This is a genomic window from Tatumella sp. JGM130 (genome assembly GCF_018257525.1).
Lineage (GTDB): Bacteria > Pseudomonadota > Gammaproteobacteria > Enterobacterales > Enterobacteriaceae > Tatumella > Tatumella punctata.
The window spans coordinates 1-57671 of sequence record NZ_JAERJS010000023.1 but is presented as its reverse complement, the minus strand read 5'-3'; the positions used below and the strand labels follow the sequence as shown (position 1 = coordinate 57671).

General features: G+C 51.5%; 50 protein-coding genes and 1 pseudogene (1 of these 51 running past the window's edge). 29 read left to right on the top strand and 22 right to left on the bottom strand.

Features of this window, described 5'->3' with window-relative positions:
- The 9 genes from JK211_RS11750 to JK211_RS11710 form a co-directional block, all read left to right on the top strand.
- Nucleotides 1-79, top strand: partial view of a hypothetical protein gene (locus JK211_RS11750; RefSeq protein WP_212708865.1) — the 3' end only. 155 nt of this gene lie to the left of the window's left edge; only the last 79 of its 234 coding nucleotides appear in the window; its start codon lies beyond the left edge, outside the window; its stop codon occupies nucleotides 77-79.
- 59 nt (nucleotides 80-138) lie between these two features.
- Nucleotides 139-3075: a phage tail tape measure protein gene (locus tag JK211_RS11745; RefSeq protein ID WP_212708864.1), complete on the top strand. Its 2937-nt coding sequence runs from the start codon at nucleotides 139-141 to the stop codon at nucleotides 3073-3075.
- Complete coding sequence (locus JK211_RS11740; RefSeq protein WP_371734627.1) at nucleotides 3072-3416, top strand: phage tail protein; 345 nt, start codon at nucleotides 3072-3074, stop codon at nucleotides 3414-3416. The genes JK211_RS11745 and JK211_RS11740 overlap by 4 nt, the downstream gene beginning before the upstream one ends.
- 52 nt (nucleotides 3417-3468) lie before the next feature.
- Nucleotides 3469-4206, top strand: coding sequence for a phage minor tail protein L (locus tag JK211_RS11735; protein ID WP_212708863.1), 738 nt, complete (start codon nucleotides 3469-3471; stop codon nucleotides 4204-4206).
- A 2-nt stretch (nucleotides 4207-4208) separates the two neighbouring features.
- Nucleotides 4209-4937: a C40 family peptidase gene (locus JK211_RS11730; protein ID WP_212708872.1), complete on the top strand. Its 729-nt coding sequence runs from the start codon at nucleotides 4209-4211 to the stop codon at nucleotides 4935-4937.
- Nucleotides 4915-5517 (top strand): tail assembly protein, encoded by a 603-nt coding sequence (locus JK211_RS11725; RefSeq protein ID WP_212708862.1) that lies wholly within the window; start codon nucleotides 4915-4917, stop codon nucleotides 5515-5517. Before JK211_RS11730 ends, JK211_RS11725 begins: the two co-directional genes overlap by 23 nt.
- A gap of 51 nt (nucleotides 5518-5568) precedes the next feature.
- Nucleotides 5569-11967, top strand: coding sequence for a hypothetical protein (locus JK211_RS16905; RefSeq protein WP_249213789.1), 6399 nt, complete (start codon nucleotides 5569-5571; stop codon nucleotides 11965-11967).
- Nucleotides 11942-13099, top strand: coding sequence for a DUF1983 domain-containing protein (locus JK211_RS11715; protein WP_212708861.1), 1158 nt, complete (start codon nucleotides 11942-11944; stop codon nucleotides 13097-13099). Before JK211_RS16905 ends, JK211_RS11715 begins: the two co-directional genes overlap by 26 nt.
- A 342-nt stretch (nucleotides 13100-13441) precedes the next feature.
- Nucleotides 13442-14164 (top strand): hypothetical protein, encoded by a 723-nt coding sequence (locus tag JK211_RS11710; RefSeq protein ID WP_212708860.1) that lies wholly within the window; start codon nucleotides 13442-13444, stop codon nucleotides 14162-14164.
- Between the two features lie 864 nt (nucleotides 14165-15028).
- Here JK211_RS11710 and JK211_RS11705 read toward each other — a convergent pair.
- Nucleotides 15029-16672 carry a dihydroxyacetone kinase subunit DhaK gene (locus JK211_RS11705; RefSeq protein ID WP_212708859.1) on the bottom strand — a complete coding sequence of 548 codons (1644 nt, stop codon included), beginning with the start codon at nucleotides 16670-16672 and terminating at the stop codon, nucleotides 15029-15031.
- A 242-nt stretch (nucleotides 16673-16914) separates the two neighbouring features.
- Between JK211_RS11705 and JK211_RS11700 the strand changes: the two genes are divergently transcribed.
- Nucleotides 16915-17613 carry an RluA family pseudouridine synthase gene (locus tag JK211_RS11700; protein WP_212708858.1) on the top strand — a complete coding sequence of 233 codons (699 nt, stop codon included), beginning with the start codon at nucleotides 16915-16917 and terminating at the stop codon, nucleotides 17611-17613.
- 65 nt (nucleotides 17614-17678) lie between these two features.
- Here JK211_RS11700 and JK211_RS11695 read toward each other — a convergent pair whose 3' ends face one another.
- Nucleotides 17679-18218, bottom strand: a complete 540-nt coding sequence (locus JK211_RS11695; RefSeq protein WP_212708857.1) for a DUF2058 domain-containing protein — start codon at nucleotides 18216-18218, stop codon at nucleotides 17679-17681.
- 318 nt (nucleotides 18219-18536) lie between these two features.
- Here JK211_RS11695 and JK211_RS11690 point away from each other — a divergent pair, with 318 nt between their 5' ends.
- Nucleotides 18537-18731 (top strand): hypothetical protein, encoded by a 195-nt coding sequence (locus tag JK211_RS11690; RefSeq protein WP_212708856.1) that lies wholly within the window; start codon nucleotides 18537-18539, stop codon nucleotides 18729-18731.
- Nucleotides 18732-19036: 305 nt separating this feature from the next.
- Here the strand turns inward: JK211_RS11690 and JK211_RS11685 are convergent.
- The 4 genes and pseudogenes from JK211_RS11685 to JK211_RS11670 all read right to left on the bottom strand — a co-directional run bounded on the left by JK211_RS11685 (nucleotide 19037) and on the right by JK211_RS11670 (nucleotide 21124).
- A pseudogene (locus JK211_RS11685) lies at nucleotides 19037-19561 on the bottom strand (DUF523 domain-containing protein).
- A gap of 153 nt (nucleotides 19562-19714) precedes the next feature.
- Nucleotides 19715-19963: a CsbD family protein gene (locus JK211_RS11680; RefSeq protein WP_212708854.1), complete on the bottom strand. Its 249-nt coding sequence runs from the start codon at nucleotides 19961-19963 to the stop codon at nucleotides 19715-19717.
- Between the two features lie 334 nt (nucleotides 19964-20297).
- A complete protein-coding gene (locus tag JK211_RS11675) occupies nucleotides 20298-20642 on the bottom strand; it encodes a hypothetical protein (protein ID WP_212708853.1) in 345 nt (114 codons plus the stop codon).
- A gap of 98 nt (nucleotides 20643-20740) precedes the next feature.
- The gene (locus JK211_RS11670; protein ID WP_212708852.1) at nucleotides 20741-21124 is read right to left on the bottom strand and encodes a DUF4186 domain-containing protein; all 384 of its coding nucleotides are present in this window, start codon (nucleotides 21122-21124) and stop codon (nucleotides 20741-20743) included.
- Between the two features lie 150 nt (nucleotides 21125-21274).
- On the opposite strand from JK211_RS11670, the gene JK211_RS11665 reads away from it, so the two are divergent.
- On the top strand, nucleotides 21275-21685 hold the full coding sequence (locus JK211_RS11665; RefSeq protein WP_249213129.1) for a hypothetical protein: 411 nt from the start codon (nucleotides 21275-21277) through the stop codon (nucleotides 21683-21685).
- A 14-nt stretch (nucleotides 21686-21699) separates the two neighbouring features.
- Here JK211_RS11665 and ldcA read toward each other — a convergent pair whose 3' ends face one another.
- Nucleotides 21700-22635 carry a muramoyltetrapeptide carboxypeptidase gene (ldcA, locus tag JK211_RS11660; RefSeq protein WP_212708851.1) on the bottom strand — a complete coding sequence of 312 codons (936 nt, stop codon included), beginning with the start codon at nucleotides 22633-22635 and terminating at the stop codon, nucleotides 21700-21702.
- A gap of 164 nt (nucleotides 22636-22799) precedes the next feature.
- Between ldcA and JK211_RS11655 the strand changes: the two genes are divergently transcribed.
- The 3 genes from JK211_RS11655 (at nucleotide 22800) to JK211_RS11645 (ending at nucleotide 24829) form a co-directional block, all read left to right on the top strand.
- Nucleotides 22800-23435: a transglycosylase SLT domain-containing protein gene (locus JK211_RS11655; protein WP_212708850.1), complete on the top strand. Its 636-nt coding sequence runs from the start codon at nucleotides 22800-22802 to the stop codon at nucleotides 23433-23435.
- Between the two features lie 282 nt (nucleotides 23436-23717).
- A complete protein-coding gene (locus JK211_RS11650) occupies nucleotides 23718-23966 on the top strand; it encodes a GlsB/YeaQ/YmgE family stress response membrane protein (RefSeq protein WP_212708849.1) in 249 nt (82 codons plus the stop codon).
- A gap of 302 nt (nucleotides 23967-24268) precedes the next feature.
- Nucleotides 24269-24829 carry a molecular chaperone gene (locus tag JK211_RS11645; RefSeq protein ID WP_212708848.1) on the top strand — a complete coding sequence of 187 codons (561 nt, stop codon included), beginning with the start codon at nucleotides 24269-24271 and terminating at the stop codon, nucleotides 24827-24829.
- Nucleotides 24830-24895: 66 nt separating this feature from the next.
- Here the strand turns inward: JK211_RS11645 and JK211_RS11640 are convergent, their stop codons facing one another.
- Together JK211_RS11640 and JK211_RS11635 are read right to left on the bottom strand one after the other, a co-directional pair.
- A complete protein-coding gene (locus tag JK211_RS11640) occupies nucleotides 24896-25462 on the bottom strand; it encodes a class I SAM-dependent methyltransferase (RefSeq protein ID WP_212708847.1) in 567 nt (188 codons plus the stop codon).
- Between the two features lie 194 nt (nucleotides 25463-25656).
- Nucleotides 25657-26889: an amino acid permease gene (locus JK211_RS11635; protein WP_212708846.1), complete on the bottom strand. Its 1233-nt coding sequence runs from the start codon at nucleotides 26887-26889 to the stop codon at nucleotides 25657-25659.
- A 328-nt stretch (nucleotides 26890-27217) separates the two neighbouring features.
- Between JK211_RS11635 and JK211_RS11630 the strand changes: the two genes are divergently transcribed.
- The 4 genes from JK211_RS11630 to eco all read left to right on the top strand — a co-directional run bounded on the left by JK211_RS11630 (nucleotide 27218) and on the right by eco (nucleotide 31511).
- A complete protein-coding gene (locus JK211_RS11630; protein ID WP_212708845.1) occupies nucleotides 27218-28165 on the top strand; it encodes an aminoimidazole riboside kinase in 948 nt (315 codons plus the stop codon).
- Nucleotides 28166-28386: 221 nt separating this feature from the next.
- Entirely contained in the window at nucleotides 28387-28635 is a 249-nt protein-coding gene (locus JK211_RS11625) for a FeoA domain-containing protein (protein WP_212708844.1), read from the top strand.
- Nucleotides 28632-30959: a Fe(2+) transporter permease subunit FeoB gene (gene feoB / locus JK211_RS11620; protein ID WP_212708843.1), complete on the top strand. Its 2328-nt coding sequence runs from the start codon at nucleotides 28632-28634 to the stop codon at nucleotides 30957-30959. Before JK211_RS11625 ends, feoB begins: the two co-directional genes overlap by 4 nt.
- 60 nt (nucleotides 30960-31019) lie before the next feature.
- Complete coding sequence (gene eco / locus JK211_RS11615) at nucleotides 31020-31511, top strand: serine protease inhibitor ecotin (RefSeq protein ID WP_212708842.1); 492 nt, start codon at nucleotides 31020-31022, stop codon at nucleotides 31509-31511.
- Between the two features lie 50 nt (nucleotides 31512-31561).
- Here the strand turns inward: eco and JK211_RS11610 are convergent, their stop codons facing one another.
- Nucleotides 31562-32941, bottom strand: coding sequence for a fructose-specific PTS transporter subunit EIIC (locus tag JK211_RS11610; protein WP_212708841.1), 1380 nt, complete (start codon nucleotides 32939-32941; stop codon nucleotides 31562-31564).
- Nucleotides 32942-33018: 77 nt separating this feature from the next.
- Nucleotides 33019-33837: a shikimate 5-dehydrogenase gene (locus JK211_RS11605; RefSeq protein WP_212708840.1), complete on the bottom strand. Its 819-nt coding sequence runs from the start codon at nucleotides 33835-33837 to the stop codon at nucleotides 33019-33021.
- A gap of 148 nt (nucleotides 33838-33985) precedes the next feature.
- On the opposite strand from JK211_RS11605, the gene JK211_RS11600 reads away from it, so the two are divergent.
- The gene (locus tag JK211_RS11600; protein ID WP_212708839.1) at nucleotides 33986-35773 is read left to right on the top strand and encodes an SgrR family transcriptional regulator; all 1788 of its coding nucleotides are present in this window, start codon (nucleotides 33986-33988) and stop codon (nucleotides 35771-35773) included.
- Between the two features lie 3 nt (nucleotides 35774-35776).
- Here the strand turns inward: JK211_RS11600 and JK211_RS11595 are convergent, their stop codons facing one another.
- The 3 genes from JK211_RS11595 to budA all read right to left on the bottom strand — a co-directional run bounded on the left by JK211_RS11595 (nucleotide 35777) and on the right by budA (nucleotide 38621).
- Nucleotides 35777-35947, bottom strand: a complete 171-nt coding sequence (locus JK211_RS11595; protein WP_212708838.1) for a hypothetical protein — start codon at nucleotides 35945-35947, stop codon at nucleotides 35777-35779.
- A gap of 179 nt (nucleotides 35948-36126) precedes the next feature.
- Entirely contained in the window at nucleotides 36127-37803 is a 1677-nt protein-coding gene (gene alsS / locus JK211_RS11590) for an acetolactate synthase AlsS (protein WP_212708837.1), read from the bottom strand.
- Between the two features lie 35 nt (nucleotides 37804-37838).
- On the bottom strand, nucleotides 37839-38621 hold the full coding sequence (gene budA / locus JK211_RS11585; protein WP_212708836.1) for an acetolactate decarboxylase: 783 nt from the start codon (nucleotides 38619-38621) through the stop codon (nucleotides 37839-37841).
- Between the two features lie 104 nt (nucleotides 38622-38725).
- Between budA and JK211_RS11580 the strand changes: the two genes are divergently transcribed.
- A complete protein-coding gene (locus JK211_RS11580) occupies nucleotides 38726-39601 on the top strand; it encodes a LysR family transcriptional regulator (protein WP_212708835.1) in 876 nt (291 codons plus the stop codon).
- A gap of 37 nt (nucleotides 39602-39638) precedes the next feature.
- On the opposite strand, the gene gss is transcribed toward JK211_RS11580, so the two are convergent.
- The 3 genes from gss to JK211_RS11565 form a co-directional block, all read right to left on the bottom strand.
- A complete protein-coding gene (gss, locus tag JK211_RS11575; RefSeq protein WP_212708834.1) occupies nucleotides 39639-41516 on the bottom strand; it encodes a bifunctional glutathionylspermidine amidase/synthase in 1878 nt (625 codons plus the stop codon).
- 238 nt (nucleotides 41517-41754) lie between these two features.
- Nucleotides 41755-43419: an acetolactate synthase large subunit gene (locus tag JK211_RS11570; protein ID WP_212708833.1), complete on the bottom strand. Its 1665-nt coding sequence runs from the start codon at nucleotides 43417-43419 to the stop codon at nucleotides 41755-41757.
- Between the two features lie 51 nt (nucleotides 43420-43470).
- On the bottom strand, nucleotides 43471-44400 hold the full coding sequence (locus tag JK211_RS11565; protein WP_212708832.1) for an AEC family transporter: 930 nt from the start codon (nucleotides 44398-44400) through the stop codon (nucleotides 43471-43473).
- Nucleotides 44401-44890: 490 nt separating this feature from the next.
- Here JK211_RS11565 and cbpA point away from each other — a divergent pair, with 490 nt between their 5' ends.
- From cbpA to JK211_RS11550, 3 genes are read left to right on the top strand one after another with little or no spacing between them, the layout of a single operon-like run.
- On the top strand, nucleotides 44891-45823 hold the full coding sequence (gene cbpA, locus JK211_RS11560) for a curved DNA-binding protein (RefSeq protein WP_212708831.1): 933 nt from the start codon (nucleotides 44891-44893) through the stop codon (nucleotides 45821-45823).
- Complete coding sequence (gene cbpM / locus JK211_RS11555) at nucleotides 45823-46131, top strand: chaperone modulator CbpM (RefSeq protein WP_212708830.1); 309 nt, start codon at nucleotides 45823-45825, stop codon at nucleotides 46129-46131. The genes cbpA and cbpM overlap by 1 nt, the downstream gene beginning before the upstream one ends.
- Nucleotides 46132-46172: 41 nt before the next feature.
- Nucleotides 46173-47096 carry a hypothetical protein gene (locus JK211_RS11550; protein WP_212708829.1) on the top strand — a complete coding sequence of 308 codons (924 nt, stop codon included), beginning with the start codon at nucleotides 46173-46175 and terminating at the stop codon, nucleotides 47094-47096.
- Here JK211_RS11550 and JK211_RS11545 read toward each other — a convergent pair.
- Nucleotides 47083-47811 carry a GntR family transcriptional regulator gene (locus JK211_RS11545; RefSeq protein WP_343876580.1) on the bottom strand — a complete coding sequence of 243 codons (729 nt, stop codon included), beginning with the start codon at nucleotides 47809-47811 and terminating at the stop codon, nucleotides 47083-47085. The two genes, JK211_RS11550 and JK211_RS11545, sit on opposite strands and share 14 nt — an antisense overlap.
- A 341-nt stretch (nucleotides 47812-48152) precedes the next feature.
- On the opposite strand from JK211_RS11545, the gene JK211_RS11540 reads away from it, so the two are divergent.
- Nucleotides 48153-49397, top strand: a complete 1245-nt coding sequence (locus JK211_RS11540; protein WP_249213788.1) for an MFS transporter — start codon at nucleotides 48153-48155, stop codon at nucleotides 49395-49397.
- Between the two features lie 66 nt (nucleotides 49398-49463).
- Nucleotides 49464-50270, top strand: coding sequence for a putative hydro-lyase (locus tag JK211_RS11535; protein WP_212708828.1), 807 nt, complete (start codon nucleotides 49464-49466; stop codon nucleotides 50268-50270).
- A 7-nt stretch (nucleotides 50271-50277) separates the two neighbouring features.
- Here the strand turns inward: JK211_RS11535 and JK211_RS11530 are convergent, their stop codons facing one another.
- The gene (locus JK211_RS11530) at nucleotides 50278-51180 is read right to left on the bottom strand and encodes a helix-turn-helix transcriptional regulator (protein ID WP_343876581.1); all 903 of its coding nucleotides are present in this window, start codon (nucleotides 51178-51180) and stop codon (nucleotides 50278-50280) included.
- 107 nt (nucleotides 51181-51287) lie between these two features.
- On the opposite strand from JK211_RS11530, the gene JK211_RS11525 reads away from it, so the two are divergent.
- Together JK211_RS11525 and JK211_RS11520 are read left to right on the top strand one after the other, a co-directional pair.
- Nucleotides 51288-52709, top strand: coding sequence for an MFS transporter (locus JK211_RS11525; protein ID WP_212708827.1), 1422 nt, complete (start codon nucleotides 51288-51290; stop codon nucleotides 52707-52709).
- Between the two features lie 120 nt (nucleotides 52710-52829).
- Nucleotides 52830-53750 carry a LysR family transcriptional regulator gene (locus JK211_RS11520; RefSeq protein ID WP_212708826.1) on the top strand — a complete coding sequence of 307 codons (921 nt, stop codon included), beginning with the start codon at nucleotides 52830-52832 and terminating at the stop codon, nucleotides 53748-53750.
- Between the two features lie 13 nt (nucleotides 53751-53763).
- On the opposite strand, the gene JK211_RS11515 is transcribed toward JK211_RS11520, so the two are convergent.
- The 3 genes from JK211_RS11515 to JK211_RS11505 all read right to left on the bottom strand — a co-directional run bounded on the left by JK211_RS11515 (nucleotide 53764) and on the right by JK211_RS11505 (nucleotide 56604).
- A complete protein-coding gene (locus JK211_RS11515) occupies nucleotides 53764-54645 on the bottom strand; it encodes a DMT family transporter (protein WP_212708825.1) in 882 nt (293 codons plus the stop codon).
- Between the two features lie 309 nt (nucleotides 54646-54954).
- Nucleotides 54955-55320, bottom strand: a complete 366-nt coding sequence (locus tag JK211_RS11510; protein ID WP_212708824.1) for a diacylglycerol kinase — start codon at nucleotides 55318-55320, stop codon at nucleotides 54955-54957.
- A gap of 147 nt (nucleotides 55321-55467) precedes the next feature.
- On the bottom strand, nucleotides 55468-56604 hold the full coding sequence (locus tag JK211_RS11505; protein WP_212708823.1) for an N-acetyltransferase: 1137 nt from the start codon (nucleotides 56602-56604) through the stop codon (nucleotides 55468-55470).
- 612 nt (nucleotides 56605-57216) lie between these two features.
- Here JK211_RS11505 and JK211_RS11500 point away from each other — a divergent pair.
- The coding region (locus JK211_RS11500) for an AMP-binding protein (RefSeq protein WP_249213787.1) at nucleotides 57217-57671 on the top strand (455 nt) is incomplete at its 3' end.

Genomic DNA, 57671 nt, shown 5'->3' with positions numbered 1-57671 from the left:
GTCTGAGAGGCAATTCATTGCCAGCGTTTGTGAGCAAATGGAAAGTAATTATAAGCAGGAATATGGCACGACCCCATAGTCAGCTAGTTTTCATGGACCCAGCAAATGCTGGGTTTTTTTATGCCCGGAGAAAAGTAAATGGCAGAACAATCTTCACGTCTCGCAGTCATTATAGACAGCTCTGGGGCTCAAAAGAATGCCGACTCACTGGCAACATCCCTCGCAAAACTTACCCAGGCTGGTGAGAAAGCCGAAACAGCCACTGAAAACCTATCTGGGGCGACAAAAGATTACAACTCTTGGATGAAGCAGGGTCCCAGGCTTGTAGATGATGTTACTAAGTCCACACAGGCGGCGACCAAAGCCACGAATGACGAAGCCAAAGCCCTTGGTTCTTTGCTGGACAAAATCAATCCAATTAATGCTGCTCTGAACCGACTTGATGATCAGCAGCAGGCTCTATCTAAGTTCAAAAGCAAAGGTATGCTGGATGAAGAAACCTTCACTGAATACAGCGACAGGATTGACCAGGCCAGGAGTAAGTTAACTGGTTTTTCTGAGGCGCTGACAAAAACCGGTGATACCTCCAGACATGCGGCCCACAACATGGCAATGATACCGTCCCAACTGTCGTGGATGGTGACGAGTATTGCCAGTGGGCAGTCGCCTATCATGGCGCTGGTTCAGCAGGGCAGTATGTTAAGCGGCATGATGGGTGGACTTGGGCCGACAATTAAAGCAGTCGGCACTTACCTTGCTGGATTAGTCAATCCACTTACCATTGCAGGTGCCGCAGTAGCAGTTCTCGGACTGGCATATTATCAAGGAGAACAGGAGCAAGAGGCTTTTAAAAAGTCACTTATCCTGACCGGTAACCAGGTTGGGAAAACGGCGGATCAGCTTACTGATATGGCGGCCACCGTAAGCGCAGCCACTGGAACTACACAAGGGCAGGCGTCATCAGTTATCGCTCAAGCGGTATCGACCGGCACTATTGCGGGAGATTCTCTACAGAAAGTTTCCGCGGCCATTGTGAGTATGAGTGATGCTACCGGTCAAGCCACAGATAGCCTGGTGGCTGACTTCAGCAATATTGCCGCAGACCCTGTTGCGGCAATCACCAAACTGAATGATCAGTATCATTTCCTAACTTTAGCGACTTACAACCAGGTTAAGGCGCTTCAAGATGAAGGTGATCAGCAAGATGCTGCTAGAGTCGCCAGCGATGCATACGCTACTGCATTAAACCAGCGGGCATCTGATATCAAAAAAAGCTTAGGAACGCTTGAGACGCTGTGGGATTCAGTTGGTAACGCAGCAAAAGGCGCTTGGGATAGCATGCTGGATATTGGTCGTGGCCAGACCCTCCAACAGCAGATAGCGAACGTCCAAAAGCAAATCGCCGATATCCAAGGCAATGTTAAGCCGGGTATGTTTGGTTTGGGTGGGATCGGCGATGGCGGTGTCCAGGATAAACATCTTGCCTCATTAAAAGCACAGCTTTCCTTTTTGCAAAGTCAGGCTTCTACCCAAGATGTGCTAAATGGCTTTATCGATAAGCATAATCAGGCACAGCAGGCTGGTATTAAGGCACAGGAGTATATCGATAATCTCCAGGAACAATCCTTATCTAATGCTGAAAAAAGGACAAAAGAACAGAACCTGCTTACCGAAGCATTGAAGAAAACTCGGGCCGCCGGGACGAGCATAAGCGCCGCTGAAGAAGCGCAACTCAGGCAGGATATCGATAACAGATATAAAGACCCCGCGCAGCCGAAACAGCGTCATGAAAAAGCCTATACAGAGGATGCAGGAACCAGGTTGCTCGAGCAGCTGAATCAACAGCATGCTGTAATGGTGTCACAGCTCGACACGACGGATAAGCTATCTACAGCCCAGCAATCGCTTGTGAAATGGGAACAGCAGCTGGCTAATCTGAAAAGTAAGTCTACATTGACAGCTGATCAGAAGTCATTGTTAGCAAATCAGGATAAAATCACGGCGTTATACCAACAGAATGCAGCCCTCGAACATCAGCAACAGTTACAAAAACAAGTAACGCAGCTTTCCGGATATCAGTCAAACATCAATAAAGATATCGGCAACAGACAATCACAGTATGGCACTGAGGAATTGTCTGCATCTGGTTCTATCAGCGCTTATCAGCAAGGGATTCTCACGCAAAGAACGACACTTGAGCAACAACTGAATGACAAGGTTATCCAACTGAGACAGCAGCGAACCTCTGCTACAACGACCATTGACCGCGAAACTATAGATAAAGAAATATCTATGCAGCAGGCAGCAAATGACCAGATGCTTTCAGATTACGATAAGCATACGCAAAGCATGAGCGCTATACGAGGCTCATGGTCAAACGGAGCCGATAAAGCGTGGCAAGAGTATGCTGATAGCGCTTCAAATGCATCAGGAATGACGCAAACACTATTCAGTGACGCTTTTTCAAGCATGGAAGATTCCATCGCTACCTTTACCACAACGGGTAAACTGTCATTCAAAGGGTTTGCCAATTCGGTTATTGGTGACATATCCAGAATCGCAGCCCGCATGGCTATATCCGGTATCGCGAGCAGTATCATTGGTGGTGTAAGCGGAATGTTTACAGGTGGAGGAGGGGTTAAGGCATCATCCGGCAGTTCCTTTTCATCAGGTGCTTACAATAACCTATCACTGAATGCAAAGGGAGGTGTTTACGACTCTCCATCGCTCAGTGCATACAGCAATCAGGTACACAGCTCACCCAAACTATTCGCTTTTGCTAAAGGCGCTGGCGTGTTCGGTGAGGCGGGACCAGAGGCTATCATGCCATTGACTCGCGGTAAGGATGGTTCACTTGGCGTAAGAGCCGTCGGTGGTCAATCAGCGGCAGGATGGGGGATTCACCTGGGGGCCATTATCGTGAACGTAAACGGTCAGGGGCAGGCGTCAGCAAACAATTCAGGTACTGACGGGCAGGGCATTGCCAAGCAAATACAGGCTGCAGTAGTGAATATCATTAACGAGCAGGCAACGAAGCAAGGTACACCACTCTGGCGGGCAATCAAGGGGAAATGATGACTACTGATACCTTTGATTACTGCGTAAGCATAGGCGCATCAGGCACACTGCCGGTTAAGATATCCTCAGCCCAGTTCGGAGACGGATATAAGCAGGTTGCCGGAGTTGGCTTAAATGATGCTCTTGAAACCTGGGAACTGACCAGCAAAGGGCGTCCGGAGAATATGCTGGGAGTCCGCAATTTTTTGAGCAGCCATTGTGTTCATTCCTTTTATTGGACTAATCCTTGGGGAGAAAAGAAGCTTTATCGGGTCAAAGCTGACTCGATTGCCCCCTCTTTTGTTTATGGTAACTGGGCCGAAATATCTTTCACCTTTGAAGAGGCCGTAGCACCGTAAATCTGATCACAAACAATAGGCCGCCTGCGGGCGGTTTTTTTATGGGTGAAATATGAGCTTTACAGCCGACTTGCAACACCTGGAACCCGGTACCCTTGTACAGCTTATTGAGGTTGACGGCACAGAATTTGGTATGCCGGATGTGCTGCGGTTCCATGCGTATAATATTACCGATCCTGACTGGCAGTCCTTCACCACCGGCAATCTGCCGTCAGTTATCTGGCAGGGGGAGGAATACGATCCGCACCCCTATGAGTTAACTAATCTTGCTGTTACCAGTGAAGGTGCTCAGGCAACGCCGACCCTGTCAGTGGGCAATGTCGGTAATTTTGTGGCCGCACTTTGTCTTGAATATGACGATCTGGTGAAAGCGAAGGTCAGAATTCACATAACGTTTAAAAAATACCTCGATGCGGCGAACTGGAAGGGCGGAAACAGCGCCGCCAATCCAAATGAATCACGAAAGCAGCTGTTTTACATCAATTCAAAAACCTCAGAGACCCGCGCACAGGTCGATTTCGAGCTGTGTTCCCCGTTTAACATCCAGAGCCTGCAACTACCATCACGTCAGATTACGCCTGGCTGCACGTGGTGTATGCGCGGCTGGTACCGGTCGGGCACTGGCTGTGATTATGCCGGTGAGAAATATTTTACAAAGGATGGCGTGTCGACAGATGACCCGTCGAAAGACGTGTGTGGTGGTTACCTCAGTGACTGCAAACTGCGTTTCGGTACCGACTCCCCGCTGCCGTTCGGCGGTTTCCCGGGCGCTAACCTGCAGGGGAAATAATGCTGCGTGAGAAACTGACTGACGCGATCCGGCAGCATGCCGCTGCCGAGTACCCGAACGAGTGTTGCGGCGTGATTGTACAGTGCGGTCACCGGCAACACTATATTCCATGCCATAACGATGCTGGCAGTCCGGAAGAGCAGTTTCTGATGCGCGATTCTGATTACCGGTCAGCAGAAGCACAGGGCGAAATTATCATGATTATCCACTCTCACCCAGATGTGCCGGTGCTTATCCCGTCTGAAACTGACCGGATTCAGTGTGACTACTCCGGTCTTGAGTGGGGCATTATCTCCTGGCCGGAGGGTGATTTTTGCACCTTCTCACCCAGGGCAGACCGGGATTATACCGGCCGTCCGTGGGTGCTAGGACATGCTGACTGCTGGTCACTTATTATGGATTACCACCGGCGGGAGTTCGGCATTGTATTGAAAAACTGGTCGGTACCGTACGAATGGTGGAAGGACGGCAAAGAAAACCGCTATGAAGATCACTGGTATGCGGAGGGCTTTCGTGAAGTTCAGCACCTTCAGCCAGGTGACATGGTTATGATGCGCATCGGTTCGCCGGTTACCAACCACGCCGCCGTTTATCTCGGCAACAATCTTATTCTTCATCACAATTTCGGCAATCTCTCAGCGCGGGTCCCTTACGGACAATATTTCCGTGACCGGACTGTGCGGATTGTCCGGCACAAGGATATTCCTGATGTTAAAAACGCTCATCCTTAAAGGTCAGGCCGGTAAGCGATTCGGTAAAGAGCACCGGTATCATGTTGATGACCTGAACGAAATGCTGAGGGCTATGTGCGCCCAGGTGCCCGGTTTCCGTAAATACATGGCACTGGCGCACCATGACGGTATCCGGTTTGCTTTCTTTACCGGTACAGACAATATCGGTATTGACGGATTTGGCCTGACGCGCACTTCGGAGACTTACACAATGCAGCCGGTGCCCCAGGGGGCAAAATCCGGCGGACTCCTGCAGGTTGTTATCGGTGCCGCTGCACTGGTCGGAGCATACTTTACCGCCGGTAGTTCACTTACACTGCTTGGTCTCAGCGCAACGTCAGTCAGTACGGCATTAACAGGTATCGGATTGTCGATGGCGCTGGGCGGTGTTGTCCAGATGCTGACCCCTCAGCCCAAATATGCCGTCGGCAGCTCATCCACCGAAAACAAACCAAACTATGCTTTCGGCGCACCGGTGAATACCGTAGCGATGGGTTACCCGGTACCGCTGCTTTACGGAGAACGGGAAGTGGGCGGGGCGATTATCAGTGCCGGTATATTCTCCGGCGACCAGCAGTAAATCATTCAGAAATGTTCAGCCACCTCAGGGTGGTTTTTTTATGGAGTTTTTATGTCAATGAATACCATTCAGGGTGCCAAAGGCGGGGCTGCAAGTGCCCATACGCCAGTTGAACAGGCGGATGACTTACTGTCGACGGATAAGCTGAAAATGCTGGTTGCCGTTGCCGAAGGTGAAATAGAAGGTTCGCTGTCACCACAGGATATTTTTCTGAATGATACGCCACTCGCCAACAGTGACGGGTCTTACAATTTCACCGGCGTTAAATTTGATTTCCGTAACGGCACACAGGATCAGTCGTATATCCAGGGCATGCCAGAGGTGGATAATGAATTGTCAGTCGGTATCCTCGTCAAAAAGGCATCTCCCTGGACGCGTCAGTTTACCAATGCTGCGCTGGATGCTGTGCGGGTAAAATTGTCCCTGCCTGCGCAGTATCAGTACAAAGACAACGGCGATATGGCCGGAACGGTCACGGAATATGCTATCGATCTGTCCGTCGGCGGCGGAAGCTGGCAGACCATGATATCCGGTAAGTTTGACGGTAAAACCACCTCAGAATACCAGCGTGATCACCGTATTAACCTGCCGGCATCAGCGTCTGGCTGGGCCGTACGTGTCCGCCGTATCACCGATGATTCGACAGACAGCAAACTGGTTAATGCCTTTAAAGTCTTTTCATTTGCGGAAGTCATCGACAGTAAACTGCGTTATCCGAATACCGCCTTACTGTATATAGAAACCGATGCTGAGCAGTTCAGCGGCAGCGCCCCGAAGGTGACGTGTAAAGTCAAAGGTAAAATCATCCGCGTACCGGATAACTATGACTCTGAAGCCAGAACTTACACCGGTGCATGGTCCGGTGGCTTTAAGCTTGCCTATTCAGATAACCCGGCTTGGATTTTTTACGATCTTCTGCTTGATAAAGTTTATGGTATGGGTAACCGTGTTGATGCCTCAATGATTGATAAATGGGAGCTGTATCAGATTGGCGTTTACTGTGATCAGAAAGTGTCAGATGGTGCCGGCGGGACCGAACCGCGGTTTACCTGTAATGTATTCATTCAGAGTCAGGACGATGCCTATACCGTACTGAACGACCTGGCTGCTGTATTCCGCGGCATTACCTTCTGGGGAAATGATCAGATTACTGTCACTGCTGACACACCCGCGGATGATCCGGACTGGACCTATACGGCGGCAAATGTCATTGACGGACTGTTCACTTATGCCGGCGGTTCATATAAAAACCGTTATACCTCCTGCCAGGTCAGCTACTCAGACCCGCAAAATCATTACGCCGACACAGTTGAGCCTGTCTGTGAGCCCGATCTGATTGCCCGCTACGGCGTGAACGAAATGACTCTGACGGCCATTGGCTGCACGTCACAAAGTGAAGCCAACCGGCGGGGCCGCTGGGCACTGCTGTCAAACTCGAAAGACGGCACAGTAAGTTTCAGTGTCGGTCTTGACGGTCATATTCCGCTGCCTGCTTCAATCATTGGTGTGGCTGATCCGTACCGCGCCGGAAAACAGAACGGCGGCAGGCTGTCTGCTGTAAACGGGAATGTCTTCACGCTCGACCGCGCTGCCGATTTCGCTGCAGGTGACCGGCTGATTCTCAATCTGCCTGACGGCACATCACAGGCACGGACCATCGGTAATATCAGTGATGATAAAAAAACGCTCACTGTGAATACTGCATACAGCCAGGCACCGGTCGCTGGTGCGGTTTGGGTGATTGACAGTGATAACCTTGCGGTGCAGCAATTCCGGGTAACCTCTGTTTCTGATAACGGTGACGGTACCTTTACGATCGCCGGCGTTCAGTACGACCCGAGTAAATTTGCCTATATTGATGACGGGGTGAAAATTCAGGCCGCACCGGTAACGATAACCCCTGCAGCCGTTATGCCCGCGCCTGTAAATATAACGGTAAACGAAGTCAGTTACACATCCCAGGGGATCAGTGTGTCTTCACTTCAGGTGTCATGGGGTGCCGTGAAAGGTGCGGTTAAATATTCTGCCCAGTGGCGGCGTGACAACGGGGAGTGGATCAATACCGGGACGGTCAGCAGCCAGGGATTTGCCGTCAATAATATTTATGCCGGTGTTTATGAAGTCAGAGTCCGTGCGATAAACTCCTCCGGAATATCTTCACCCTGGGGAACGGCTGATACCGTCACCCTCAGCGGGAAGCAGGGAAAACCGCCGGTACTGGTCTCACTGACTGCCTCTGATAACACTGTGTTCGGGATAGATCTGACCTGGTCATTCGGTACCGGCTCTGATGACGGCCTGAAAACTACGCTTATGGTTTCAACACTTGCTGACCATTCAGATGAAACGCTGCTGGCTGATATTCCGTACCCTCAAAGCACTTATTCACTGACCGGACTTGCGGCCGGCGTGGTGCGTTACTTCCGGGCTGCATTCACAGATAAATCGGGTAATCAGTCTGACCGGACTGATTATGTGAAGGGGCAGTTGTCTTCCCGTGCCAGCGATGTACTGAGCTATATTTCCGGGGAAATCAGCAAAACAGATTTAGCTAAAGACCTGACCACTGAGATTGATAATAAAGCGGAACAGTCGAAAGTTGATGCTCAGATATCCGGGGCCAGTACTGCCGCCAAAAATTCACTTGATAGTGCGATCTCCGCGGTAAATCAGCAGCTGGCAGACGCGAAGAAAGACGCTGCCGCGGCTGTTGCCGCCGAAGCAGAGGCCCGTGCAGTCACGGACCGGGAAAACGCGAATGCGATAATTAAGGAAGCACAGGACAGAATTGCTGCTGTTGCGGCTGAAGCTCAGCAAAGAGCGTCAGCGGATAAGAATAACGCCAGCGCAATATCACAGGAGGTGAGTGACAGAGCGGATGCTGTCAACGCTGAAGCTCATGCCAGGGCTGACGCCCTTCTGAATGAGCAGAATTCACGTACAGCAGATATCGCGACCGTGAAAACGCTGATTCAGAACGGTGATAACTCCCTCGCTCAGCAGATAGCCAAAGTCGCCGCCGGTACCGGTGAACAGTTCGACTCCCTCGATATCTGGTATTTCGACAACGGAACCCGCGAGGGATGGACAAGCCACGGCGACGATCCTGTTATCTCAAAAGACGGCTGGATGCGTCCGGCGGTCAGTGGTGATGAGTATATAAACTCACCCGCGGGATTAAACATCAATTCATCGGCGTACCGATTTCTCAAAGTCAGACTGAGAAAGACAGGAACACTGCATTGGGACGGGCAGCTACGGTGGAAAGACAGTAAGGGGTCATTTAATGACACCAACATGGTCACTGTCGCAGAGCCTGAATGGGACGAAAATAATACAGCAACGATCACATTTCATGATGTACCGTGGACCAATGTTTCCGCCGTTGACCAGTTCCGCTTCGACTTATCAACCGCGGTTGATGCTAATAATTACATTGAGTATGACTGGATTGCTGTTGGCCGGCCAACGCCGGGGGCCGGGATGGCAGCATTACAGAGTGAGCAGGCAGCGCGTGTGAATGCGGATGCCGCCGAGGCAACGCAGAGGACCACGCTGGCCACTCAGCTCCGCGGGCCATATACGGGGAGTGATGCCTCTCAGTTAACGTCCGGCCTTATCTACAGTGAGCAGCAGCTGAGAATTACCGCGATAAAAGCGGAGGCCACCGCCAGACAGGCGCTTGAAACTAAGCTTGATGGCAGTGTGTCTGACATAGATAAATCACTGGACACGCTGAACACAGCAACTCAGGCCAACGCATCAGATATTACTAAGCTTAATAGCAGCCTCAGCGCTACTGACAGCAACGTGGCAAAAAAAGCCGAAGCAACGGCTCTGAATGCTCTGCAGCAGACCGTCAGCCGGCAGGGAGACACCGTTACCTCGCAGGGTAATTCCATCACTACTCTGCAAAACAGCCTGACACAGACTAATAAGAATGTGGCGACGAAGGCAGATGCTTCAGCACTCAGTGCATTGAGCAACACCGTCAGCCAGCAGGGGAGCACACTCTCATCACAGGGCGCTGCCATTACCAGCCTTACCGGCCAGTTAACTTATGGATCAAACCTGGTCCCTAACCCGCAGATGCAGAATAATGCCGCAGGCTGGGGATATACCTCCCGGGGGACGGATGGGGCAAGAAATTACGTTCAGGCTAACTCAACATATGCGCCAAACTCAGCGTCTTTTCCTGTTATAGAAGGTCAGGTGTTGATTGTTAATGCTGATCTCTGGGTTGATGCTGTGTCTTCCATTTCAATAAGGATAAGGTTTGATGGTCCGAACCTTAGCAACGCGGCTTACAGTGTGTTCACTCAGTCATCTCCGGCAGCGGCCACATGGTTTCAGGGGACCGGAAAGATAACTGTGCCAGCCGGTGCTGACACTGCTCAGGTTCAGGTAATGCACTCCTCTGGAAATGCAAGGTTATCAAATCCGCTCGTCTATGTTCAGACAGCAAGCGCTGATGCATTGCAATCCCTGGGGAACAAAGTAACTCAGCAGGGCAACACGCTCACCTCGCAGGGTAATTCTATCACCAGCCTGCAGAACAACCTGGCGCAGACCAATAAAGATGTGGCGACTAAGGCCGATTCATCGGCGCTCAGCACACTGACTAACACGGTGAAAAGTCAGGGTGACAAGATAACGTCGCAGGGTGATGCGATCACCAGCCTGCAAAATAACCTCGCGCAGACCAATAAGACCGTGGCTACAAAGGCGGATGCCTCAGCACTGAGTAACCTGAGTAATACCGTTACTCAGCAAGGAAACTCATTAACCACGCAAAGCAACGCTATCACCAGCCTGAATAACAGCCTCAGCCAGCAGCAGGCAAAAGGCGGGAATCTCGTCACAGACCCCGGCTTTGAGTCTTTCACCGAGTCACGGGATGGCGTTGGCCTTATTACTGACGGGACGCACCATTCAGGGAGTAAGTGCGCTAAGTTACGCAGAACAGCTCCGACAGGCTCAGGCGGGAATAATGATGTCAATTATGGCGGATGGTTTAACGTCAGACCCGGGCAGGTATTCTATGTCGAAGGATGGTTCAGGTATGACGCGAATAGTACCAGCAAGAATGGTTACGCTAACGTGGGGATATGGACAAATAATTTCGCCGGACAAAACAACTGGTCGACGTGTTTTCAGGTGAAGATTGCAGACTTACCATCGGATATCTCATGGAAGAAATACAGTGGCTACGTCACCGTACCCGCTGACAGCATTAAAGGTGTGCTTTGGTTCGCTATTCCGCAACAGCCAGCCAATACGCAAGGTACATCAATGCTGGTTGATGATGTATATGTCTGTGATGCAACTGAAGGGTACAAGGCTCAGCAGTCAGCTGATGCTAATGCGAAGACGATCAGCACTCTGAGTTCAACTGTAACCAGCCAGGGCAACACGCTCACCTCGCAGGGTAATTCTATCATCAGCCTGCAGAACAACCTGGCGCAGACCAATAAAGATGTGGCGACTAAGGCCGATGCATCAGCACTGAACACACTAAACAACACGGTGAAGAGTCAGGGCGACACGATCAGCTCTCAGGGTAACGCTATCACCCAGCTGAACAACGGCTTATCTCAGACCAACAAAACTGTAGCCGCTAAGGCTGACGCTTCGGCACTGAACAATCTGAGCAATACTGTTAATCAGCAGGGTAATACAATTAGCGTTCAAGGGCAGCGTGTCACTGCGCTTGAATCGAATATTACCGCGGGGGATAACCTTCTGCCTAACCCGCAGTTCCTTAACGCAGGACAAGGCTGGAACGGTGTGCTGACTACTGTCAACGGCTATTCTGCAATTACTACCGGTGCCGGTGGTGGCTGGTCGCCTAACGCGGGTAAATTTACGGTCAGCCCGGGTGATATTCTTGATGTGTCGTTGATGTGTAAAGCAAATATTAACTTTACTAATGTAGGCTTCGCTATCCGTTTTGATGGCCCTGGCGTTAGTAACAAAGGTATAGGGTCTGCAAGGCAGAACTTTAAATCGGGGGATATTAAAGCGATTTCCTGGAGCGTTACGGTGCCTGATGGTGTTACAACCGGACTGCTTCAGCCCGATCAGAACTGCGCGGCCGGTTCGTTAACAATATACAATATTGTGATAACCAGGAGGGACGCAGGGACCATCGCAAACTCATCAGCAATTAACACGCTTAATAGCACGGTAAAAACTCAGGGAGACACCATCACCTCCCAAGGTAACGCGATCACTCAGCTGAATAATGGCCTGACACAGACAAACAAAACTGTGGGCACAAAGGCTGATGCTTCCGCCCTGAACAGCCTGAGCAACACGGTCACTCAGCAGGGCAGTACCATCAGCTCACAGGGGGCGGCGATAACCAACCTGAGTAACAGCCTTACGCAGACTAATAAGGACATGGCGACTAAGGCAGATACCAGTGGTTCAATCGTCAAGTGGTTATAACCCAACGACTCCGAAGTTTTCGGTATTAGAGGGTGATATCTTAGATGTCAATTTGATTGCCAGAATGAGTCTGGCAGCAAGTGGAATATCATGGCAAATCAGGTTCGATGGTGATGGCTTTACGAACAGGACTGTAAATCTCTCCACCGATAACTATGCAGCGACAGAGCATAAGTCAGTCAGTGGGTCAGTCACTGTTCCGTCCGGGGCCAATACTGCATACCTTCAGCCAGGTCAGGCGGTTCCATCCGGCAATGACCTCATGCTTTGGGCTGTTCGTATCACCCGCAGAAGTGCCGCAACACTCGCAAATGCATCTGCGATTAACACTCTTAGCAACAAGGTGACGCAGCAGGGTAATACGATAACCTCTCAGGGGAGCGATATTACTCAGTTGAATAACAGTCTGTCACAGACTAATCACACAGTAGCGACTAAGGCTGATGCATCAGCACTGAACACGCTGAGCAACACGGTGAAGAGTCAGGGCGACACCATCAGCTCTCAGGGTAACGCTATCACCAGCCTGAATAGCAGCCTGTCACAGACGAATAAGACTGTTTCAGGCAAGGCGGATGCATCAGCATTAAGCTCTCTGACAACAACAGTCAACAACCATGGTTCTGAGATAGACTCGCAAGCTAAGTCCATCAATAGCCTGTCGACGTCAGTGAATAATAATAGTTCTCAGATATCGGCGGTTAATAAGACTGTAGCGGCCCTTGATGGGACAGTTTCAGCAACGTATTCACTGAAAGTTCAGACGGACTCGAACGGCAATAAGCGCGTGGCTGGCTTCGGGCTTTCCAGCGACAATACCGGTACTCAATTCCTGGTGCAGGCAGACCGGTTTGCGGTGATAAGCGGTGATAATGGGCAAGTGACATCTCCTTTTGCAATTTCTGGGAATCAGGTTTTTATTAATTCAGCAGTCATTAATGACGGAACAATAACAAGTGCTAAGATTGGGGATTATATCGCATCAAATAATTATAATTGGAATAATGGCTCAACTGGATGGTTGATCAGGAAAGATGGATTTGCAAGCTTCACAGATATAAATGTTAGTGGAGGGAAAATCCAGATGAAAGATAGTAATGGGGTAGTGAGGGTTGAACTTAGCTCAAGCTAACAATAATGCGGGGCTAATGGTCCCGCTAAGGATAATAAGTGGCCGGGATAGTGGTTCGTGATGAAAACGGAAATATAATTCTTGATTCTAATGATTATTACCTTAGGAAAGTGGACTCATTGAGTCTGACTTTAACTCAAAAAAAAACTTTTATCAGTTATCAGGGGATGGATCATTCTTCGCATATTGTGTCAACTGTGTACAATGACGATCACCCAATGTTGTCGAACATGATACCTTGTGCTGCATCAAATGGTGGGTTTTGGATCTACTGTACTAGCGCGGGCCCTGAGGATTATCAAAAAGTTAATATAAATATTGATGTGTTCAGGAGGAATTAACATGGCTGGGATAGTTATAAGAAATAAGGACGGAAATGTTTCTATATCGTCAGATAACCCTACGTATAATTATTATTTCAAAACGGACATAGGCGGTAACTTTGCTCCAGGTGAGGGTGATGGGGCGGGTGATGATTTCATGCCGTCACCTTTCACTGGCGGCGTTAGATATGGAAGTTTTAATTCATACTCTGGATCTTCGGCTATAAGACAATATGCATATACTGACGAGTATTCAAATCTAAGTCAGTTAATATGGTTTAATCTTTTTGACGGGTTTGAAGCGGCTCCGGGTGGGTACTTCCAGAGAAATTCGGGGGCGTTATTATTTACGAAGCAAGCAATCCCAGAGAAAGGTAAGTATTTAAACGTTTACGATGCAAATGGCACTCTAATATGGACGGCTGAATCATGTGCAACAATGCCACGGATAATTGGTGAGTTATTTATACCTCCAGATATTAATTTAAACTCTGAAATTTCCTTCTATAACATACCTAAGGATATATATTTTTTAGTTTCTCCATTTTATTGTGACAGTGATAGTAGCGATGATTCGACTATATATATTGCATTTTGCATAAAAAGAGAAGGTGAGAAGATAAGGTTTATCTTCTCATCAAAAGACTTGTCCGGAGGTTCGATGGGGGTTCCATTCGGTAGCTTTAAAGATATATACCCTGATGGTCTTTACATCCCGTACGCAATTATAAATGTATGTTAATGAAATAAAATGAGTGAGGATAAATAGAATGCTGGGGAAATAGCAGTAAACATGAAATCAAACACCGTAACTGGCACCGGGACAAAGTGCAAACCTGAACTTGCTATCGGGTACTGCATTTAATGTTCAGGGGCCGAGTGCAACTACACAATGAGGAGATTTTTGTCTTAATGTTTATTCACCGCAGATCCCTGCACGTCAGGCACTATCAGAATCAGATAAGCAATCTGCACTGAAAGCACTTGCAGGACAGATATCTGATGAAAAAACTTTGATTAACAGGTAACTATAGAATTCCCCTTTCGTAAAACTACGCTCACCATTGGTTCATTCGATAGCCTGTATATGCCGTAAATTTTTCAATCATCATTCTTACGCAGGAATAGTTGTTTCCTCCAAGTCATCTGACCAGTAAATATTGCTTATGGTGGAATTATCGAGGGTGATGCTCTGGATGATGCCAGGGTGATCGGAGTGGTGATGTTTATGGTGAAGAGTTTTGAAAGGCCGGAATAGTGGGGCATGTATGGGACAAAAAATTGCCGCGATATAACTCAAACTAACAAGTGTCAGGTCGAGGGATATTGCGGCAATGCTCTGTGTGCACGAACTTACTCAATATAACCTAATTAAATCATTGCATTAGGCACATTATGAATATGTCTGTGTAACGGGGCGGGGATTAATTTAGATCTGATTTTTATATATTCACCCTCCTTGTGAAATACAGATACCTCAAAGCTAAAGCTATTGGTTGGTTCCTGATTGCTTTTATATTGCAGGGGGTGTTTATGATAAACAGGGACAGTATGACTCTGTCCGGCAGCACGGCAGCGTACAGGCTCCCGTGCTGACCCGCTACCCTCAATGGCGGCGGATTGCGGAAAATACCTCGCTGACAGCCCGGGCTCCGGGATCAATATGACCCTGCAGGCTGTCTGCATTCAGGTAAGCAGAGCGGCCGGCTCCGGCTTTTTTCATCTCCGCTGTCGCCGCGGCCCCTTTCTCTGCTGCTGCGACTACCTGATCCCAGTCAGCATTTGCTGCCAGGGCCTCCAGAGCCGGTTGCAGGGCATCAACCATGGTACGGTCTCCCGTTTTTGCCCCGCCATATTTTTTCATTTGTTCCAGTCCTGCCAGCAACGCCTTACCTATATGCTGCTGCTCTGCATACCCCTCAGCGGCCGCACTAAATAATAACGACAGCAATACTCCTCCTGAACCGCCCATCGGGGTGGTAATACTTTCTCCCAGCCAGCGCAACAGTGCTGCCGGATCATTGAGCGGCAGTTGCTTATCCTGTACCGCCTTTACTACAAACCGTGCGCCGGTCGCCAGCGTAGAACCCGTGTCACCATCACCCACATGACTGTCCAGCCGGTTAAGCTGTTGTTCATTATCGATTAATGCCTGACATGCTGAGACCAGAATAGCCGCAGTTTGTGCATTTTCTGACGGGGTCACCGGGCTATTTTCCGGCAGCGGGGCGGCCTGATGCCAGTGCATCTGTGACGGTGTATACACCGGCGACCAGCCGGAGACTTCCACCGGTGCCTGCAGGGCTGCCAGCAGTTGCGGGGTCAGAGGCAATACGGTCAGTGAAACGCCTTTCATATCCAGCGCACTGACCAGGGTCGCCGGGCCCTGCAGATAACTGACCCGCTTGCCTAATGGGGAGCTGAGCAGCTCCTGACTGAGTATTGCCAGTTCCAGTGCTGAGAAACCGCCGAGATTATTTATCATCAGTAACAGATCTGATGAGTCCCCGAGATGAGATAACAGCCGTTGGGTAAGTTGCTGTACAATTTCACGGCTGTTCTGTGTATCAAGTGTTGCGACCCCATGCTCGCCGTGAATTCCCATTCCCAGTTCACTTTTCCCTGCCGGCACCCGGTCTTCTTCATCAGACGCCGGTAAATGACAGGAAGAAAGGGCAACTCCGAGGGTCGCTGTTTTATTTAATACGGCCCGCGTCTGCTCTGTGACCTCGGTTAACGACAGGCCCTGACTGGCGGCATATCCGGCCACTTTATGGGCGAGGATGGTCCCCGAAAGACCGCGCGGCTGCGGATTGTCAGGCAGGGAGATATCATCCCCGGCCAGCACCATTTCCACCTTATAACCCAGTGCCCGGGCTTTTTCTGCTGCCAGCCCGAAGTTCAGGCGGTCTCCCGTATAATTTTTCACAATTAACAGGCAGCCCGCGTCACCGGTGACATTAATAATCGCACTGAGGACCGCATCAACCCCCGGTGAGGCAAAAATATCACCGCAGACGGCGGCCGTCAGCATACCTTTCCCGACAAAACCGGCATGCATGGGTTCATGGCCAGATCCGCCACCGGAAATCAGGGCGACCTGTTGTTTATCCCAGTCATTGCGGATCACTACCCGCAACCCGGTATCGGTTTTCAGCCGCGTCAGATTAGCATGCGGACTGGTCCGGATAATCCCCTCAAGGACATTGTCAATAATCTGGTCTTTGCTATCGTAGAAAAAATGACTCATCAGTATTACTCCGCAACAAAAAACACCGACTCTCAGTGTGAGACAGATTTATCCCCGCGGGGAAGTGCATCCCAGTTAATGTGATCTAAGTCACAATTTAATCGGTGCTGATACCGGTCATTCGCAGGAAAATAGCGGCGGGGGAGTGCGCTGAATCAGCGGTAATGATGAAGACCGGCAAAGGTCGCCAGCAGTACAGAAATTGGTTATGATCCGCTGCCTGTTATTCTCCGGATCATCTGATGTCTGCTATTGTCGATACTTTTATTGCGCCTCCTTGTACTGACTCGATTGAAATTCTTTATCAGGATGAGCATTTGCTGCTGATTAATAAACCGGCCGGTTTACTGAGCCTGTCAGGGAAAAACCCGCAAAACCTGGACTCAGTACATTACCGGCTGGTGAAAGCGTTTCCCGGTTGCACACTGGTGCACCGGCTGGATTTCGGCACCTCGGGAGTGATGATCGTTGCCCGTAATAAAGCAATAAATGCGGCACTTAGTCAGCAGTTCAGTCAGCGTCGGGTCACCAAGCAATATGAAGCATTACTGTGCGGTTATCTGAAACAGAGTGAAGGAATCATTGATGCACCGATAGCCAAAGATCCCGCCCTGTTTCCGAGAATGTCGGTCTGTGCTGTTAAAGGGAAGGTATCCCGCTCTGCTTACCGGCTGCTCGGGCATGAAACATATCCGTTAGCCGACGGGACATTATTACCGGTCAGCCGGGTACGATTACTGCCCGAAACGGGCCGGACGCATCAGCTGCGAATTCACTGTCAGCATCTGGGATTTCCGATTGCTGGTTGTGATCTCTATGGTGGTCGTGAGCAGCCAGGCAGTGACTGCTTGCCAAGACTGATGCTGCATGCCAGTCAATTACACTTTACTCATCCGGTCACCGGTCGGGTGGTGGATGCCGGTAGTCACTGCCCGTTCTGAACTCCGTACCGTGGCTGCTGTTGCCGCCAGCGAACAGAGAGATCCCCTGTCCGCCGCAGCAAGGGTTACCACATCAGGTCATCAGGTACTTTAAAGTCTGCATAGGGATCGTCTTCATCCTGTTCCTGAGGCGTCAGAGTACTGTTCAAAACAATACTCCCGGCGTCGCGTTGTGCAATCTTGTCGGCGACGACGGCGGGAATAATCGCGTAGTCGGGGCGGTCTGCATGCGCAGTTATCAGACGTGCAATGGCAAGACGGCCACTGATTAGCTGAGACTGGGTGGTTTTATCGACAGTTATTTTTTTGATAAGGTTATTATCGGTGAAATTGAATTCAATATCGCCTTTGGTAATCAGTACCCGGTTCATATCAATTAACTGGCGTACCTGGGCTTTATATTCCTTAGATAATGCAGCCAGTTTCTGTTGTTCATTCAGTTGCCGGTCTCGTTCCAGCTGCGCTTTTTTATTTTCTTCTACAGCTTCTCTAGCCTCACGGGCCTGCACACGGGACTTTTTTGCGGTTCTCTGAACTTTATCCATCTTTTTGCTGGTGACGAGTCCGGCTTTCAGCATCTGTTCTTGTAAGCTAAGTTTTGTCATCGTAATACCTGAACATATTGAATAATTTTCCGGATTATAACGTTAATTCGGTTGTCTGTTGCGGGTTTTGCCAGTGAATAGCAGAAATGTTTATCACAAAAACCGGTCTCAGCTGTGCTTTACAGAGAGCGACAGAGATTCAGGGTCTATACTCTGTTGCAGAGAGAGTTAAATACGTTGTAACCATGCTAACTATATGGTTAATATGGCGACCCTGTTGTCATTCTGTCGCAGACACGAAAGGAAAAAAAACCGGTGACACATTGCTGTAACCTGACAACAGGATAATTAAGCAGATAACATAAAAAAGGAAATAATATGTTGGCGAAAATGTTTTTACACGGGCGTCATTGTTACGTCGCTGTCACTGAGATGACAGAAATCGAAAATGGCCATCTGGCTGCTGGCAATAAAGAATTTATGGTTAAGCTGGCAAATGGTATGCAGGAAAAAGTGGTGATGAACCCCGACAGCCAGGCCGGTATGGATAATGGTTGTATCCGGATAGGCTGAACTCAGACTGATAAGCAGTAAGCAGTAAGCAGTAAGCAGTAAGCAGTAAATACTGTCATGAGCGCTGCCATCTTCTATGGCAGGCTCTGAGCTACAGCACAGTCTCCGGTGCTGTACTGTCTGCGCAACCGCAGACAAAAAAAAGCCCGCGGTCAGCGGGCAAAGATAACTGGAAGCAATGTGAGCAATGTCGTGTCAAATAGTTGACTGTTTTAATCAACTATTCGACAGAGCTAAAGATAGTGGTAATGATTCTCAATTGCAACCCCTTTCTGTCAGTATTAACCCTTCAGATGAATTATTTCTCAACCGGCAAAATGTGGCAGGACCCGCGGATTGGTTTCGGTGATCGCTATTCTGGCGAGTAACTGTTCAGGGTGTCGGTGAGAAAATACTTCAATGCCATGCTGACGTAATAAAGCCGCCGCTACACCCTAGCCATTGACCTGTTGTCCTGAAAACGCTCCGTTATAAATGTGCTGACTGCCGCAGGTCGGACTGCCATCTGTCAGTAAGGCAAAACGACAACCGTGCTGCAGGGCGGTTGTCAGTGCCAGTCTGGCAGCCAGCCGATAGACCGTACTGGCATCTGTTCCGTCACTTTCCACAATACTGGCTGCACCCGTCAGTACCTGGTCACCATTGCCGCCCCGTATTTCTGCCGGCAGACGGGGCGTCTGTAGCCCGGCTGCCACTTCAGGGCAAAAAATAACCAGACGGTTTTGCTGGCGGAGTTGTTGCAGGGCATCAGAGACAAAAGGTTTATCGCGGCCGTTATAACGGACATTGAAACCCATCAGGCAGGCACTTATCAGTATTTTACTTTTCATTGCTGTTTCAGGTAGTCATCCGCGAAGGGGGGATTATAACGGTTTCTAGTCCGGTGTATGATTATTTCCGCGGCTATCACTGTCAATAAAAAGCCCCGTTATCTGAAAAATAACGGGGCCGGAAGTAATGTACTAACTGTAAACAATCCGCGGTTATTTACGGCCGAGGAGATAACCAAACACCACCCCGACAGCCGCCGCAATCGCGACACCGGTATAAGGTTTGTCGGAGACCTGTGTTTTGATGGTATCAGCAGCATCCCGCACAGCATAGCTTGCCTGTGAAGCGTATTTACGCGCAGCACCCTTTACTGAATGCTCAGGTGAGTCGGTGATATCACCATAAGCTTCCTGTGCAGCACCGGCCAGTTCCTGCGCTTTATCCTGAAATTTATCACTCATACAGAACTCTCCTTTGTTTGACTGTTTTATCAGTTGTTTTTAAGTATAGCAGAGGATTTTTTCCTCATCAGGGAACCGGAATTTTCTTAAGTCAGGGTGAAGGATCTTTACGGACCAATCGGGCAGAGACAGCCCTTTAAGAAAGAACAGTGGTACATAATACCTTACCGGCAGGCTGTTAAGCCTCCGGGCGAGGATAGCGCGCTCTTCAGCTGATAGTTGATGTATTCATGCTTTCTGCTGCCGGGCAGCAGGTGGCGGGTTATGCAACAAAATATAAAAATCTGCTACAGGAAATACCAGAAATACCTGTCGGAAAAGCCGGCCACCATGACTATTCAGTGCCGGGGGCAGGGCAGGTCCAGGTGACCATCAGGTTTTGCGGTGAATTAATCAGCCGGAAACGGTTATCTCCCAGTCGCTGGGCATAATAGCCTTCCGCGGTGACGGCCGCCGGAATATACAACTGGCGATCTGCTGAAATTAATGGTCCGCTGTTAATACGCACAGCATTTTTGCTGACAGTAAAATAATTCACCTGATCAAATACCCATGCATTACTGCGGCCGAGATTCTGACCATACAGGCTGGACACTTCTCCGTCACACAAACGCCCGCGGGGCTGGGAGGTACAGCCAGTGATTAATACCAGTACGGCAGCCATCAGCAGATAACGCATAACATCACCTTAGTCCATTGCGGGTAATTATCGTTTTACCGGGATCTCAAGCATAGCATTTCCGGAGGCGACAGGGTGAACGATAATACAGCCGCGGATTACTTTCCGGAGATAACAGATGGGGCGGGAGCAGTTATCTCACCCTGTAGCCAGCGAAACAGAACATCGCAGATATAACGCTGGCAGGCATCATCTAATGGCTGACGGGCGGGAATACGGTGCCATTTTTCAAGACAGCCGCGACAACATGTTGCCGTTGCGTGCTGGGCAATAAATACCGGATGGCCGCGCATCGGGGTTTGCTTACCGTCGTTTACCGGCTCTGCCGCCGACAGCCGCTGGCGGACAAAGTCGGCGGCATGCTGCATCACCACCTCAGCACCTTTTTCCAGGCAATACTGCCGTTCTTTTACGCCAAGATGAAACCGGCTGCGAAACGGAGAGCCAGCCAGACGGCGGGATAATTGCTGATAAGAGATCATAAAGTCTTTACCTGTACACGCGGGAATATATCACCAGTCATCAATTTTATTATGTTGTAACCTAAGCGGATAGTTTTCTGTTGTTTAATCTGGTTATCATTTGCTACACAGTAAATAATTATCTCCGTTAAACATATCTCAGGATGAGTGATGAAAAAGATCATTGCCACAGTATTAGGCATCGTGATGCCTTTAAGCACAGCATTAGCTTTTGCGGCCCCTAATGACGGGGACGAATTCCAGATTTCATGTGCCGGACGTCCGACCATGACCATTGATCGTGCGGAATATGGTATTTCAACACTGATGTGGGGTGATAATAACTTTCAGATTGCCGCAGGGCAGGACCGTACCCGGTTACAGGATGGTCAGCCCGTATCCATTACCCTGTTTCGTAACGGCGACCAGCTGATGGTGGATAACGCCACACAAAATACATTTTTTGTGTATGCAGGCACCACAACACTGGTGCCCTGTGAAAGAACTGACAGCCGTCCCGATCCGCTGCTGACACTTACTCCCCTGAACTATTCAGCCGCAACCGGTTCAGCCAGCAGTTAACCGGAAACAGTGGATTACTGGCGGGAACTGCTGATCACCGGATAACCACTGAGGGTCAGGCTATTCTGACCCGCTCTGCTGGTTAACTCTGCTGTCGCTCCGATTGGCAGAGTAACAGTTTGTTGTTCATGACCAAAACTCAGGCCATCAATAAAGGGAACGCCGCTCAGTTCCTGCAGGTATTGCCATACACTGTCCAGTGAGAAATCCTGATCATATTCAGAGGGACGGGCACCGCTGAAACTGCCGGTGATTACTGCCTGCTGACGTTGCAGGATACCCGCATGCCACAGTTGCAATAACATTCTTTCAATGCGGAACGGATGTTCATTCACATCTTCAATCACTAAAATACCGTTATCTGTCTGCGGCATCCAGGGGGTACCGGTCAGTGAACTGATCATCGCCAGATTCCCGCCCCACAGTGTGCCGCTGACGCTGAAATCTTTTTGTTTATTTCCTGACCAGTGGATGGTATAACTTTTTTGCCTCAGAATATTACGAAAGTGCTGCAGGGTAAATTCAGACGGCGGGCTGGCGCCAAAATTACCTGCCAGCATCGGCGCGCTGAAAGTAATTAAGCCGCACCGGGATAACAATGCCAGCTGAATGGCGGTGAAATCGCTGTGACCACAAATCGCGACCGGCTGTCCCGCTAAACGCTTTCCCAGTGCAGAATAATCAATCTGACTCAGTAACCGGCTGGCACCATAACCACCACGTACCGCGAGTACAATATCCGGCAGATTTTCACAGTCAGCAAGGTGGTTGAGGTCAGCAAGTCGTTGTTCATCCGTGCCGGCAAATCGCTGATAGCGCCGGGTAACAACCCCGGTATTCTCCAGCCTGTAACCGGCAGTCAGCAGATAATCCAGTCCGCGCTCAGCGGCCTGCTGGTTAATACAATAGCCCGAAGGGGCGATTAATCGGATTGTAGGGTTAACAGACATAGCAGTAAGTTTGCAGCAAATAAGTCAGACAATAGAGCCATCATGGCGAAAATAGCGGGATAAGTCACGCCTTTCAGTCCCGGGGTATTTAAGACAAACGGTAATTTTCTGCGGATGAGAAATCTGTATCATAGGCGACGCAAAATGATCAGGATAACGATAACGTGAAAATAAAATTTCTTGTGCTCTCTGCCTTATTACTGGCAGGGTGTGCCAGTGAACCACCGACGCATACAGTACAGCAAAAATATACACCACTCATTGAAGCACCGCCTTCCAGAGTACTGACCAGTAATGATGACTGGTCCCTTTTCACCGAAGATGCTGCCAGTCATTATGGCGTTGATCAACGTTTAATCAGCGCCATTATTAGTGTCGAGTCTGGTGGAAACCCGAATGCAGTCAGCCGTTCTGATGCGGTGGGTCTGATGCAAATAAAGGCATCCACCGCAGGCCGTGAGGTTTACCGGGTGCAGGGTAAACGGGGGCAGCCCACCCGCAGCGAGCTGAGAGATCCGGCTAAAAATATTGAGATTGGCACGGCATATATTAGAATCCTGCAAAACAGTATGTTGTCCGGCATTCATAATCCTGTCACATTGCGCTATGCAACCATCGTCTCATACTCCAACGGAGCCGGTGCCTTATTACGCACCTTCTCCCGCAACCGCAATACAGCGATTGCGATGATTAATGATATGACGCCACAGCAGTTCTATCGTTTTATTGAGCGCAGACATCCGGCCAGCCAGGCCCCGCGTTATTTGTGGAAAGTCACGAATGCTTATCGTGACAGTTAATACGAGTTACTAAGGGTGCTGGTTAAATATCCGGCAGCCAGTCATAATTTTTTCTGACAGGTCGCCTTCTGCTGACTCTGTGACTATACTTACCTGCTGTACAGGATGTATTAATGTGACTGCAGGATAATTCCGGTACCATTGATGCAAAATGCCTGACAGTCTGCGTATCTGCTGCGCAGTCCATTACCTGGCTATTAGCGGGTGAAAAAAAGCAGACAGTGATTACACTGAATAACATTGTTCTGATTTACGTAAAGTCATCAAATGTAAGGAGCTGTTATGGGTATTATTTCATGGATCATTTTCGGGCTAATCGCCGGTATTCTGGCTAAATGGATTATGCCGGGAAAAGACGGTGGCGGCTTTATTATGACGGTGATCTTAGGGATTGTCGGGGCACTGGTCGGCGGCTGGATCAGTACGTTTTTTGGCTTTGGCAAAGTCAACGGGTTTAATTTCGGCAGCTTTATAGTCGCAGTGATCGGTTCGCTGGTGGTACTGTGGATTTACAGAAAAGTTAAAAGCTGATCCCGGTAATACATTCTGCTTTGCGGGGTAACAGAACCGGCTAAACGGCCTGTTCTGGCATTACTGAACAAAGGGCCATACCTCCGGTATGGCCCTTTTTGTCTGCATCTCTGATATTTCTGTCATGATAGCCGGATATACCGCTATCTCCCGCAAAAACCTCACAATCGGCAAGCTTTAATTGACAACTGCCGGCAGGGGACTTTAAATACTGCGCTATATTACTTTCCGGCAACCCGCTTTTATTCGCCGGGCATCAGAATCTCGCGGGCCGGATATTAACGCGCAAGGAATTATCCTCCATGAATGAATTTTCACTGATCTGTCGTATTCTCGGTTCATTGTATAACCGCTCACCGGCCGATCCGGTAATGCAGCCACTGCTGACGGTAATCAGCGAAGGCAAACTACAGCAGCAATGGCCACTGGAACAGGATGAATTACTGGCGGTGTTACAAAAAAGCTGTGACCTTCCTGCGCTGGAACAGGATTATCGTGCGTTATTTGGCGGAGAAGTACCGGCAGTCTCACCGTTTGGCTCGGACTGGGAAGGCGGCCCTCAGCAGGATGAGGTCCGGACATTTCTGCAACAACGCGGTATGCCTCTGAGTGAAACGCCGGCTAACCATTTCGGGGTATTATTACTGGCGACCTCCTGGCTGGAAGACCAGTCACAGGAAGATGAATATCTGGCGCAGATGACAGTGTTTGAACAGTTTTTACTTCCGTGGTGCGGGGCATTTCTTGGTAAGACTGAAGCGAATGCAGAAACGGCATTCTATCGCAGCCTGGCAGGACTCACCCGGGGGGCGATTCAGGCGATGTATGAAGAGTTGTCAGAACAGCAGCAGGAACCCCGTTAATTTATCACGGCAGTTATCAGTATCCGCTCAGGGGGTGTTTTTACCGCTCTGAGCCGGATAACCCGTTTAACCTTGTGTCCAGTGATGAGTGCAGCGGTATACCCAGGCCGGCGGAACATTTTTCAGCACCCGTTTCCGTTCCCAGGTAAAGTAACGCGACAGTTCTGACTGGGTAAGGGAGGTATACTGAAATTGCACGAATACCCCGCCCGGCGCGAGGCTTTTATGCACCGCCGACAACACGGCATGACGAACCGGAGGGTCTAATGATAGCAGGGGAAGTCCGGAAAAAATCACGTCGTACTGACCGTTGAGCCGCTCGGCAGAATTGGCATGCACCCTGACCCTCGGGTCGTTAATTGCTCTCAGACTGCGTACCAGTGGCGGACTGATTTCAAACACATCAATTTCTGCATGTGTCGCCATATGCTTCAGCAGAACTTTCGTTAACACACCATCTCCGGCACCCAGTTCCGCGACCCGGCGGACATCTTTCCAGTCAGCACAGGCAGCCATTGTTTCACACAATGCTATCGATGATGGGGTGATACTGCCCACCTTTCGCGGATTACGAATAAATTGCTGGACAAAACCTGCCTTGGACCGAACCAGACTAATGGCAGACGCTAGCATGCAGACCTCCATGACCAAATTAACTGTTACTACTATGTACCTGATTCCGCGATAAAGTGCCTGTCTTCATACGGAAACTTACAATTATCAGAATAGTCTGTAACCGGGGGATGTGTGATTTTTATAGCAAAACAGATGCGATATTGGCAGGGAGAAAACAAGCCAGCCTGTCAGGAAAACAGGCTGGCAGGGGATTATTTAAAAAACATTACCGAGACACATAACACACCGACAATCAGCACCAGCACATTGGCCAGGGAACGGTATGGCCGTAATACAGGTACCAGCCAGCAGGAGAGGGTTGGCATAATAAACAGGATCAGTGCGATTAACGGACCGCTGATGGCATAAATCATCGACAGTGCATTCGGGTTAAGGCAACAGATAATAAACGTCACCACCGACACGATAGCCACAGATAAGCCGCGGCTCAGTTTCGGGCCCGGCTTGAAACCTGCCTGCTGCGCTGCAGAAGAGACCAGCTGGGTCGCCCCTTCGATCACACCAAAGTAGGTGCCGAGAAACGATTTAGACATCGCGACAACCGCGACAACAATCCCTGAGACACTCAGCCAGCCGGCAGAGGAAGACATCATTGACAGTGCAGACAAGATGGTCAGACCCTGCTGTTTAGCCACCTCGACATTAGCCTCCGGAATGGCCATAAAGCAGCTGAAGACAAAAAACAGCACACTCAGGCAGATAATCAGATAAGCAACCTTCATGATTTTTTTGCACTTAGCCATCGCCTGGTCATGATATTTCTCGCGCTGTGCAACAGCAAAGGTAGAAATAATGGGGGTATGGCTAAAGGCAAACACCATAACAGGGATAGAAAACCAGATGGCATGAAGGGTAGAGGGGGTATAAGTCAGACCGGAGGTCAGCAGGGCAGGCTGCCAGTGGCTGCTGAGGTAGACGGACAGGAACAGAAAGTAAGCTATCAGCGGGAAGACCAGAAAGCCCATCACCTTAATCGTCATACCTCGTCCGGTGAGAAAGATCAGGTTCAGTACCGCGACCACTGCCAGACTGAGCAATATCCGGGTACCGTGACCAACGGTCATATGCCTTGCCAGCTGTTCCGCCAGTGAATTAGTAATAGCAACAGCATAAATCAGTATCACCACGAAAAAAGCGACAAAGTATAACGCAGAGATCAGATTGCCGACTTTGCGGCCAAAAAACTCCCGTACTGCTGCAGTAATACCATCCTGGAGATGACCGGCTTTGGAAGCCAGAATGAACTGACATAATGCTTTATGTGGCCAGTAGGTCAGAGGCCAGGCCAGTAATGCTGTCAGAAACAACACAACTGCGCCTGCGGAGCCTAACTGAATGGGCAGAAACAGCGTTCCGGCCCCTACCGCAGTGCCATAGAGCGCAAAACTCCATAAAGTTTCTTCTTTCGACCAACATTTAATCATCTTGCGAGAGTATCCACCCGATAAATAAAAAAAGTGGGCTAATCTACCATAATAAAAAGTTATATGTTAGACGCTGTCGCCGGACAGAAGTGTAAGAGAAATGTAACTGAGGGCCTGATTCCTGTGGTTATTGTCCTTTTATGGCCACTCTGCACGGGAATAATGGCTTAATCAGCGGTTATGCATAAAAAATTAATAAATAAATTTTGTGATTATGAACGAACATTATTTATTTTCCGTTATAATTCGTCGCCGTAAAAACCGGGTGTCTCTGAAGCGTCAACCGGGGTTGCCGGTGTCCCCTGACAGACAAAATGAAGGAAATAACATGAAAATTTGGGCTCTGGGTGACGCGGTAGTTGACCTGCTTCCCGTCGGCGAAATGCGCTACCAGGCTTGTGCCGGCGGAGCGCCATTTAATGTGGTTGTCGGTGCGGCCAGGCTGGCGGCAGAAACCGCGTTTATCGGCCGGGTAGGTGAAGACACCTTCGGTCGCTTCCTGAAAAAAACACTGGAAGAACAGGGTGTTGACGCGGGATATATGATCCGCGATGCAGAACACCGCACCAGTACCGTGATGGTCGATTTAGCCGAAAGCGGCGAACGGAGTTTCTCTTTTCTGGTGAATCCATCGGCAGATCAATTTCTGACCAGTGATGATTTGCCGCCTTTCGGTCGGGATATTTTACATTTTTGTTCACTGGCCCTGGCGGCAGAAACCTGTCGCGATACTACATTGCAGGCAGTATCACGGATTAAAGAAAACAATGGCAGTGTCAGTTTCGATCTTAATCTGCGTGAGCAAATGTGGGCCGATAAGCAACAGATGAGGCAGGTCGTCCGGCAGCAGTGTGCTGCCGCCGATATTCTGAAACTGTCTGATGATGAATTATTCTGGCTGGCTGACGATCAGAGTACGGAATTACAGCAGGCGCTGCATTGCCTGGAACCTTATCCGGCTGCCCTGAAAATTATTACCCGGGGTAAAGACGGTGTGGTGGTTATCTATCAGGGACAGACCCTGAGCTTTGCCGGCTATCCGGTGGACAGCATTGATACCACCGGGGCGGGGGATGCTTTTATGGCAGGCTTACTGGCCTGGCTGGCACGCCATGGCATGCCGGATCTCAGTCAGATCAGTGCACTTATCTCTCAGGCCAGTGCCTGTGGCGCACTGGCAACCACCCGCAAAGGTGCACTGCCGGCATTACCTACCCCGGTACAACTGCACAGCTTTATTCATCAGTACGGGTTACTGGCTTCCTCCGGTTGCTAAACCTGCCAGCCGGCTGGCGGTGAGCACCGCCGGCTGGTTTTTGCTGTCAGCCTTCTGTCTGCTGTATTTGCGACCCTCGCCGCGTCCTGCCTGCTGCCCCTGCCTCGCGTCAGATCACACAATTGGCGGATTCTTTGCTTTGCGTCAAATCAATTGAGAACTATTCTCATTATTATACCGGTCATTGACTGATACCGAATGACTGAATAAGGAATATTGCTATGACAGTGACTGCCGGTCACCGTTATCTTATCCGCGCGATTAACCCGCAAACACCGCCTGCATTCCGGCAGAGGTTACTGTCACTGGGCTTACTGCCGGGTACTGATTTTCAGGTAGTCAGGGTCGCCCCGTTAGGTGATCCGCTGGAGATCCATACCCGCACCATGAATCTGATGTTACGCCGCAGAGATTTACGCTCACTGAGCCTGGAAAGACTGCCAGCCACTGGCGGAGGCGATCAGCGATGAGCAGAAAACCACTGACCATTGGGCTGGCAGGAAACCCGAATACCGGTAAAACCACCCTGTTCAATCAGTTAACCGGTGCCAGTCAGCGCACAGGTAACTGGGCAGGTGTGACCGTCGAACGTAAAGAAGGTTTTTTTACTACCGGCAGTGCGCTGGTCCAGCTGGTGGATTTACCGGGGCTCTATTCTCTGACCGTGACCTCGCCAGAAGCCTCGGTTGATGAGCAAATCGCAGCGCAGTTTATTGTCGGGCATAACGCCGGACTACTGATTAATGTGGTTGATGCCAGTGCCCTGCAACGCAACTTATGGCTGAGCTTACAGTTACTTGCTACCGGAATTCCCTGCATTCTGGTGCTTAATATGATGGATGTGGCGGCACAGCGCGGCATTATTCCGGATATTCCGCGACTGGCGGCACGGCTGGGATGTCCGGTGATCCCGATGGTATCGACCCGTAAACAGGGGCTGGTGGCCCTGAAACATGCTATCGATCACAGCCAGGCCTCACCGCCAGCCAGGCAACCGCCTGACTTACTGGCATTACCCCCGGCAATAGATCAGCTGGCATCGCAAATCTCAGCGCATATTAGTGCTTCTTTTCCGCCGGCACTTCGGCGCTGGCTGGCATTGCAAGTACTGGAAGGGGATATCTGCAGTCGGCAGTATCTTTCAGAAAACGTCCTGACAGAGACCGATGCACTGCCGGGAGAGGAGGAGGATATTCCATTAAAAATGGCCAGGTTACGTCAGCAGACAGCGCGGCAACTGGCGGATGATGTTGTCAGCCAGCAGTCCGCCACACCGCACCTGCTGACCCGCAGACTGGACCGGATAGTCATGAACCGCTGGCTCGGATTACCGGTATTTTTTCTGATGATGTACCTGATGTTTTTTCTGGCGATTAATGTCGGCGGGGCCCTGCAACCCCTGTTTGACCTTGGTTCCGTGACCCTGTTTATTCACGGCATTCAATGGCTGGGCTGGGCCGGACAGTTGCCGTCCGGTGTGACGGATTTTCTGGCCAGCGGTATTGGCGGAGGGATCAATACGGTACTGCCTTTAATACCGCAAATCGGCATTATGTACCTGCTGATGACCTTTATGGAAGATTCCGGCTATATGGCACGGGCGGCCTTTGTCATGGACCGGCTGATGCAATGGCTGGGATTGCCCGGTAAATCCTTTGTCCCGCTGATCACCGGATTTGGCTGCAATGTCCCGGCGGTGATGGGGACCCGCAGTCTCGACTCCCCGCGGGAACGACTGATGACGATATTAATGGCACCTTTTATGTCCTGCGGTGCCAGACTGGCGATTTTCGCTGTTTTTTCGTCGGTATTCTTCGGTCACCACAGCGCCCTGGCGGTGTTTGCCCTGTATCTTACCGGGATTGTGGTTGCGATAATGACCGGCTTATTACTGAAATACACATTGCTGCGTGGCGAAGCCCGGCCATTTATTATGGAACTGCCGCTCTACCATCTGCCGCATATGAAAAGCCTGATGCTGCAAAGCTGGCAGAGATTACGGGAATTTGTCTGGCGGGCAGGGAAAGTGATAGTGGTGGTCAGCTTACTGATCAGTGGCCTGAACAGTTTTGCAATTAACGGACAAGTGGTCAGCCCTGAAAACCCGCCGGCACTGCAAACGGTCGGCCAGTTTATCACACCGTTGCTGCAGCCAATGGGTATCCGGCAGGATAACTGGCAGGCAACGGTTGGCCTGATCACCGGCGCGATGGCGAAAGAAGTGGTGATCGGCACGTTAAATACGCTCTATACTTCACAAATGATGGAAGAACAGTCTTTTGATCCGTCACAGTTCAGTCCATGGGAAGAACTGACAGCAGCCTGGCAAGCGACGCGTGACAGTCTGGCAGCAACCTTTAGTCCGGCGGCACTGGAAAATCCTCTGCAGGCCAGCCAGGGGGATGCAGAAATGGGGATTGCCGCCTCAGGGCTGATGCAGCAGAAGTTTGCCGGCAGTGGCGGCGCATTTTGTTATCTGCTGTTTGTATTGTTGTATGTACCCTGTGCCTCGGTTATGGGGGCGATCACCCGCGAAAGTAATCGTTACTGGATGCTGTTTTCGGTGTTCTGGGGGCTGAGTATTGCCTGGTCCGTCGCGACAGTCAGCTGGCAGTTAATCAGTTTTCGCGAATCCCCTCTCAGTGCCGGACTGATTCTGACAGGGGTGATAGTATATAACCTGCTGCTGATACTGTTAATGTCCCGCTGTACACCACGCAGTTTCAACCCGGCCAGTCCGGCGATGGCCTGCAGACAATGTACTGCCTGTCGTGGCGGCAGGGGTTGTCACTGAAACCTTAGCGGTTGAAGGCCAGTACAGAATGATGTTGTATTACTTACTTTAGGAAATTCTATGATCAGACTCTCCGTAGCCTTAGTGTTTGTTCCGGCAATATTGTTCGGCAGTGCGGCACAGGCCGCCACAGCGGACGCTGAAGCACAGCTTAAACCTTATCCTCCGGCTGCTGAACATATGCAGCGCCATGTCATGTTGTTGCCGGTACTTGCCGACGAACCACAGCACAGGGTGGAACTGATTATTGGTAAACAGATGCTGACCGATTGTAACCAGGTCCGGCTGGCCGGGGAACTCAGTGAGCAGACCGTCAAAGGCTGGGGCTATCCTTATTATCAGGTCAGCCTGCAGCCCGGGGCGGTATCAACTCGCATGGCTTGTGTCGATACCCCTAAGAAAAATACTCTGGTGACGCTGCCTGCGGCCGGGGAGCAATTACTGCGCTATAACAGTAAACTGCCGCTGGTTGTTTATGCGCCTGAGGGCGTACAGGTCAGCTATCGTGTCTGGCAGGCGGGTAAACAGGTGATCTCTTCTCAGGTCCGTTAATCTGTTTCAGCCAGTAAACGGCTCCGGTGCTCACCGGAGCCGTTTAACCGTCAGGATTTTACTGTTGTCAGTGCCAGCCCCGGTTTCAGTAACGCATACATTGCCCCGGTCACCAGGCTGCCAGTAATAATGGCCAGCAGATACAGTCCCACATGATCAACCGCGTTTGGAATAGCCAGTACAAACAGCCCGCCGTGTGGTGCCATCAGGGTACAGCCAAAATACATCGACATCCCGCCGGCCAGTGCGCCGCCTGTCATTGTTGACGGGATAACCCTGATGGGATCCCTGGCGGCAAAGGGGATAGCACCTTCTGAAATAAAGCACAGGCCCAGAACAAAGGAGGCTTTACCGGCTTCCCGCTCCTGCTGACTGAACTTAGTTTTCGCCAGCCAGGTGGAGATTCCCATGCCGAGGGCCGGAACCATGCCTGAAGCCATAATTGCGGCCATCGGACCGTAGGTATGGGATGCCAGCAGACCGACGCCGAAAGTATAGGCCGCTTTATTGACCGGTCCCCCGAGATCAAAGCATTGCATTGCTCCCAGTAACACCCCCAGCAGTACTGCATTGGCGGTTGTCATACTGGCGAGGAAATTCGTCAGGCCGGCCATTACCCGTGCCACCGGTCCGCCCACCACGAAGATCATAATCAGCCCGGTCACCAGAGTGGCCAGTAAAGGGATCACCAGTACCGGTTTTAATGCCTCCATGGACGCCGGCAGACGGATTTTCTGCGTCAGAAAGCGGGCGGTGTAACCGGCCAGAAATCCGGCGACAATCCCGCCGAGAAAACCGGCGCCACCGGTTGCGGCCAGCATACCGCCAATCAGGCCGGGTGCCAGCCCGGGACGGTCAGCAATCGAATAAGAAATATAGCCTGCCAGCACCGGCACCATCAGGGCAAAAGCCGCTTTCCCCCCGATATCCATTAATGCCGCCGCCAGGGTGCCCGGTTGTTTAAATGCTTCAATCCCGAAGACAAAAGATAAGGCGATACATAATCCCCCGGCGACTACCAGCGGTAGCATATGTGACACCCCGGTCATCAGGTGTTTGTAGACGGAGGGCAGTTGGTTTTTTGTCCCGCCACTCCTGCCGGAGGCGGCGGTATTGTACACAGTGGCTGACTCGCCGGCCTGTTGCAGTACCTGCTGCGGGTTTTTCAGTGCCGCACTGGTGCTGGTGCGGTAAATACGTTTTCCCACGAAACGGGATAAATCAGTATCAATATCTGCGGCAATAATGACGACATCTGCCTGCCGGATATCGTCATCACTCAGTAAATCCCGTGCGCCCACGGAGCCACGGGTTTCCACGTTAAGCAGGTAACCGAGCTTTTCGGCGGCGGTTTTCAGAGCCTCTGCGGCCATAAACGTATGTGCGACACCTGTAGGACAGGCGGTTACTGCAACCATTCGCTGACTCATGGAATACACCTTATATTTCAGTTCGTATTATTGGTTTAACAGGTGTTTTAAGCTTACCGGGTACAGAGGCCGGCAGATTATTGTCGTGAATAGGCGGCGGCCTCACGGAACAATTGGTTCGACGGACGAATCCCCGTATAGAGTGCAAATTGTTCAACGGCCTGAATAGCAAACACTTCCGAACCGGTGATCACGGTTTTATTCAGTTCACGGGCACAGTTAATCAACGGCGTTGTTTCCGGCAGGGCGACCACATCAAAAACTATCTCTGCCGCCTGTATCTGCGAGACGGAAAATGCCAGTTTCTCTGCGTCCGGGCTTCCTGTCATACCGATAGGGGTGGCGTTAATCAGTAACTGCGGTTGCAACGATGTCATATCGGTCGCTGAACGAAAACCACAAAGCTCCGCCAGTTCCGCTGCGCTGTCGGCATTGTTACCGATCACCCAGCCGTCTTTAAAACCGGCATCTTTCAGGGCACAGGCGATAGCTTTTGCCATACCGCCACTGCCAAGCAGGACAAAACTGAGCTGATTACTGACCTGGTATTGTTTCAGCAGGGCGGCGATCGCAATGTAATCCGTATTATAGGCTTTCAGATAACCGTCAGTATTGACGATAGTATTGACTGAATTAATCGCCGCGGCGGAGGCATCCAGTTCATCGACCAGCGGAATACACTGCTGTTTAAAAGGCATTGAAATCGCACAGCCACGGATACCTAATGCCCTGACACCGCCGATAGCGGCAGGTAAATCGCGGGTAGTAAAGGCCTTATACAGATAATCGAGATCCAGGGCGTCATACAGGTAATTATGAAAGCGGGTACCGAAGTTACTGGGGCGTGCGGCCAGTGACATACAAATGGTGGTGTCTTTATTAATCTGGCGGGTCATACATTACTCCTTGTCGCTCTGTTTTTTTCAGGTTGTCCGGACGGCAGACCACACTGATAAATTTGTTAAAACTTGTCGTCACTCTGATAATGAACTAAAAAGAGGAAGGTAAAAACGGCTGTGTTTTTATTAAAGGAGTTCCTCTTTTATGCCGGTAACACGACTTGAACAACATTATCTGAGATTACTGAACTATTTTCCGTCACGGGATATCACTACCACCTTAGGGGCGCTGGCTGATCAGCTGTGCTGTACCAAACGGCACATGCGGTCATTACTTTTAAGAATGCAGGATGCGGGCTGGCTGGAATGGCAGGCAAATGCGGGACGTGGTCATCAGTCGCGGCTGATCCTGCGTTGCAGCGAACAGCAGCTATTGTTAGCAAAAGCGGAACATCTGCTGGATGACGGCGACATTGGCAGCGCCGTGCGGTTACTTGATAATCAGCAGCCGCTGGTGTCGGCATTGCTCAGGAAAAAACTGGGCTACAGTGTTCGCCAGGATCGTCAGTCTCTGCGGATCCCCTATTACCGGACCATGCCGCATCTGTACCCGGGGACCCCTCTGCGTCGTTCAGAAGCGCATCTGGTGAAACAGATTTTCAGCGGGCTGACCCGTATTAATCCGCAAAGTGGCCGGCCGGAAGCCGATCTGGCTCATTTCTGGTCACAGAGCAGTGAGCTGAAGTGGTCTTTTCATCTGCGGCCGGCGGTCCGTTTCCATGATGGTAAAGAACTGACCAGCAAGGATGTGGTGGCCTCATTAATCCGCAGCGCAGAATTACCCTTGTTTTCGCACCTGCGGCAGGTTACGGCACAGGGCAGTCTGACGGTAGTGATTGAACTGAGCCAGCCTGATCCGCAATTACCTTTATTACTGACCGACACTGCGGCCTTGATCCTGCCAGCTGACCATGCCAGCCGCAAAGACTTTGCTGTCAGACCGATCGGCAGCGGACCGTATTTTGTCGCCGAAAATGATCAGTGGCATTTACGGATGCAGGCATTTGATGACTATTTCGGTTTCCGCGGGCTGCTGGATGATATCGAAGTGATTGTCTGGCCTTTATCGGAACAGGGAGAGGCTGCGCCGCCGGCAGAAGCCACCGCGCGGCTGCATCCGGTTGCTCCGGCGGCATGGCTGAGTTCCAGCCTGAGTGATATCGAATACACTTCGGGGATGGCCGCAGGACTGAGCGGCCCGCCGGACGATGTTTCCGGTGAGATGTTTCCCGAAAAAGGCGGTTATTTTTTGCTCTGCGACAGCCGTTCGGCTTACTGGAAAAAACCAGAACACCGCCGCTGGATCCGTGAAGTACTGAACCCTTACGCGCTGATCCAGCGTTTTATTGCGCCGATCCGGCCATTCTGGATCCCTGCAGGCAGCCTGTTACCGGACTGGCTGCACTATATGGATGACGGCCCGGTGACCATTCCGCCATTTACACGCCTGTCAGAGGGCTGCGGGCAACTGACCCTGGCGTATCATCTTCAGCACCCGGAATTTGCCATGCTGGCCTGCGAAATGCAGCATCTGCTGCAGCAACACAATATTACCCTGACTCTGCTCGGGCTGGAGTATCAGCAATGGGCGCGCGGCGATGCGGAAGCCGATCTCTGGCTGGGGACGGTTAACTTTGCGGTCCCTGAAAGCTGGCACGTCGGCAGCTGGCTGCTGGGGATGCCACTGCTAAAACACTCAGTATCCGGCGGGGACAGGCAACGGTTTGCCGGCTGGCAACAGCAGTGGCGGGAGCAGACACTGGGGGCAAAACAACTGACCCGTGAAGTGATCCGCGATGGCTGGTTACAGCCGCTGTTCCACCACTGGATGCGGCTGAAAGGTCCGGGGCAGGCACAGGGTATTCATCTGAATAACCTCGGCTGGTTTGACTTCACCCGCGCATGGATGGTGCCGCCAGCGGCAGACAACTGACCATTACATATAGCTGCCGCGCATCACCTCACCACACAGCAGTGGCGTTTTCGGATACTTTGGCTGCTGCTGGCTGATGGCGGTCTGGCAGCGGGATTCCGTAGAGTACAGGGCGACAGAAAAAGGCAGTACACGGGAGTGAGCAATCATCAGGGCAACAAATCCGGCTATCATCTGAAACCTCCGGTTATAGGATAATAAATCAGCAATTCAGAGTGTAGCTTAACCCCGGCGAATTATTGCAGCGAAAGTGTTTGCAACGGCTAACCCGGGTAACAACCCATGTCCGTAACCCGTATCACCACAGCCGCAGGGCAGCACTTTTGCTCCCCTGCGGTGATGACCGCCGCGGGTTAAAACATTTCGGCCATATTCAGCTGGCTCATCAGCAGGGCATTGGCGCTGTAATCCACAGGGATGGCGATAACCGCCGGGCCCTGAACATCCATTGCGGCACGCAGCGTGCTTTCCAGCGTTTCAGAAGAAGTGACGGCAAAACCTTTGGCGCCAAAGGCTTCAGCGTAGGCTTTAAAATCAATCGGACCAAAATCCACCCCGGAGGTGCGGGCATATTTTTTGTCTTCCTGAATCGCCACCATATTGTAGCAATTATCCACCCAGATAATATGCAGCAGGTTAACGCCCAGCCGGACTGCGGTTTCCAGCTCCATACTGGACTGCATAAAACCACCGTCTCCGGACACAGACACCACTTTACGCTGCGGGTCAACCAGTGCGGCACCAATCGCCCATGGCAGTGCCACGCCCATGGTCTGCTGCCCGTTGGAGATCAGCACCTGACGGGCACGGAAACTGTAAAGGTAACGGGCAATCCAGATATGGAAGCTGCCCATATCCACGCACAGGGTGACATCGTTATTCACGATATCCTGCATTGCCCTCACCAGCCGTAACGGATGGATGGCAAATTGCTGCAGGCTGTGACCCTTGCGCGACAGTAACTCACGTTGCTGCTGGCGTTCCTGCAAAATGGCGGCTGTGCCGCTGCTTAATATATAACGCTGATCAATCTGTCCGGCCAGCAAATCGACGGTCTCTGCAATATCGCCGATTAATTCAACATCCGGAGAGTAATTACTGTCATTTTCGGCCGGCAGCACATCAATATGCACCAGTTGTGCCGCGCCGCGGTTCCATTTTGCCGGTTCATATTCTACCGGACTGTAACCGACAGTAATAATCAGGTCAGCATTACGCAGTAACTGGTCGCCGGCCTGGTTATTAAATAAACCGACACGGCCGGCAAAGCGTGAGAAGTGATCCTGATCGATCACCCCGGCAGCCTGATAAGTGCTGGTCACAGGGATGTCGCTTTTTCTCAGTAACTTGCGTACGGCATCGGCGTTACGTGTCTGGCTGGCCATCAGACCGAGCAGCAATACGGGGTTTTTGGCCTGACGGATCAGTGCGGCAACCTGATTAATCTCTTTTTGTGGTGCGCTGCCAAGTGCCGGCAGGCGTGCGCTCAGCACATGTCCGCTGGCGGGCTCGTTGACAATATCCATCGGCAGGCTGATAAATGATGCCCCCGGACGGCCAAACTCAGCGGCACGGAACCCATTAGACAGGACTTCGGCAATCGCCGATGAGGAGGTAACTTCGGCCGCATATTTGGTGACCGGACGGAACATCGACACGGTATCCATGGTCTGGTGTACCTGTTTCAGATGGTCCTGCCGGCTAACGGCCCCGCCGATGGCGACAAAGGGGTCACCTTCGGAGGTGGCAGTAGCGGCACTGGTAATCAGGTTTGAACACCCCGGGCCTGAAGTGACCAGCGCCACACCGGCTTTACCCGTCAGACGACCAATGGCCCCGGCCATAAATCCGGCGTTTGCTTCCAGCCGCACCGGAACAGTGATAATCGGAGAGTCTTCCAGAGAGTCAAATACCCGGTCAATTTTCGCACCGGGGATACCGAACACATACTTAACTTGCTGCTCTTCCAGCTGAGCGACCACCAAATCTGCGCCGCATTCCCACCCGGTTTTTTTCTCAGTATCTTTCACAGTAAAATCCTTACTTAGCCGTTACGCGCAGAGGGTTAACCTTCCACTGACTGGATAGCCGCACTGAGATCGTCCGGATTCAGATCGGCGTTACGGAAATCGTTATCTCCGGGGAAATCAATCAGCAGTTTTTCGATAGTGCCAAACGTCAGTTTCCCTTCACTGACCTGGTAATCGAGCACATGGCCGCCGCTGCTGCGCTGCTGATTAATAAAGTGTTCGTGGTAACCCGCCACATTAATGCCTTGCATATACTCGGGCGTCAGAAAACCAATCAGCACGCCGTCCTGGCGCTGAATATGAAATACCGGCTGTTCTTCAACAGCCTGCATCATCGGTTTATAAGGACGGTGCTGTTCCGGCACGGTACGGGTATCTACCTTTTCGAAATGACCGTCGATGCGCAGGGCACAAAACAGGTTTTTACTGGCGACCGTTTCGTCAATAATCTGATGGATCTGCTGGCGGGTATGGGGGCGGTCAATAGTATATTCATGGGTCGGGTTGAAAAAAGTCATCACCGCGAACGGCGTTTTCTGGTCCGGGTGGGCGCTGCGTGCACTGCCATCGCTGCGTAACTGAAATACGTCACTGTTAAAAGCGATCATTTCACCATCCAGATGATTAAAGGTGCCGAGCCCGAAATCCCCGTGCTCCAGTAATTCACGGATTGTGGTATCGCCTTCATAAACACCGCTCAACAGGGCGCTCATCAGGGAAGCCTGATAAATGACATTCTCACCCTGTTTTTTTTCCAGTCTGAGTGCTGCCCGGGTGATATCGCTGATGCAGCTGCATCCGCAACTTGCTGTTTCCATGATTATTTCCTGCGGTTTTTTACTTAACCTTGTGGCCTAAAGGTTGACAGGTCACCGCAGATAATTCCAATATGATGCAGTACCCACTTTGAGACGTTTTTGATATGGAACTGCGCCATTTACGCTATTTCGTTGCGGTGGCAGATGCGGGGAATTTCACCCGTGCTGCCGAAAATCTCGGGATATCACAGCCCCCCCTCAGCCAGCAGATACAGAGGCTTGAACACGAAATAGGCAGCCCGTTACTGCGCCGTCTGACCCGCAGTGTCGAACTGACCGATGCCGGCCGCGTGCTATATGAAGATGCTATTAAAATATTGAAAATGTCTGATGCCGCCTTTGAAAAAGCCTGCAGTGTCGGACGCGGGCTGAGTGGCTGGCTGCGGATTGGTTTCGCCTCATCAACGGCCCTCAATCCACGGGTGTTCACTTTGCTGCACACTTTCCGCGACCATTATCCGATGATCAATCTGCACCCCGGTGAACTGCATATGTCAGCGCTGGTGGATGAACTGCTGAAGGGAGCGATTGATCTGGCCTTTATCCGGCTGCCCTGCGCCCGCAGCAGAGAACTGGAGTACCGGATCATTGATAATGAAGAAATGGTGGTTGCGTTACCCGCTAATCATCCTCTGGCGGCGAATCATCAGCTCAGCTCTCTGGCTGAATTACGTAACGAAACGCTGATTATCTTCCCGCGCGAGATCTCTCCGGGGCTGTATGATTCGGTGATCAATGCCTGCAGTGATGCAGGTTTTACTCCGCCCAATGTTGCGCAATCACCCCAGACCACCTCGGCTATCAGCATGGTCGCCACCGGTTTTGGTTATACGATAATACCTGCGTCGCTGAGTAAAATTGATCAGGCCAACGTACGCTACCTGCCGGTAAAAGGCACTCCGCTGACCGCCCAGGTTGCACTGGCATGGCGGCGACATAATCTGAGTAAAGCCGGAGAACATTTCCTGGCGTTATTATAAAAAAGCCCGTGGCAGGATTGCCACGGACAGGGCGGAGTTAACGGCTGAAATCCCTGTCTTTAATAATGCGCAGGGGTTCGATATCGCTTTCTTTTTTAATCACCAGTGTCGGGTCGGAACGCAGACAGGCTCCGCCATAGTGGCCGCCGACCGTAAAGGTACAGACCTGAATATAGCGTCCGGCCACCTGCGGTAAACACCATAGCTGCTGATAAATATTAGTCTGATGAGCAAATTTACCGGCAGTCTCATCCAGCATTTGCTCCTGATGGCTGACCAGCCCGATATTACTGCCACAGCGCCCGCCGATAGGTTTGATGGCGTAGCCGGTCTGTTGCAGTTCCTGATTTACGGTGAAATCTGTATCCAGCAGGTATTTATGATGCGGAAACAGGGACCAGAGGATCGGCAGGATAGCTTTATTGCCCGGAATAACAGTCCACAGGGGTTCAAATACCATCACCTCTGGCCGTAATAACACATCCATCAGCCGCACCTGATCGGCTTCACCGGTACGTACCGGCAGGGTAGCGGTGGCATCGTTTTCTGTTTCCTGACGCAGCTGTTCCAGCACCGTTTCCCAGGCCCAGGTTTTCCAGACACAGTTAACTTCCCGCTGGTCATCGTCAATCAGTAATCCGGTCGCACTCCAGTGTAACTCACCGAGACCATGAAGAATTTTACTGTCAAAACCGGCATCGGTTAACGCCTGCTGCATCAGTAATGCATGATAATTTTCTTCAGCATCCTCGTCCTGCAGAATATGGACAAACGGCAGCGCATCGCTGTGTTTCCAGGCCGCTGAAAGGTTTTCCACCAGCCGGCGACAGGGATCTTTTCCGGCACTGACTCCGCCCTGTTGCGCCCATTTCCCGAGGATCACTCCGGCTTCCGTATGACATGAAGCAGAATCGGCATTGTATTCGTACACTTTCAGCCCGCGTTCATCCAGACAAAAATCAAGTCGTCCGGTCACCATATGGTGACGCCGCCGCTGCCATGACAGACGCAGCCGTGGCCAGAGGATTTCCGGGATATCAAACAGGCGCAACAGGGCATCATCCCGTAACACCTTATCGGTAGCGTGCAGGTACATCAGATGCAGTTCGTTGGTTGCCCTAATCAGTTCCTGTTCGGCACTGCGTGAAAGGGTGAAATACTGGTGAGGATCGGCGTTAATTATATGACCATGGCTGGCACGGATATAGGCCGACTGAACAGGATCGTCTTCATTCAGCCACGGACCGGAAAACTGGCCGTTATCCCTGATTCTGTGCGGGTGGATTGCCAGTAATTTACCGGCAGTCACCGGTTCCGGCAGGCTGTCACTGTTATCACAGGTCTGTATCATCCAGCCGAGGATTTGCGTATCGTCAAAGGTATCATCAATAAAAAACAGGCCATTCTGTCGGCGCAACGGCAGTTGCCGGGTCCACTGTTGTCCCGCGGGCAGCGGACTGTGGATAACATTCTGTTCGACAATTTGCACTTTATCGGCAAATACCCGCGTAATCATCGCGACGTGGCCGGTATCAGCAAATTCGCCGCCCTGTTGCCAGATTAATAATGCACCCGATACAGGAGGGCGCGGACAGCCGTTGGCAAAGGCCTGCAACGGCAGAATATCGTCATTGATGACCTGGCGCAGAAAACGCAGAGAAAAAATCTCATAAGCCATTCTGACATCGGTAAACACCATACCGTAATTGAGATACAGAAAACGTCTGGCAAATTCCACGCACTGCCATTTGTAGCCCATAAATTCATTACCGAGGAAACTGCGTAATGACGAGTCATCCGGATACTCTTCACTGTCCAGTGAGTCGTAATCGGAGGAGTAAATCGCTACGCCGCCGGGCGCGTAACCGAGCAGGGTACCGAACGGGGCGTGATTATTAGTGAGATCCACAGTCATACTTTTGCCTTATGCCTTACAGAAAAGCAGCCGCTAATCGCTGCTGTTCACAGAGAGCACCGCCGCAGTCACCTGAAGACGGGCTGACGGCGGCACATTGGCCCGGAGCAAGGTGCTGTGCCGGATGGACAGCAGATGGGGCGGGTATTATCAGCATAGCACTGTTTTCTGCCGGCGGAACCTCGATCCCCTTCCGGTAATTAAGTGACAGTGTCACGCATTGTCTGCCGGAGGCCGTTCAGAGGGCGATAGTCAGTTCACCGAGCTTACTGACCAGTGCCATATTCTCCCGGTAGTCCACCGGGCAGGCGATGACTGTCACGCCGTCTTCTGCGAGGGCACGGTTCAGTGCCGGTAACAGCTGTGCTGCTTCGGCGATCAGACAGCCGCGAGCCCCGAAGCTCTGCGCATATTTCACAAAGTCCGGGTTACCAAAATCCACCGAATCATGGGCACCTTCTTCCATATCCATTTTCCATTTAATCAGTCCGTAGCTGCCGTCTACCCAGACCAGCACCACCAGCGGGATCTGTTCACGTACCGCTGTTTCGATCTCCTGAGAGTTCATCATAAAGCTGCCGTCACCCATTACCGCCAGCACTTTACGCTGTGGAAAAGCCAGCCTGGCCGCCAGCGCGCCGGGTAAAGAAAAAGCCATCGTTGACAGGCCGTTCGAGGTCAGGCAGGTCAGAGGCTGCCAGGCCGGGTATAGGCGGGATACCCACATTTTTATTGCCCCTGTATCGGCCAGCACAATATCATCATCCCCCATCGCAGCGCGGATATCCGCGACTATCCGCTGAGGTTTGAGGGGAAAGCTGTCATCCTGCTGACCGTTATCCAGCTCCTGCTGGCGTAACTGACGAATACGGGCGGTAGCCGGCTGACTGTGTAACGGTGCTTCCCCCAGTGCCCGGCCCAGGGCCTGCAGACTGAGGGTAATATCGGCCACAATACTGATATCCGCCACATAATGCTGATCGGTATCCGGAAGGAACGTATTGATATGGATGATTTTTTTATCAGCATCCGGGTTCATTCGCTGGGGGGCGAACTCCTGTAACTCATAACCGACAGACAAAATCAGGTCGGCCTGATCGAACGCGAAGTTTTCGTAATCATGACGCATAAACCCCATAACACCCAGCGCCTGTGTACTGCGGTCACTGATCACCCCTTTTCCCATAAAAGTGGTGGCGACAGGCAGCTGGTAGTGTTCCGCAAAATGGGTCAGGGCCTCAGAAGCGCGGTTACGGGCGACGCCGTGGCCTGCCAGAATCACCGGGAAGCGGCTGTTACGCAGTAATTCTGCCGCCTGATGTATCGCGGCATCTTCCGGGGCTGAGCGGCCTGTCACTGAGGGCATTAACGGGGTGAGTGTTGCGTCCACCGGCATGGCTTCAACATCCTGAGGCACCGCCAGATAAGTGGCGCCGGGACGTTCCTGCTGGGCCAGCTGAAAGGCTTTACGCACCATTTCGGCGGTGGCGGCCGGGGTATAAATAGTCTCAGCCCAGTGGGTTACCGGCCTGAACATGGCGACAAGGTCGATAATCTGATGTGATTCTTTATAAATCCGGTTCAGACCGACCTGGGCAGAAATAGCCACCAGCGGACTGGAATCGGTCTGGGCATCGGCGGTTCCCAGCAGCAGATTAATTGCCCCGGGGCCGAGGGTTGCGGTACAGACACCGGCTTTTCCGGTCAGGCGGCCATAAATATCGGCCATAAACGAGGCTGCCTGTTCATGACGTACCAGGATAAAACGTATTTTATCGGAAGCGGTGACAGCCCTGACAAACTTAATATTTTCCTCACCCGGAATACCAAACACATATTCCACCCCTTCTGCTTCGAGACAGGACACCATAAATTCTGCGACATTGCTGGTTTGAGTCGTCATACAACACCTCCGGGAGACTGGTTATCAGGTAACCCTGGTGCGGAATGCTAGCTACCCCCCGAGGTAGTATAATAATCCGCCCATGGTCAGAATTGAGAACAGAGTACTGAAGAAAAGAATCGACGCCATTTCCTGCTCTGCGGTTTTATACTGCACCGCCAGGATGACGCAGACTGAGGCGGTGGGGATGGCCATACTGATCACCGATAAATCGAGTGTCTGCTTATCCGCATGCATCCACAGGGCAAGGGCCATAATCACCAGCGGTAAAATAATATTTTTGGCAATCACTGACAGGATAACGCCGCGGTTAAAAACCACATGGTAGGAATAAAGAATAACCCCGGAGGCAAACAGAGCAACACCGCCGGTGGTGCCGCCCAGCAGCTGTAATGCATTGCGGAACTGATCGGGAATATGCAGGTTGCACAGCAGTAACACCAGCGCCAGCAGCGGGGCCCACACCACCGGTTCTTTTAGCGTATGCACAATATGCTGTATAAATCCGGCGTCTTTTCTGTCAGGTGCGCCAGAGGAAAGTATCAGTAACGTCAGCGGTACCTGGAACAGGTTCATAATAATGCTGCACAGGGCGATCGGCAGGGTACTGATGGTGCCGTATAAATGGCCGAGTACCGGAACACCGACAAAAGGCACCGCCGGGCCGGCGATTGCCAGAGCCAGTAACGCGGCAACCCCCGCGGCCTGGCGAAACACCAGCCGTGCCAGCAGAAACACCAGTAAATATCCGCCAGCCATCCCTGCCAGCAGAATCAAGGCAATTGTTCCTTGTGAGAGCAACACGGACCGCGATAATCCCATCATTCCGGCAAATAATGTCAGGGGCAGTGCATACAGCATCACCATCCGGTTCAGAACCGCGCCTTGCCCGGCGTCAAAGTCATGGTGCCATCCGGCGACAAACCCCAGCATCAGCGTTACAACAATCGGTAACAGAGCCGCAATTATCAATTCAATCACAATATTCTCCCTGCAGATAAGCCGGTGACATTATTTAGCATGCTGTCCGCGGCCGGCAGCAACCTATAAAGTAGTCCTGATTGACAGTTCTGTATACGGACTGAAACGGGCGCGGGCACAAACCTCCGGCAGTTATGTTGTAAGGTAAATAAATATTATCTGTGGCCATCGCCGGATAAACGCAGTGTTATATGCGCTGATCAATGCCTGACAGCAGGGACTGCTGCTAAGGGCGGGGGGCCGCAGAGTGCAGGGCTGGCCGGCAACAGGGATACTTTCAGCCAGGCGGATAAATTAATGTAAGCTGAGGTGTCAGGGCCTGTTGCCTCTGCCGGCTTCAGCTCAGAGTGTTGCGGCCGGTGTTTTTCCGCAAGCGGCTGATAAATTACCGCTGCAAATCCTCCTGGCGGGGACTATATTTACTGCACGGTAACCCTAATACCGTTATCCATCCCGTATAATTCTGTTTACTGATCCGGAAGATAATACTATGGAATTAAAGGATTATTATGCCATCCTGGGCGTTGAACGTACCGACGACCTGAAAGCGATTAAAACGGCTTACCGGCGGCTGGCCCGCAAATACCACCCTGATGTCAGCACCGAAAAAGATGCTGAAACGCGGTTTAAAGAAATCGCGGAAGCTTATGAAGTCCTCAAAGATCAACAACGCCGCGAAGAATATGACCAGCTGTGGCAGCACCGTAACGATCCCCGTTTTAATGCACACCAGTCTGGCGGACAGTCTCAGCACAGCTACGGTGACGAGCACAGTGCCGATTTCTCTGATTTCTTTAGTTCGATGTTCGGCCAGCAGGGCCGCCAGTCTCGTCAGCAGCGTCCGCAACGCGGACAGGATATTGAAACCGAAGTTGCTGTGTTTCTGGAAGAAGCACAAACCGGTGAAACCCGGACTATCCGTTATACACTGCCGGAGTATGACGTCTTTGGCTCAGTGATCCGCGAAACCCCTAAAACGCTGAAGGTGAAAATTCCTGCCGGGGTCGGTGACGGCGAGCGTATCCGGCTGAAAGGGCAGGGAGCACCGGGGAGTGCCGGCGGACCGGCGGGCGACCTCTATCTGGTGGTCCGTATTGCGCCGCACCCGTTATTTGATGTGGTGGGTAATGATCTGGAAGTGGTATTGCCTCTCGCCCCCTGGGAAGCGGTACTGGGGACCAAAGTGGCGTTACCCACCCTGCATGACAGCATTCTGCTGACCATCCCTGCCGGTACTCAGGCCGGTAAACGCCTGAGACTGAAAGGGAAAGGATTATCCGGTAAAAAACAGCAGGGGGATTTGTACGCAGTGATCAAAATAGTGGTCCCTGCAACCACGGATGAAAAAAGCCGTGAGTTATGGCAACAGCTGGCGGAAGCCGGATCCGGCTACGATCCGCGGCAGGGATGGGGGAAAAAATAATGGCTACCGTCAATATCCGCTTTACGGTCACTGAATTTTGCCAGCATACCGGACTGTCCCGGACCGAACTGACGGAGATTATCGGGCTGGGTGTACTCCGTCCGGCAGAGCAGGAGACTCCGTCCGCGGAATGGCGCTTCGATGACCAGGCGATCGCTGCCTTTCACCGGGCACAGCGTCTGCAGCGTGAGCTGGAGCTGGACTGGCCGGGGATTGCCGTCGCATTATCATTACTGGACCGGATTGACCGGCTGGACAGGGAAAACCGCCGCCTCAGTCAGCGATTATTACGTTTTATTGCCGATTAATCCCGGCTGTTTCGGCCCCCTGATATGCACAGGAATCTGAGATGACGATGATGCGGAGCGATAAAATGGGCAAAAAACTGTATCTTTTGCAGGTCACTACGCCGGGCCGGATCCTTGAACTGGATCCTGACACTGGCGGATTACGAACCCTGGTTGCCGGGCTTAACACCCATCCGGACGGTATTGCAATCGATCCTCTGAACCGGCGCCTGTTTGTGACTTATATGGGGGCTGCGACCCGCGCCGATAGTTCGGAGTTTTTCCAGGCCGACGGGCGACTGGAGTCGATGACCACAGAAGGCCGTGATCGTCGTCTGCTGGCGGGAAACGGGATCTTTGTTACCGGTAAGCAGTTAATCCATGATGCGGAAAACGGTCTGTTGTACTGGTGTGACCGTGAAGGAATGCGGGTTTTCTGTGCCAGGGAAGATGGCAGTGACCTGAAGGTGCTGGTACAAACCGGCCTGTTTCCGGCCGATAGCGGCGACTATACCCGGCATTGTGTGGGGGTGGCGATAGACAATCAGCAGGGCTATATTTACTGGACCCTGAAAGGGCCGCCGAAAGGGGGACAGGGACAGATCTTACGTGCCGGGCTGAGGCTGCCCCGCGGTTCAGAAGCCAGTAATCGTCCGGATATTGAAGTCATGCTGTCAGGACTGCCGGAACCGATTGACCTGGACTATGATGCTGCCCGCGGGATCATGTACTGGACGGATCGTGGTGACGACGCCAGCGGGGGGAACTCTCTGAACTGTGCCCGGCTGGTGGATGGCCGTTTGACCGACCACCAGATCCTGGCGCGCGGGTTACAGGAAGCGATAGCCCTGGTCAGAGATGCGGACAACCGCCGGATGTGGATCACCGACCTCGGCGGTAATGTCTGGGAATATTCCCTGAGTCAGGGGGGCCCTTTACGCAGTATCGCCAGGCTGGGGGCGCTGACGGGGATTACTTATGGCTGAATCCGTTGCCGCGGCTATCGGTCCTCATCCGGCGGCTATAAGCGGCAATGATCACCCGCTCCGAATGATGCAGATAATCACTCAGTAATTCTGCTGCGGTATCCGGTTGTTGCTGTTCCAGCAGAGTGGTGATCTGCCCGTTCATCGGCAGATAGGGGGAGTGCAGAAACTCAGCATCATCCAGCAGACCAAACGCCAGCCGTAATTCAGCCAGCAGGTGATCAAACAGTGCAATAACACGCGGGCTGTCGGTCAGTTCAGCAATCGCACGGTGAAAGTCCATATTGGCAGTGCCGACCGCTGCCCAGTGTTTTTTTTGCTGATAAGCTTCTGCCTGGCTGACCGCACTGCGCATCCGTTTCACCGCCGGATGCAGCGGATACGCCAGTGACACAGCCCTGCATTCAATCAGTTTACGTACCCGGTAAATATCAATAATCGTTTCCAGTGTCGGGACAATCACACTGACCCCGCGGTGAGGAATATGCTGCAACAAGCCCTCTTTGATCAGCACTCTGAAAGCTTCGCGCAGGGTGTTCCGCGAGACGTTCAGCTGTTCACAGAGACCGGCTTCTGACAGGTGCATCCCCGGCGCATATTTTCCGTGAACTAATTCATTTCTTAACTGATCGGCAATCCGGTCAGCCAGATTTTGTGGGGATAACCCGGGAACAGGAGTATTAACCATAAGCTCTGCAATATTGATGATATTCACTTCACATTCTCATATCAGGCAGGAAAATGCCAAATAACCCGTCCTGACCAGCGGTTATCCGCTAAATGCACCTTTATGGTGCTATCTGCCCCCTTGCCTGCACTATAAAAGTGCTTCCCTGGCAGGCCGTTGCGGGCAGAGCCGGTCCGCTAGTGGAACACAGCCCTGAATATTGTTCAACAATATGGCTGGCGGAGGTAAACAACCGCCTGCAGGGGCAGGAGAATACTGGCACGGGCCTTGCTTGTGACAGTAAGACAACCAATAAAAATATATGCAGATGACCTGAAAAACGGGCCGTGTGATATACGGCCTGCAACACCGGACGGCAGGGGACGATTATGTGGTTAAAAGAAACAAACAGCAGCGAGCGCAAGACACTGGCGGCGGCATTTATGGGGTACGGGATCGATGCGTTCGATTCAATGATCTATACCTTTATGATCCCGACCTTTATTACTCTGTGGGGCATGAGTAAAACAGAAGCCGGATATATTGCAACCGGCGCGCTGATTTCGTCGGCGATCGGGGGCTGGATAGCCGGAATTCTGGCCGACCGTTATGGCCGTGTCAGGATCCTGCAACTGATCGTATTATGGTTCAGTTTCTTCACCTTATGCAGTAGCTTTGTCACATCCGCCGAGCAATTGTTATTCACCCGTGTGATGCAGGGGCTGGGTTTCGGCGGAGAGTGGTCGGTCGGGTCAGTACTGATAGCCGAAATGATCCGTGCGCGGCATCGGGGGAAAGCTGTCGGACTGGTACAAAGCAGCTGGGCGGTTGGCTGGGGTATTGCGGCTATCGCTTACTGGGCAATATATGCGCTGGTGGATGCGCAATATGCCTGGAGAGTGCTGTTCTGGGTCGGGGCATTACCCGCATTACTGCTGGTTTTTCTGCGCCGGCAATTGCAGGATCCGGAGATTTTTGTTGCTGCCCGCCGTCAGCGGCAGGCCACCGGACAATCTGCCGCCGGTTTTATGCAGATCTTTCATCCGCGGATACTGCGTATTACTCTGCTGGCCAGTCTGCTGGCAACAGGTATGCAGGGAGCTTATTATTCCGTGACAACCTGGTTGCCGACCTACCTGAAAGCAGAGCGGCACTTGTCGGTACTCAATACCAGCGGCTATCTGGTGGTCCTGATTGCCGGTTCGTTTGCCGGGTATCTGACCAGTGCCTGGCTATCGGATTATTTAGGCCGCCGGCGCTGTTTTATTCTGTTTGCCGTCTGCGCTATTTTGCTGGTGTGCGGCTATACCTTACTGCCGATCACTAACCAGGTGATGATGATCCTCGGTTTTCCGCTGGGCTTTTTCCTGTCGGGGATTTTCTCGGGAATGGGGGCCTATCTCAGTGAACTTTTTCCCGGCCATATACGTGGTTCTGGTCAGGGGTTTTGTTATAACGCTGGCCGTGCTATCGGCGCTATTTTCCCGGGGATGGTCGGCTTTCTCAGCGGTTATATCCCGCTGGGGACCGCGATTGGTTATATGGCGGGAGGCAGCTATCTGCTGGTGATTATCGCCTGTCTGGCTCTTCCGGAAACCCGTGGGATGGCGCTTAATCAGAATCAGCCATCCTGATCACTGTTTTCGCGGCGCGACAGAAAAAACGGTTTCGCCGCAAATACCGATATAACGGAGATAAGCATGTCAGCAGATAATGATACAGCTGTATATCAGGGGGTAACCGCCCCGGTTGCCCGGGCAGCATTTCGTCAGGGGCGGGTGATGCCGACTGCCGGTATTGCCCCCGGCATGACCCAGGCCAATATGATTGCTTTACCGGCCGACAGGGCCTGGGATTTTTTGCTGTATGCGCAGCGTAACCCCAAAGCCTGTCCGGTACTGGATGTGATAGAAGCCGGAAAAACAACGACCCCGCTGGCAGCAGGCGCAGATATCAGCCGCGATCTTCCTCTATACCGGGTCTGGCGGGATGGCGCACTGGCCGAAGAAATTGCCGATGCGTCGTCACTCTGGGCACAGCATCCGGATCTGGTGACCTTTCTTATTGGCTGTAGTTTTACCTTTGAGACACCGTTGCAGCAAGCCGGTATCGAGATCCGGCATATTAGCGCCGGTTGTAATGTCCCCATGTATCGCACTAACCGTCAGTGTCGTCCGGCGGGATGTTTACAGGGCGAAATGGTGGTTTCAATGCGGCCGGTGGCGGCGGATCGGGTAGCAGATGCGGTGGCAATCACTGCCCGCTATCCCGCAGTACATGGTGCGCCGGTACATATTGGTGAGCCTGCGGCACTGGGGATCCGTGATCTGGCGCAGCCTGACTTCGGTGATGCCGTACAGATTAAACCGGGGGAAATCCCCGTGTTCTGGGCCTGCGGAGTGACTCCCCAGGCGGCAGTGATGGCCTCGCGGTTACCTTTTGCTATCAGCCACGCTCCGGGCCATATGTTTATTACTGATATCGCCGACAGCAGCTTTCATGTATGACAACGGATTATTCCCTGTCATGGGGGGACTGACCGGCCTGCGGGCCGGCAGCAAGGGCAGCGACAGTCTTTTCACCACTGGCATCCAGTGGCAGATAAACCAGCAACCTCGAACCATCGCGTGGTGCTGAATACCAGTTCATCTGCTGCAGAGTAATAGTACCAAGTTGCGGATGGTTAAAGTTCTTTATATGATTTTCGATGCTGCGGATTTCATAGTGCTGATTCCACAATTCATGAAACCGCGGAGATACGGTAAAAAAACGTTCCAGCAGCGTATCCCAGCGCGGGTCCCCGCGGTATTCTGCCATTCCGGCACGGAAATAAGCGACAAATACGGGTAACACTTTGTCTTCCCCACAGAAACGGCTGCGCCATTCGGCACTGGTCAGGTACTGATAAATACAGTTGCGATCTTCCGGCGGTACCTGATCCAGGTCGACGCCCATTAACCGGCAAAAACTCTGGTTATAGCCAATCAGATCAAAATTAGGCCGTTCCAGTGCCGCCGGATTAGGCATCAGCGATCGTAGCAGCCGCTGGGAAGCGGGCCCGGCTTGCTGACACACGGAAGAAGGCGGCTCTCCGGGCACCGGCAGTCCCGCCAGTATAAACAGGTAGCGGGTTTCGGCCGGGGTACATTGCAGTGCCTGGCTGACCGAGGCCAGTACGGCAGCCGAAGGTTTCATCTGCCGGCCCTGTTCCAGCCAGGTATACCAGGTCACCCCGACATCGGCCAGCATGGCCACTTCTTCCCTGCGCAGACCGGGTGTCCGGCGACGGCCACTGCGCGGTAATCCAAGCCTTTGAGGATCAAGACTTTCTCTGCGGGTACGTAAAAAGGTGGCCAGCAGCTGGCGGCTGTTTCTTTCAGGAGAACTGAGGGTGGCCTGGCGGGTGATGATAGTCACTGAAACTCCTGCATAGTAGTGCCAGTACCAGTATAAACAGCTACTGGTACCCTGTTAAATTATCGTCAATACTACGGCCAGAAAGTGAATCACGCAACGGAGTTTCAATGAACGCTTCACCTGCCTCGCCGGGGAAAATCGGCCTGATACTGTTATTAACCGCCCAAATGCTGCCACTGATCGATACGTCGATTACTAATGTGGCACTGGACTCTATTACCCGTTCTCTGGCGAGTACTGCCACAGATCTGGAGCTGATTGTCGCCCTGTACGGGGTGGCATTTGCTGTTTGTCTGGCCGTTGGCAGTAAACTGGGTGACAACTATGGCCGGCGGCGGGTACTGCTGGCCGGGGTGGTTATTTTTGGTATTGCTTCATTATTTTGTGGTCTGGCCGGAAGCGTCAATACCCTGTTAGTGTCGCGGACAATACAGGGGGCCGGAGCGGCATTAATTGTCCCGCAGATCCTCGCCACTCTGCATGTGACGCTGAAAGGCACTGCCCATGCGCGGGCGATCAGTCTGTACAGCGGGATCGGCGGTATCGCCTTTATTATCGGTCAGATGGGGGGCGGCTGGCTGGTTTCGGCGGATATCGCCGGTCTGGGCTGGCGTAATGCCTTTTTTATTAATGTTCCTATTTGCCTGCTGGTATTGCTGTTCAGCCGGCACTTTATTCCTGAAACCCGCAGTGACAGGGCATCACGTATCGACTGGCAGGGCACATTGTTACTGGCAATCATTCTTTGCTGTCTGTTGTTTCCGCTGGCTCTCGGCCCCTCTCTGCACTGGCCGTGGCAAATGCAAGTGATGCTGCTGATTACTGTGCCACTGGCATTACTGATGCGTAAAGGGGCGCTGGCCCAGCAACAGCGCGGTCAGCAGCCGCTGTTACCGCCGCATTTGCTGAAACTGCCAGGGGTACGCTTTAGTTTATTGATCGCATTTCTTTTTTTCAGCTGCTGGTCAGGATTTATGTTCTGCATGGCACTGACGTTACAGGCCGGTGCCGGAATGGGGCCCTTACAGTCCGGAAACAGTTTTATTGTGCTGGGAGTGGCTTATTTTCTGTCGGCACTCTATGCCCCGAAGCTGATCCGTCGTTATTCGACGGCCCCGGTGTTACTGACCGGCATTTTAATTCAGGTCAGCGGGGTATTGGTGCTGATGATGACCCTCTGGATACTGGGGAATTCAACCGGCGCCCTGGCTATCGCCCCGGGCAGCATTTTACTTGGGCTGGGTCAGGCAATTATTGTTAACTGCTTTTACCGGGTAGGGATGCGGGATATCCCGGCCAGCGATGCCGGGGCCGGAAGCGCGATTCTCAGTACCCTGCAGCAGGCAGCCCTTGGATTAGGTCCTGCCGTTGCCGGTGCAGTTTACCTGCATCAGTATCATCAGCAGGGCAGTTACCCGCAGGCGATGGCCGGGTTTCTGGCCGCCGAAGCGCTGGTCATGCTGATTCTGGCAGCGGCAACCCTGATAAAACGTAAATCTCTTGCAGAACCGGCACCGGCCGGACAGTAAATGGCGGCAGCGATGGCACTCAGGCACAGTGCTATCCGGTCAGGGGCTATTACCGGCCATATTGTGTTCGCCGCCTGCTCCCCCCGGCAGGCGGATGGGTCGTAAATAAGGAAGCGGGTTGTGCTGAAAGAAAATTTTAACGAACTACAAAACTTTCTGGTGGTAGCCAGGGAACGCAGCTTTACTAAAGCCGCGGCCCGGTTAGGAGTATCCCAGTCGGCGCTGAGTCACGGGATGAAAGCCCTGGAGAACCGCCTTAACCTGCGGTTGCTGACACGAACTACCCGCAGTGTGGCACCGACTGAGGCCGGAGAACGGCTGATTGCCTGTCTGGCACCGCGCCTGTCGGCACTGGAACAGGAGTTTGATGCCCTGTTACAACTGAGTGGTCAGCCGACAGGCAGTTTACGGTTGTCTGTCAGTGAGCATGCGCTGGAAAGCCTGCTATGGCCTAAAATAAAGCTCTTTACCCGCCAGTATCCGCAAATCAGTATTGAACTGGTGGCCGATAACCGTTTTATCGATATTGTTGAGCAGCGGTTTGATGCCGGAGTCCGGCTCGGGGAAAGTATCGAAAAAGATATGGTGGCAGTACCTATCGGCCCCGATATACGGATGGTGGTTGCCGGTTCTCCGGACTACTTTGCCGCACGGGGGATCCCGCAGACTCCGCAGGATTTACTGCAACACCAGTGTATTAATATGCGCCTGCCCGGAAGCGGTGCATTGTATCACTGGGAATTTGAAGCACAGGGCAAGCCGCTGCGGGTACGGGTTAACGGGGCACTGATCATCAGCAGCCTTTCACAACGCATTGATGCAGCGCTTTGCGGGCTGGGACTGGTATTTGTCCCCGCGGACCAGATATCAGAGGCGATTGCCGGGGGACGGTTACTGACGGTACTTGATGACTGGTGCCCGGCTTTTGCCGGGTACTCTCTCTATTATCCGAGCCGAAGACAGCACCCGGCAGCATTTTCCCTGCTGATTGAAGCACTGCGCTACCGGCCTGAGCTTTCGCCGACGCAGGCCGGAGTGTAGCAGGGCAGAAACTTCAGCGGGATTTATACTTACCGATAAGCCCCGGTACTACCAGTGACAAGACAATAATCAGACAGCCGACAATCTGATCGATGTTGATTTTTTCGGCCAGAATCAGGTACGAAAAGACATACGCCGCCGGCAATTCGATGGTCACCAGCATACCGGCCAGTGACGGGGCGGTTCTTGGCATCCCCAGCCCGAACAGTAATACGGGCAGTATTGACGAGAATACGGCGGTTAACAGCGACCAGTAACTGTCGGTGGTAAACGGCGAAATATCGACGTTATCTTTCATGACACAGATGGCGGTAATAAACGCCCCGAGAGTCAGTAATCTGGCCTTATCAATAACACGGCTTTCTTTGGCTATCTGTGACGACGAAAGTATCACCAGGCTATAGCAGAGAGCCGCCCCCAGTCCCCAGCTGATACCGATAATGTTCAGGCGCATCGACCCGCGAAAGACCCCGGTGGCAATGGCGACCCCGGTGATAATACAGAGTAACAACAGTATATCTTTACGGGCGACAGGCGTTCTTCTGATAATGGCGTTAATGAGCGGCACAATCCATGACGACTGCATCATCAGTAATGTTGCTGTCGGGACTCCGATATAAAAGACCGACTGAAAAAAGCAGTAAGTGACGCCCAGTAGCGGCATCCCTGTAAACAAGGCGATAGCTTTTTCTCTGGTCGGGATGGTGGCTTTTTTATTCCGGGTAAACTCCGACAGCACAAAAAACAGAATAAAAGAGAATAAGTATTGTGTGGCAATAATGTTACTGGTGTGTGCGCCATGGCGGAGTGCCAGACTGAGTATAATCCCCGGCATGCCATAACAGATGGCTCCTGCAATGATCATTATTGCGCCAGCAGCGTGTTTATTTAACATTATTGCTCCTTTAAATAACCGATACTCCAGCCTGCCACCCACGGCTCTGTCGTTATGATTAGTGTATGCAAATGAATTAACATCAATAATTAAGATGTTTCCGGCCGGTTATTGATAACACGGAGACCGGTACAGCCGGCAGCCGAAACCTGCCGGGAAGGGTATTGCACCATCAGTATTGTTGTTCCACTGCCCGGTCACTGGCCGGTTTCAGATGAAAACGGCTAAAGTATAGCAGCGAAAAGGTGGCTTGAGCAGGGATAATTCTGAGAAGCAGTGTAGGTCAGTGGCGGGAAAATTAACTGGCCATCAGCCCCACACCAGTACCACGGTCCACACCAGAATAGTCAGGGTTACGGCCACCAGCTGGGCGGCACCGCTGATATCCTTTGCTCTTTTTGAAAGGGGGTGGATCTGTGAGGATATGCGGTCAACGACGGTTTCGATGGCCGTATTCAGGAGTTCCACCACCAGTAACAAGAAACTGCAGGCGATCAATAGCAGTTTTTCCAGCGGCGGGACAGGCAAAAACAGGATAATGACCAGCAGCACACTATTAATAATGATTAACTGACGAAAAGCCTCTTCCGTAGAGAGTGCATTTTTAAACCCCTGCCAGGAGTTATTGATACTGGCAGTTAATCTTGCTAATCCTTTTTTTCTGCTCAGATTCATAAAAATAATATTTTCCTTGTTGCGGTCAGTGTTAACCCGCGCTGGCCGGTCAGCACCGGCAGTAACAGGGTGATTACCGCCTTCTCAGTCACAGTTCTTCGTCTGTCACAGGTCAACGGGTAATTGCCCTGTGGGGGGGGGCTGAGGCTATACCGGCGATGACAGTTGTTTATGATAGATACGGTAGCGTTTATAAACCACGGCACCAATCCGCTCCAGGATAGTGCGCATTCCGCTATTCGATTCCAAAATCCACGACATTTCCAGGCAATCAATCCGGTGGCGGGCGAAAGGCTCACGTAATGCTTCGATCAGTAATAAGGCAATAACCGGCCCGAGGCGGCTGAACTGATATTCGTGACGGACCCCCATTAAAGGGACTCTGGCTGTGCGTACACCACGGATTTTCAATCGCCACAATAGCCGGGCCCAGCCAAAGGGGAACAGGCTGCCATTCAGGCCGTTAATGGCTTCATTAATATTGGGCAGGCCGACGATAAATGCGCAGGGCACGCCATTGATTTCGGCAATGTAAATCATATCATCGGGCACCAGATATTTCAGTTGTCCCCCCATAGTGGCGAATTCATGGGCAGTAAAGGGGACAAATCCGCGGTTGTGCTGCCAGCCGGAGTTGAAAATATCACGCAGCAACTGCATTTCTGCGGAGAACTGCTTACGGTCCAGACGCCGAAGGGTGACTTTGCTGCTGGCCTGTGACATCAGTTTTCTCAGTGAGTCTGAGAAACACAGGTCTGTCCTTTGCATCCGGTAGGCCAGTAAATCCGTATCCTGAGCGTATCCCTGTTGTTCCAGACAGGCAGCGTAATAGGGTTTACCGTGGTTCATCATCGCCGACGGCGGGGTATCAAAACCGTCAATCAGTAATCCGCTTTCCTGATTAATATTCAGGCTAAAGGGACCGGTAATCATCACTGCCCCTTTGGACCGCAGCCAGGCCTCTGCAGCAGTAAATAATGCAGCGAATACGGCATTATCGTCGATAGCATCAATCATACCGAAATGACCACTCTGGTTACCGTATAACTGCTGATGCAGGCGGTCGATCTGTGCCGTAATTCGTCCGACGATATGACCATTTTTTCTGGCCAGCCACGCCTGCCATTCGATATGTTCTGCAGCCGGATTTTTGTCTGAAAGATGTTCTGCACGTTCGACAAATAAAGGAATGATCCAGTTCGGGTCATCAGGGTACAATGATGAAGGAAAATTAATAAAATCTTTAAGATCGTCTTTATCCTGTACAGCGTCAATTTGAATCATAAAAAGCCTTAAATAATATTACCGGCATCAGCCAGTACCGGTCAGTAACGGGGTATTTATATAACGGATATACTCACTGCCTCAGCAGCATTATTTCTTTCATTTATCTGAATAATAACTGGCGGAAAATATAATTTCATATTATATCCGATGGCTATTGCTATTCTCTTGCGGATGAAAAGTAATGACAGATATTTTTATAAAGCGTTAATCGTTTGGTGCTATTCAAAATAATAGTTAATTAATGATTAGCTCCTGTTAATCGGAGTTTAAGATTTTTTCAATCTGTTATACTGTATTTTTATCACTTAATGCCTTTGGGTGCGGTAAAACAAATCAGAGATTCACTTTTAAACTACTTCCGGTTATTGTTTACGATATGTTTAACTTTGTTCGATCGCCGATAATACAAGGTGACTTTATAATGTTCCGGTTATAGCAGGGGAGTTTAGCTGCTGCTTGTTATTTTCACGGAGGTAAGCTGAAATAAAAATATTATCCTTTAGTGCGGGAGGTTTTTCTCCGGGGAAAGCACTATTCAGTGAATGTCTTAAAAAATAAAACAGTAGTTTTTCAACCAATAATATCTGTCGTCGTTGGTGAATTAAATTTATGGCTAATTTTTCTGTGAAAGAAACCAGTGCTACCCATTCTCTTCCCATGCGTTATGCTGATTTTCCGTCGCTGACGGCAGCGTTAGATTATGCTGCCCGGGGAAACAGCGGAATGAATTTCTATGATCGCCGTAATCAGCTGACTGAAGTACTGGACTACACTGAACTCAGGCTACGGGCAGTCTCTGCCGCCGGTCGTTTGCTGTCGCTGGGGCTGAAAAAAGGTGACCGTGTTGGCTTAATTGCCGAAACCAGCGCCGGGTTTGCTGAGTCATTTTTCGCCTGTCAGTATGCGGGGCTGATTGCGGTCCCGCTGGCAATTCCGATGGGGATCGGTCAGCGAGCCTCCTATATTACCCGGTTACAGGGCCTGATTAATGGTTCATCGCGTTTTACCGGGGAACGCTGCTTTTATCTTCAGGAAGAAGTATTCATTATCCCGGTATCCATATG

Bases quoted from the DNA above. Each gene is read 5' to 3' on its own strand.
- JK211_RS11745 (WP_212708864.1), top strand. From the start codon at position 139: ATGGCAGAACAATCTTCACGTCTCGCAGTCATTATAGACAGCTCTGGG.
- JK211_RS11740 (WP_371734627.1), top strand. From the start codon at position 3,072: ATGATGACTACTGATACCTTTGATTACTGCGTAAGCATAGGCGCATCA.
- JK211_RS11735 (WP_212708863.1), top strand. From the start codon at position 3,469: ATGAGCTTTACAGCCGACTTGCAACACCTGGAACCCGGTACCCTTGTA.
- JK211_RS11725 (WP_212708862.1), top strand. From the start codon at position 4,915: ATGTTAAAAACGCTCATCCTTAAAGGTCAGGCCGGTAAGCGATTCGGT.
- JK211_RS16905 (WP_249213789.1), top strand. From the start codon at position 5,569: ATGTCAATGAATACCATTCAGGGTGCCAAAGGCGGGGCTGCAAGTGCC.
- JK211_RS11710 (WP_212708860.1), top strand. From the start codon at position 13,442: ATGGCTGGGATAGTTATAAGAAATAAGGACGGAAATGTTTCTATATCG.
- JK211_RS11705 (WP_212708859.1), bottom strand. From the start codon at position 16,672: ATGAGTCATTTTTTCTACGATAGCAAAGACCAGATTATTGACAATGTC.
- JK211_RS11700 (WP_212708858.1), top strand. From the start codon at position 16,915: ATGTCTGCTATTGTCGATACTTTTATTGCGCCTCCTTGTACTGACTCG.
- JK211_RS11695 (WP_212708857.1), bottom strand. From the start codon at position 18,218: ATGACAAAACTTAGCTTACAAGAACAGATGCTGAAAGCCGGACTCGTC.
- JK211_RS11690 (WP_212708856.1), top strand. From the start codon at position 18,537: ATGTTGGCGAAAATGTTTTTACACGGGCGTCATTGTTACGTCGCTGTC.
- JK211_RS11680 (WP_212708854.1), bottom strand. From the start codon at position 19,963: ATGAGTGATAAATTTCAGGATAAAGCGCAGGAACTGGCCGGTGCTGCA.
- JK211_RS11675 (WP_212708853.1), bottom strand. From the start codon at position 20,642: ATGCGTTATCTGCTGATGGCTGCCGTACTGGTATTAATCACTGGCTGT.
- JK211_RS11670 (WP_212708852.1), bottom strand. From the start codon at position 21,124: ATGATCTCTTATCAGCAATTATCCCGCCGTCTGGCTGGCTCTCCGTTT.
- JK211_RS11665 (WP_249213129.1), top strand. From the start codon at position 21,275: ATGAAAAAGATCATTGCCACAGTATTAGGCATCGTGATGCCTTTAAGC.
- ldcA (WP_212708851.1), bottom strand. From the start codon at position 22,635: ATGTCTGTTAACCCTACAATCCGATTAATCGCCCCTTCGGGCTATTGT.
- JK211_RS11650 (WP_212708849.1), top strand. From the start codon at position 23,718: ATGGGTATTATTTCATGGATCATTTTCGGGCTAATCGCCGGTATTCTG.
- JK211_RS11645 (WP_212708848.1), top strand. From the start codon at position 24,269: ATGAATGAATTTTCACTGATCTGTCGTATTCTCGGTTCATTGTATAAC.
- JK211_RS11640 (WP_212708847.1), bottom strand. From the start codon at position 25,462: ATGCTAGCGTCTGCCATTAGTCTGGTTCGGTCCAAGGCAGGTTTTGTC.
- JK211_RS11635 (WP_212708846.1), bottom strand. From the start codon at position 26,889: ATGATTAAATGTTGGTCGAAAGAAGAAACTTTATGGAGTTTTGCGCTC.
- JK211_RS11630 (WP_212708845.1), top strand. From the start codon at position 27,218: ATGAAAATTTGGGCTCTGGGTGACGCGGTAGTTGACCTGCTTCCCGTC.
- JK211_RS11625 (WP_212708844.1), top strand. From the start codon at position 28,387: ATGACAGTGACTGCCGGTCACCGTTATCTTATCCGCGCGATTAACCCG.
- feoB (WP_212708843.1), top strand. From the start codon at position 28,632: ATGAGCAGAAAACCACTGACCATTGGGCTGGCAGGAAACCCGAATACC.
- eco (WP_212708842.1), top strand. From the start codon at position 31,020: ATGATCAGACTCTCCGTAGCCTTAGTGTTTGTTCCGGCAATATTGTTC.
- JK211_RS11610 (WP_212708841.1), bottom strand. From the start codon at position 32,941: ATGAGTCAGCGAATGGTTGCAGTAACCGCCTGTCCTACAGGTGTCGCA.
- JK211_RS11605 (WP_212708840.1), bottom strand. From the start codon at position 33,837: ATGACCCGCCAGATTAATAAAGACACCACCATTTGTATGTCACTGGCC.
- JK211_RS11600 (WP_212708839.1), top strand. From the start codon at position 33,986: ATGCCGGTAACACGACTTGAACAACATTATCTGAGATTACTGAACTAT.
- JK211_RS11595 (WP_212708838.1), bottom strand. From the start codon at position 35,947: ATGATAGCCGGATTTGTTGCCCTGATGATTGCTCACTCCCGTGTACTG.
- budA (WP_212708836.1), bottom strand. From the start codon at position 38,621: ATGGAAACAGCAAGTTGCGGATGCAGCTGCATCAGCGATATCACCCGG.
- JK211_RS11580 (WP_212708835.1), top strand. From the start codon at position 38,726: ATGGAACTGCGCCATTTACGCTATTTCGTTGCGGTGGCAGATGCGGGG.
- gss (WP_212708834.1), bottom strand. From the start codon at position 41,516: ATGACTGTGGATCTCACTAATAATCACGCCCCGTTCGGTACCCTGCTC.
- JK211_RS11570 (WP_212708833.1), bottom strand. From the start codon at position 43,419: ATGACGACTCAAACCAGCAATGTCGCAGAATTTATGGTGTCCTGTCTC.
- cbpA (WP_212708831.1), top strand. From the start codon at position 44,891: ATGGAATTAAAGGATTATTATGCCATCCTGGGCGTTGAACGTACCGAC.
- cbpM (WP_212708830.1), top strand. From the start codon at position 45,823: ATGGCTACCGTCAATATCCGCTTTACGGTCACTGAATTTTGCCAGCAT.
- JK211_RS11550 (WP_212708829.1), top strand. From the start codon at position 46,173: ATGACGATGATGCGGAGCGATAAAATGGGCAAAAAACTGTATCTTTTG.
- JK211_RS11540 (WP_249213788.1), top strand. From the start codon at position 48,153: ATGTGGTTAAAAGAAACAAACAGCAGCGAGCGCAAGACACTGGCGGCG.
- JK211_RS11535 (WP_212708828.1), top strand. From the start codon at position 49,464: ATGTCAGCAGATAATGATACAGCTGTATATCAGGGGGTAACCGCCCCG.
- JK211_RS11525 (WP_212708827.1), top strand. From the start codon at position 51,288: ATGAACGCTTCACCTGCCTCGCCGGGGAAAATCGGCCTGATACTGTTA.
- JK211_RS11515 (WP_212708825.1), bottom strand. From the start codon at position 54,645: ATGTTAAATAAACACGCTGCTGGCGCAATAATGATCATTGCAGGAGCC.
- JK211_RS11510 (WP_212708824.1), bottom strand. From the start codon at position 55,320: ATGAATCTGAGCAGAAAAAAAGGATTAGCAAGATTAACTGCCAGTATC.
- JK211_RS11505 (WP_212708823.1), bottom strand. From the start codon at position 56,604: ATGATTCAAATTGACGCTGTACAGGATAAAGACGATCTTAAAGATTTT.